Consider the following 56,069-nt stretch of genomic DNA (forward strand, 5'->3'; position numbering starts at 1 on the left):
TAAGACGCCCCTCTCCTGGGCGGGGATACCATGTGGTAATCACATCTCCATTTGTGTCCGTGAAAGTAATTTCGACTTTGCTCGAATCGGGATTATCCTCCCCGACTTGAACGACAAAGTAGTCCACCCGGGCTCCTACATGATGCGTTCTTTTCATCATTAAGGTCATTGGTTGACCAAGCGGTACACATCACCGTCTCTCTCGATGCTGAGCGCTCCTGCCTGACCGGCGTACTTGGGGTTTTTCAGATCCGACAGGGCAGTGAGTACCGTCGAGCGTGTCACGCTCAACTGCTCGGCGATCTTGTCGATCTGCCCGACCGTCACGACACCGGCCCTTTCGAACTTGCCCCGAAGCATCGCCTTTGCGCCTTTCGGGTGGCCATTGTCCTTGGCTGACTTGGCTTTGGTCGCCTGGCCATTGGCCTGCTCAGCGAATAGTTTCTCCAGTTCGGCCTTCGGTGCCTTCGTGCGAAACATCACACCGGCCGCCCGTAGGGCTTCGTGCAGTTGTACCTTCGTCATCGCTTTCATTGCTTTCATCATCTTTCTCCTCTGCTTTGTGCTTAGGTGGGTTTCTCAGACCATATGTAGCTGAGTAAGCTTAGGATATGACACTTTCAGATGAAAATAAAGGGGAACGAGAAAGGAGATTCAAAGGAGAAAGTCGGGGCCCGCCCCTCTGACGGGTGAGGACGGGCCCCGAAGTGCAGCCGTGCAAGCGCAGGTTTGTTTTGTACGCATCGGGCATCCACCCACGCTTGCTATGTACGACCGGCCGCTTGGCCGTTGAAGTGCGAATGCCCGTCAGCGTTACTTTATGCGCCCCATTTGACCGCTTCGATGACGGCGGCTGCAACGTCATGTCGCAAGATGAGGTCGTTCCATTGCCGCAGTCTGATGGCGGCCATGTCGCGCTCGAACAGATTCGTGTCGACGCCGTCGATCTTCACGGTCGCCGCGTTGGTGCGATCGACGCTGACTTGCGGAACATCACCAATGACGACCTCGGAGGCATCGACCAAGATGACTTTTGATTCATCGCTACCGCCGCCCAGATCGTTCGGAATGTTGTTGGTTTCAAAAAACCTGCGGCCATTGATGGTCCCGGACTGGCGCATCTCGGTGCCGAAGACGCCCCGGTCTTCGGTGTCGCGCAGATCACGCAAGAACAATCTGGAGCGCGGTGACATGATCCAGACAGGGGACCGCATCGGTACGTCAGCGCTGAGCAACAGCTCTTCGGCTTTACGCAAGTCCGCCTGCACCTCGGTCAGCGTAGCTGATCCGCCTGCCTGTGTAGCATTGAACACGTTGGCATCGATCGCCCAATCGGTGATGCCGCGCGGTTCGCTTTCGGTGCCGGAGCCGAACAAGAAGGCCTTGTCCTCCGCGGTGCCGATTGAAGCGAGCATATCGTCGAGCAGTATGGCGTCCACATCCACGGCGAACTTGCCGAGTTCTGACGTCAGCACAACCAGCGTTGCCAACTTATGCGCAACGAGCGAGATCGCGCCGACTTTCATCTGGCTGGACGGGATACTCTTGCCTTCGCCCACATAGGCACTGGAGACTCCGCTGGTGATCTTCGGTGTTCGTAATGTGCCTCGGGGAATCGGGACGAGGCGGGGGCCGATCTGGCGCACTACCGAGAACGGCGACAGCAATTCTATGACGTCGGCTGCCATTTCATCCAAAATCAACAGCCCGCCGCCCTCGGCAGAACCTGCGGATTGGGCGGCTTTGTAGTGGGACTCAATATCGAGCGTGCGCGCCATCTCCAGTTCTCGGGTTTGGTCACCGCCACCCGTTAGGGCACAAAGGCCGAGCCGGGCGAAGACTCGTGCCGCCTCCGGCATTTCCTGTTGTCGTCCCCGAACACGATCATCATGACGATTCGACAGAATGGTTTGTGTGTACGATCCGGGGCCGGGGCCCTCGTCCCGCATCCGACCGATCTCCGACCGGATGGCGGGTCCGAGCCCAGCCTTCAGGGAACTCTCAATCAAAGGCACGAGCAACCGGCGTAGGTCGGCCTTTTGTTTGGCAGTAAGCATTTTCACTCTCCTTAATGTAAGACTCGTGGCTGTTGCACGGGCCCTGTAGCACTCATGTTTGGTTGTTCATGCAAGGTCTCCTGCACGAGCGCCCGTAGATCCATACCTTCGAGCGCCTCCTGCACGAGAGCCTGCAAGTCAGTGCGTTCCAATTCCTTGCGGATCAGTTGCCGCAGACGACGCCGCACCAATTCATCTTTACGCATGTCAATCCCACCTCCATCGGGGTTAACGACGTATCAACTACTTACATGGGAGGACCGGGGCTTCGACCTGTACGCGAATTCGTCAGCGTCTCCAGGCCGTTCGGTTCTTGGCGGGAACTGCCGGAATCACTGTCGCCGGAATGGGATCATCGGCGAGTGGTGGTGGCGTTGCGTCCGCACAATCTAATCCTATGATGCTACAGGTCGGCAGGGCAAGGGGGTGTCATGCGAAATAACTGACGGTCATAGATGCCTACGTTCGTTCACTTCAGTGGGTCGTTTGTAGGCGTGGGCGGAAATCGGCCTGGTCCGCGACTAGCTAGACCAATGTTTGCCATCTCGGGGTCAGAGACAAACTCAAGACCATGATCAGTCGGGTCAATCCGTAGTCCCGTTTCGTAAGTGTTGCGGACAAAATACGACTGGCCCAATGACGCCGTTTCACTCAGCAGCTCAAGCACTAACCGTTCACTAACCTCTCGTTCACTAGCCTCTCGTTCACCGATATCACTTGCAGATGCCTGGGCCTCGATTTTGACGGCACCCATTGTGCTCCTAAAATCTATCGGGCCAATCACGACCCCCTCGTCAGTCAGCAGCAATAGCGTTATGGTGGCGTTGCGTCCCCGACTATCCTCGACATCGATAACGCCGATATTCTCACTGTCGATACGTAGTGAGACGGTAGTGCGGGCATCGACAAGTCCCTGCCCTTCGGTGATTTTGTCGATCTTACCTATCTCGCCTAGGGCCGTCCACGTCTTCCCGTCGTGTGTGATTTGATGCCCTTCCGGGCCGCTCCATAAATTCACTGTTCCGGACAGGAACTCAAACTCGCCGAGAAAGGCGATAACGATTTTATCCTTTTCCAGTTCGTCAAGAACGGCTTGCAAGAGATTGCGCATCAGACCTCCACAGGTAATCAATTGGCAGGAGAAGCCTATGATGGTTCGAGTCGGTAGGGCAATGGCGAATTTTACGAGACAAACGCTGTCCGCTTTACGCCTAAAAGCTGCCGTTGCGCTAGAATGAGGCTCAGCGGCCGCTTGTGACTGCGATTTCAACCGGTCGATGCAACACTTTATCGAAAACGCGGAAGATGGCGTGTATGCCAATGAATCAAAGGACTCGTCGAGGTTTCATGGCGGCAGAGAAAGCGGAGTTGTGGAACCGCTGGAATCGAGTAGGGGCGCTGAAGTCGATTGGGCGAGGATTTGGCGAACCTTCATCGTCTGTTGATCACCAGTTGGTCGCGCACGGGGGGATCGAAACCCCAGTAGAGAGGATTAACGCATGTGTTGCATCGACCGGTTGAAATCGCAACCCAAAGCGGCCATTCCCGGTCGCTTGAAAAAGTCCAGATCATGATTACCGACTGGACAAACTGTCCATTTATACTATGCTTAGGACGTATCACCGACAAAGCCAAACCCACTGAAAAACGGGGACGGAAAGCCACGGGTCCTCGCTTCCTCCGAGAAGCCAAGGAACGACTCCCCGAAGGACCCAAGATCGCCGGGCTGCCAAAGCAATCGAAGCAACTTGACAGTGGTCGTTATAGCAGGTGAGCCATGCTACCTCAGACTTCACCAGGGCATTTCTGGACCCATTGCCAAAACCGAGCGGTGCTTCTTTAATCCGCCGCACACTCGCCGTAGTAGGTTTGTGTTTGACGTCACTGTCGGCGGAAGCGACGAGGATTACCAAATGAAAAAATCTTTATTAATACAGACTATATCTCTATGTTTTTCGATTCTTTTTCTTTCTTTCACGACGCTATATGCCCAATCCCAAAAAGAGTTTAAAACGTACGAAGGACATAAACAGCAGTTCCTTATAGATATACCAGAGGGGTGGTTCGTGCATGATCAATGGGAGGCTATTACAGGTATGTCAAGTCCAACTGGGATGGTTTTTTTCACGAAAGAGAATATAGCCAAGATCAAGATGAGTGCCGAGACCGAGGAGGAGCTCCTTGCTGGACTTGAAGCCATGGCAAGAATTGATATTGGAGATATGCCATCATTCTTTGTTGATAGACATCCGAAGAATAAAAGAATGAGTTGCGGTCATTTTGAAAAGAAAGAAACAAAATCAGTAACAAAAATGCTTAAGAAAGACAGTATGTTTGACCGCGATCGGAAGGTTATAAGCCCCTTGACAGCAACCCCGATTTCATTTGGAGGATGTAAAGGAATTAGATTAAAGGGAGAGACTGAGAAACAAAATGGCACTAGATGGGTTATGGACGTACACGCAGTTTCAGACGGAGAAATCCTGTACCTATTTTCTTTAAGGAATATTAAGGAGAATTATGAGAAAAATCTAAGCGTCTACGAAAAAGCAATGTCTACAGTAAAATTGACTTCGGGTGAAGGATAGGAAATTCTATCGCGCTGTCGGAGCCGGGCGCGAGTCGAAACGGCCTCGAATCCTTGCGGCGATACCGGACGTCGGGGGAAGGGGCTCTGTATCATACGTAAGAGAAGCTGTTTACGATCTTTAGCGGTTTAACCACTAACAAAGCCCCGCCCTTGTGGCGGGGTTTTCTCAAGGTCCGGTTTTGGCCGTTTGCTGCCGGTCATCTTGGTCAGTTCAATGGCGTTTGAATGTCTGCTAACGGCGAAAGCAGCCTGTCGAGCCGGCCCCGGCCTAATACCATTCCGAATCGTCGGATCGGAACGCATCACGCAGGCTCTCGACCGGCTCCCAGCCTTCGGCAAGTTCGTCATCCCATTGTGGCCCATCGTGGTAGCGAAACTCGGGGTCCATCCCCATCCCTGCCAGGCTATCCAACGGGGCGGGTTCCCCATGGCTAGTATGTCGGGCAGGCCTGGTCCGTCGGGTAGGGCTCGAATCCTGCGGCGGAATCCGGCGGGTCCGTATCAATGGCACGTCGATGCCGAGCGCATCCGCCAGCAGCCGCAATGAATGGCGGACGGTCTCATCTGTCGAGGTCCACTTCGCCCGCAACCAGTCGGAGATGGACATGTCGGGATTCAAACGGGAGGGCGATGACGGGAGGTAGCGGTCACACTTCAGACCCGCGCTGAAGAATTGCTGCCTCCGGAGTTTCTGATACCGCTCCTCGAGTGGGCGGGGTAGCGCCCCGGTCTGCCGCAGTTGGTCCAGCACGTCAAACTCTTCACTGCGCCGCATGATTGTCTCTCCCCGATGTATCTGTATCTACCATGCCATACGGAGGCGGCGATCATCCTCTGGCCAGCGTTCGGCCTCTGCCTGCGCCATGAACCTTTCGGCTTGTTCTTTGATGATGTTGTAGTGTTCCGTATCTTCGGCGTCCAGCACTTCCCCACGCTGTATGCGATCTATCGCATCCATCAACCATTCCAGATGACTGTCGCAAACGAATGGCAACCACGCCGACTTGCCGGGCTTGTTGGACTTGCCCTTGTCCCTGGCTCCGGGCCACTTCATTAGATCGCTCATTGCAACAACCGGCTCAATGCTCGTTCGGTCGCGTTGGCAATTCGCACGACAGTATCGGCGTCTACCACTTTACCGGCAGCCAGCGCATGGGCTAGCGATTCCTGCTCCATGATGAGGAGCGCCGCACCAACTAGTCGGGTTCTCGTGATCGGGTTCTCAGGGTCATCCACTTGCTTGGACAAGTCACGTATCAAGCCCATCAAGCGCTTCGCCGGTGCCGACCGTCCATCAACATGATGTGGCAAGATACGCCGACACAAGGCAGACGTTGACCGGTCAACATCGTTGGAGCCACGGGACGAATCCGAGACTATGTTGTCTGGAGCGGCAAACGAACAAGTCTCATCCCTGGCTCCATTCTGGCCGTTCCCCGTCTTGCTTCTGCGCTGCATCATGACGGAATCCTATGACCCTTCCGGCGGCTTGGGCAAGGGATAAGCGCGTTTCTATGAGTTTTCGCACTCCATGTGCCATGCTGGGGCATGTTGTAAGCCAAGTATTACGCGGTGTCCATGATGACGAGACACACTGACTGAGACGACATTCGCAGAAGGTGTTTGAGTTTTCTAGCGGCAGATTGGTGTGATCCGGCCGGATCCCGGCACACATAGGCAGGTGGATGAGGAAAAAGGACTTGACGGTCCAATCTTTAATGGCCGGCCAAATTCGGCAACAAGATACTTTCACAATATCCCTTCCATCTAGGATGCTCCCGACACAATCTTCATGAAGGATGGACCATACATGGATGGACTACAGATACGATGCTGAGGAAGCTGTCATTGGAGACCAGTATGGACTCCCTACTCGGACTTCTTAGGCAGCCACCAACTCCAATTGCCCTGGAGAGAATCTTTCCCCTTATGCTTCGCGACGATCTCTAGGCGGCGTACTTAGAGTGCTAGAATTACGACGTGCGTAATCAGGGTGACTTAGTTGGCGACAGGATTGAGGATGAAATGTAATGTGTGCGATTGACTGGGGCTTTGTTGCTGCGTGGGTCGGTGCACTTGCCACAGCAGGACTATTGATTGCTGCGATCTACGGTTTGGGCGTCTGGAAATCGCAATTCATTAAAACACGAGATCATGATCTAGCGCTCCGAATTCTGCATGCAATCAGCAATAGTCACATCGTATTTGATGAACTTCGGACACCCTACGCATTGTTTTCGGACAGTGATGTACAAGTCGAGCCACCGGAAGGAGATGGGCCGGACCCACTTTATGAGTACCGAAAGATGTTTGCACGGTACAAGGCGAGGAGCATGCACGTTTTCGCTGTCAGGAAGGAACGGACTGCACTGATACTTGAAGCCTTGGAGCTTTGGGAGGACGGAGATTATGTAGTTCGTCTAGGTGAACTAATCAATCTGCTCGCTCCTATGGAAGACTCTGTACTCGCGGAGGCAGAAAACTATGTCGATAGCCTACGGCCTGATTTGGAAGACGTTGCAGTAGAATTTGATCGGAATATTCTCTACTCGCCGCTTGATGCAGAAACACCGGACCCGACAAATGATGCGTATCAAACTGCTAAGACCAATATCTTGAATCATCTACGTCCGAAAATACGAATGGAGTAAGTGTTTACTGAAATGCGGGCGTCGTATAATGGCATTACCTTAGCTTCCCATGCTAATGACGACGGTTCGATTCCGTTCGCCCGCTCAATAAAAAGGGCACTGTTAAAGTGCCCTAAAACGATCACGTGATGTAATTATTTGCCACTAGCCCACCTCCAGATCGCACGAACCACCCATTGCAGAATAAACAAAGAGCCTATAACCGCCGCCGACAACAACATGCTGCCGACAAAATACGCCACCCAAAAAGTCCACGACTCATAAATGTATCTTACTTGCGATAGCTGGTGAGCGCTTTGAAGAACGAACCATACCACCGTTAAGATTACCCAAGCCTTCATCCAGTTCCTCAGCGGTTTGATATGGTCAACCTCATATCCCGCTGGAGCGCGCTGGCGGTCCTGCTTTGCCAGGAATTTCTTTCTAACTTCTGGATCGCGCTTCTTCGTCATATTTGATTCCTCTTATGTGGCTACTGCCCATCATTGGGGGTATCGCGCCCATCCTGCCCCGGGTATTGCACGACTTTTTCAGCCAACGCAGGCAAGTTCAGCGCTTTCGCTTCTTTCGCTTCCTGAACAAGTCATCGGACCTTACCGCCACTGCCCGTTCCAGGTTCCAGCGTCTAGTCTCTCGCTCTTGTTCGACCCTTTTTTCCAGCCCGTCGTCGGATGGCCAAATCACCTTCATCTCGACTGTGTGCCCCTTAGTCAGTTCGTCCCAGATGAAATCCATGAGTTTGTTGTGGTTCTCCATGTCGTCCAAGTCCTCCATGAACATCACACTTACGTTTACATCATCAAAATTGGCCACAAGCGGGGAACCTTCCTTGACCTTCACTTCAATGGTTGCGTGAACGTCCGATGATACGGCTGCAGTTTTGTCTCTTGTACGCAACAGATGACCTTTAGGAAGCCGACGAACCTCATCTTCAGGAAGCGGATCAGCGAACCACATATCTGTAGTCACCCAGATCGGATACTTCTTCGTTCTCGTGACCATCTGTCTACCTCCCTCACCACCAGCCAATCACAGCAACCGGGCCATGGCCTTCCAATCATGACCATGAACGGGACCGACTACCATGCCCTCCATGGCCTATCTATCCTCTATCCTTTGCTCGGGAACCGAGTCACCTAACCGGCCCCATCCACCTACCCCCTTACCGTCTCCCGCCGTATTACTAATGGCATTTGGTCAATTCCTTTCAATAACATGAGGTTCTCGTCGATTTCCGGATTCTCTCCGTACGTCAAAATCCCATTAGTTATTTATTATCTTTAGGTAGTTCGTCACAGCCTAAACAAGTCCGAGATGCAGTTCCGCCGACACCCTCCTAAGACCATAAATAACTAATGGAGTTTGCTACGATTCGCCGGGTTGTATGACCACGGTCCCTTAATCGGGCAGGTGAAGCCGTCATTGTGTTTTTGATACGTCTCGTCCATGACCTGCCAGAGTTCCTCAGCATGACTATCCTGTACGATGAAGCTGTCATGAACCGGAATGATCGGGACACCCCGTTTCGTGAAATGCCAAACGACATCGAGTGCGATACGGGCATCCTTGTTCATCAACTTCATTCCGATGTCGGAGCCAAAGTAGTGTGCGATCGGAGAGTGCGCTTTTGCAAACGCCTCGATAAGCACTCGGGCCTTGCTGATGCCGAGACGGCGGAGATATCGGCTCTCGGCATAGTGTTTGTACAGCCACTCGTTGACACTGCTCTGGGCCGTGTTAACTGAGGGCGAGTCGAGCAGAGCAAGCAGCGCTGTCTTGAACAACGGCCGGGAGCGTCTGCGGGCTTCTTCGCTCCATCCGAAACCTCCGGGAATCCTGTCGATGGCATCGCTGTATGGATCACCTTCGTACTGCTTACCCTCGGCGGCATATAGCATTCGTGGATGGAGCCCCGAGTAATCCAACTCCACAACAGGTTGCCCGTCAATCGTGATGGTATGACGGTCTGTCTTCGATAACCCTTGCGCGTGTCGGTAGCCACAACTGTGCAGACGGCCGTAGTGGTCAAAGTCGCCGATGAAGATGGCCTTCATGGCCGTATGCAGCTCGTAACACACGCCATTGTCATAGTAGGCGATGCGTGCATCCCCGTTGATCGCATTGGCACGGGCTAGCTTCTTGCGCCACCCTCGCGTCAACGGAGTTTCCTCATATAGGAGAAGTTTGAGTCCGCCCCGACGTTGTGCTCGCCGCTTTGCGTCCCCAGTTAGATCGCGATTTCGCGCGGCTCGCAATTCAACCAGCTTGGCTGGAGGCCTCACTACAACCTCACGGCACAATTCCGGATGATCCGCTAGCAGAGCGGGCGCCGCCCAAATTCGTGTCTTCCTTCCCTTGTGCTCGAAATGCGATCCTTTTTTCATGTTGATTAATCCTTCGTCATGCAGGTACTTCGTCAATCTGAGGACACGACTTGTCGGGTACTCGTATTCGGCCGGTTGATGCCAGTCGTTGTCGTTCAGCGAAATCACGACCGGCCGTGGCCGTTCGGATCGTTCGGCAGCAATCAGGTTGGCAAGCAGGATGGAGAGGTCGCGTATCCACAAGTCGCGCCGGTAGATTCTTTGACCATGCAGAAGCCGGTTCAGCACTCCCTCTACTGTGACGGGCTCCGGCAGGCTGATCGTCGGGTTGAACCAGAGAGGATTGCGGTTCAGCCATCTTCCATTTTTCTCGCGTGGAATCCGATCTCGCTTCGCATTGGCCTTGACACCTTCGGTAAGCCTTCTTTTCCTTTCACCTGTATAATAAGCCATCGGTCTCTTGCTCCGTACTTGATTCCGGTACGGCGTCCCGCTCAGTGACGGGCGGGGTGCCACTTTCAACCTTTCTGCATCCACTCAGTCCTATTTTACATTACGCGTCGATTTTCCTGCTTTACTACCGATTGTCGGGCCCTGGGCGACACCCATATCACGCCGGGATCGCGATCATCGGACCTCCGGCCGATCCTGCACGCCTATCCTATTGAACGGATGGTGAGCTCGGCGCATTCTGTGCCGGCACGATGCCAAGCTCCCGAAGCAGCTCTCGCATCGCGGTTTCGGGCGATTCTCCCGTCGCGCGCCTGAACGCAAACACCAGTGGCGGGCCTAACAGCTTGACGAGTTGGCGCTCTTGCGCATGAGCGGCACCGTCTTGCGCTTCCACGAGCAGGCAGAGAAGTATCTCCAAATAGGAAAGCCCGTAGTTCTTGGCGAGTGTTTCGAGCGTGGGTCGGATCAGCTGGCGCGGCCCGTCCAGCGCGGCAAGGAACTTTGCAACTGCCGATGCCTCGGCCTTGTCTGAGCCGCGCGGAAACTTGGTCCGTATCATCGTAGCTCCGTTGTCGGGTGCGGTTTCATTCTTGCGTCGCATGTAGTCCTCCTTGCCTGAGGTAGGTGATCACGGCCGAGACGCGTGACTGAGCGTCGTCCGCGTCCTCTGGCTCTGGCGGCGCAACCAGCATCTTGTTCACCTGCTCCTTCTGTGATCGCGGTGCATGACACAACAGTTCAACCAAGGCCACCTGTTGTGAGTCATCGACCAATACCAGCCAATTCGGCTGTGATTTGCCCATCATTGCGTTCCTATACAATCGTTTAACGATGCTAGACGCATATAGATTGAGGAGGCTGTGTCCACCGGCGGCCGCGATTTCCAGCGCTCGCCGCGCCAGCGATTGTCCGCGTACATCGAGCAGATCCGGCACCGGTATCGCAGACGACAGGTTTTCGGCCGGCGGGCAACGCGGCAGCGCTTGACCTCTGAAATGCTCGCAGACAGCCAGCAGGTGCGATGCGGTTCGCGCCGCCAAGCCGCTAACCAGTCCGGCCACCGCCTGGTTGCCGGTGGGAATAATCAATTCGCGGTCGCCACCGCGGGCCGCCAGCAAGGATGGCAACAGACCGCGAACCGGGTTGATCGAACCATCCAGCGATAACTCCCCATACAGCTCATAGTTGGGCAGATCGCTGGCCGGTAACTGCTTGGTCGCCGCAAGGATGGCTATCGCGATCGGGAGATCGAAGCGGCCACCTTGTTTGGGCAAGTCGGCCGGCGCCAGGTTGACCGTAATCCTGCTTACCGGCACCTCGAAACCGGCGCTTTTCAACGCCGACCGCACCCGGTCCTTGCTCTCCCTGACTGCCGTCTCCGGCAGACCGACGATATTGAGCGTCGGCAAACCACCGGACAGGAATACTTCCACTTTGACCGGTGGTGAATTCAGCCCTTCCAGGCCACGACAATAAATGACAGCCAGATCCACCCGTCAGAGTCTAGGCAAACCCCGGATCGAATTAGCGGTCAATAACGGGTGGAATTGTTCAGTTAACACTGCAATTTCTTTAGGATGCTTTCTCCAGTGTCGCCAGCCTTTCCTCCAGCGCTTTCAATTTTTCACGGGTGCGCGCCAGAACGCCCTGTTGCACCTCGAATTCCTCGCGAGTCACCAGGTCCAGGCGTTCGAGCCCGCCGCGTAGTACGCCGCGAAAATTTTGTTCCATATCGCTTTGCAGGTGCCGCAGGCTTGCTGGCACCGCCTCGGACATTCGCCGCGCGAGGTCGTCTATGATTTTGGGATCCATGGTTTTACCCCGGTTTGTAGTAGCTCCCGGCGCCATTTTCCAGCGCCGAGGTGAGTGTTAGACTGCTCCGGGTATTGAGGCGGAGCAGTCTGAATGAAAATGGTAACAGCCATTATCAAGCCATTTAAGCTCGATGATGTGCGCGAAGCGCTGGCGGAGGTTGGAGTTCAGGGTATTACTGTGACGGAGGTCAAGGGTTTCGGCCGCCAGAAAGGCCATACTGAGCTTTACCGTGGCGCCGAGTATGTCGTTGATTTTCTACCGAAAATGAAGATCGAACTGGCGGTATCGGCGGATTTGCTGGAACAGGTCGTTGAGGCCATCACCAGTGTCGCACGGACAGGAAAAATCGGTGACGGAAAAATATTTGTCACCGATTTGGAGCAGGCGATACGCATCAGGACCGGTGAAACAGGCGAGGAAGCGCTGTAACCGGCTCCGGGAGGCGACAGGAACGATGAAAAAACTGGCTATAATTCTGCTTGGATTGAGCGTTTCGATCGGCGCCAGTGCTGCGATCTGGATGTGGACCGACGCTGACGGCGTAATTCACTACAGCGATTACCCGGCAGTTGAAGACGCGGTGCTGTTAGACATCGAATCCAAACCCACCGACCGGGCTGCCATTGCCGAGCAACGCAGGGAAACCATTGCCCTGGAGCGTGAACGGCAAAAAGGCGAGCGTCTGCGTCGGAAGGCGGATACCGAGGAAAGCGCGCTGCAAAAGGAAGATCGTCAAACGGCCAAGGCAAATTGCGAAAAGGCACGGGAAATTTATGACACCTACTACAATGCGCCACGGCTGTACAAGCCGACCGCTGACGGTGGCCGTGAATACCTTTCTGCCGATGAAATGGATGCCCTGCGCGCCAAAGCCAAGGCCAACATTAACGAGTGGTGCGGCTAGAATTTCTGATCGCACGATCGGCCGAAGGTACTTGTTGATCGATTTAATCTTCGGCCAAAGCCTTCTCGACGAAAGGCGGCATCGCCATGCTGGCCCGGTGCATGTCCGCTGAGTAATAACGTCCCTCGAAAGACAGTTCACGAGCATCCTGCTCGCGGAAATCCAGCAGATCCACACCAATGCCCGCCAAGGTCGCCGACCACCAGCCGGAAGGATAAGTTGGCTGGCAAAACTGATAGGTGCGCAACTGCTCGAAACCTGCCGATTTCATCTCGGCGCGCATCGCCCTGAGAATATCCAGGTGCAACAACGGAGACTCGCTTTGCTGTACCAGCACGCCGGTCTCTCCCAGCGCGCGCAAACAGTCCGCATAGAACGCGCGCTGAAAAAGTCCCACAGCCGGTCCCACCGGATCGGTGCTGTCAACGATGATGACATCCAGCGAACCCGGTTCCTGTCGTTTCATCCACTCGATCGCATCGCCGAACAAAAATTCCGCGCGCGGGTCGTCGTTCGCTTCGGTCAGTTCGGGAAAATATTTTTCCGCGGCACGGGTCACCGCTTCATCGATTTCTATCTGCACCGCTTGCTCGATCGCCGGGTGCCGCAGGACCTCTCGCAACGTGCCGCAATCGCCGCCACCGACTATCGCCACGCGCCGGGGATCCGGATGGGTCATGAGCGGTGGGTGGCTCATCATTTCGTGATAGACGAAATTATCCCGGGAGGTCAGCATGACCAGGCCATCGAGCGTCATCAGGTTTCCCCAGTCCTCGGTCTCAAAAACCGCCAGCTTCTGGTACGGCGTTTGCTCCTCGTGCAGCTTCCTCCGAATTTTCAGAGCCTGTGCAAAACCCGCTTCAGGGGCGATCTCGACGAACCAGTTTTTGTCCAGGGCCATGTCCTCACTCCAAGCCAGCGCAAAACAAGCCGTTGATTATAGGAGAGTGCCGGACTTAGGGTTATTCTACGGTGCCGGCAGCCAGCAAAAGGACACACCATCGGTGGATGCCAATCAACGCTACCGCGTGCCAAACTGGGGCGAAGGCTATTTTAGGGTCGGCAGCAACGGCGACTTTGTCGTTCAGCCCGAAGCCGACGAGCAGGCGCCGGGGATCGTCCTTGCGGACGTAATTCGGGCAGCCGGCAAGCGAAATCTGAACTTGCCGTTGCTGGTGCGCTTTAACGATATCCTTAGACATCGGGTAGCATCGCTGGACCAGGCATTCAGCGATGCAATTTCAGCCTGCGAGTATTCCGCCGCCTACCATCCGATCTATCCGATCAAGGTTAACCAGCAACGCAGCGTGGTTGAGACGATCGCGGCCTGTGCAGGCGCCGGTTTTGAATGCGGTAGCAAGCCGGAATTGATGGTGGTGCTGGCAGCCTCGCAGGCTGGCGGAATCATCGTCTGCAATGGTTACAAGGACCGCGACTATATCCGGCTTGGGCTGATCGCGATGCGTATGGGATATCGCTGTTACCTGGTCCTGGAAAAACTGTCGGAACTGGACTTGCTGATCGACGAGAGCCGGCAACTGGGCGTCCGGCCCCTGCTCGGCCTGCGCGCTCGCCTGTCCCGCATCAGCAAAGGGCACTGGCAAAATTCCGGCGGCGAAAAATCCAAGTTCGGTTTCTCCGCCACGCAGATGATCGAGGCGATGGATCGGGTGCGCGGGGCCGGCCTGGAGGATTCGCTGCAACTCCTGCATGTGCACCTCGGGTCGCAGATATCGAGCCTCGAAGATATTGCACAAGGCGTTGAGGAAGCGGCCAGTTTTTATGCGGAATTACGCGCGCAGGGCTTTCCGGTGGCGACGCTGGATCTTGGCGGCGGCCTGGGGGTCAATTACGATGGCATGGGGAAAACGGATATTTTCTCCATGAATTACAGCCTGCGGGAGTACGCGCAGATCCTGGTCGCGACCGTGGCAAAAAGCTGTGCGGCGGCGCGACAACCCTGTCCTGAGCTGTTTACTGAATCCGGCCGCGCGCTAACAGCGCACCATGCCATGATGATCACGCAGGTCGTCGACCAGGAGGCCCTGCCGGCGGCCGGGTCAGCAGCACAACCAGGTTCTCTGGCTCCGGCCGTGCTGCAGCTTTTTCAACTGGCAGACACCGAGGTCAACGACAGCAACTGCAACCGTGTATACGACGATGCAAAATCAGCCATGGCCGGCGCCGTGGACGCTTTCAGTACCGGTCATATCGATCTGGGCCAACGCTCTCAGGCCGAGCAATTGGAACGACGAATCTGCTTGCGCTTGCGCGACCACCTGGAAGCGTCACCGGATCTGCAGCCAGGCCTGCTGGCCGAGCTTCGCGGAAGACTGGCCCGCCGGTTTTTTCTGAATCTTTCGGTATTCCAGTCGCTGCCCGACATCTGGGCCCTGAACCAGGTTTTTCCGATCATGCCGTTGCAGCGACTGACCGAGGAACCGAACCAGCGTGCCGTTTTGTGCGACCTGACCTGCGATTCCGATGGCAGGATAGACAGTTATATCAACCGAAACGGTCTTGGCAATACGCTCGCGGTACACGACCTGGCTGAAAACGAGGACTACCTGCTGGGCATATTCCTGGTCGGCGCGTACCAGGAAATCCTCGGCGACATGCACAATCTTTTTGGCGACACCGATTCCGTGGATGTAGAAACAGACCCTGATGGCAGCTTCAGGCTGGTTCATGCCGAACCGGCCGATACCGCGGGAGAAGTATTGCGTTACGTACACTTCGAAGCGGACGGACTATTGGCCGTGTTGCGGGGTAAACTGCAGGACAGCGATTTGGCGGACGAGGAAAGAACGCGGTACCTGGGACAATTTGAGGAGGTGCTGAAATCCAGCACTTATCTTGGCCACCGGTAACGCACAGGTCTGCGGATAACGGAAACCACTGCTTATGAAAACAGGATTTATCGGTCTGGGCGCCATGGGGCTGCCGATGGCCACAATCCTCCAACGGCACGGACTGCTGCACGGTGTGTGGAACCGGGGCGCCGAAAAAGCGGCTGCATTTGCGCGTGAACACGGCTGTTTGCATGCGCAGACGCCGGCAGCCCTGGCCGCGGAATGCGACGCCATCGTGCTTTGTGTATCGGCCGATGCGGATGTAATGGCGCTTTGCCGGCAGCTAGCCGGCTCACTGCGCACCGGGGCCTTGGTAATCGATTGCTCTACCGTCGCGGCTGCGACCGCCCGGGAAGCGGCGGCCCTGCTGAAAAAACACGCCACCGGTTTCCTGGATTGCCCGGTCAGCGGCGGCACCGAGGGTGCGGTCAACGGCACGCTGGCGATCATGGTCGGCGGAGAAGTATCCGATTACCAGCAGGCCTTACCGGTACTGGAAGCCATGGGCGGCAAGATCGTTCATATGGGCCCGAGCGGCGCCGGCCAGGCGAGCAAGGCGACCAACCAGATCATGGTCGCCGGGATCAACCAGGCGGTAACCGAAGCCATGGCATTCGCAAAATCACAGGGCCTGCCGCTGGAGGACTTGATCGATCTGTTGGGGGCGGGGGCCGCTGGCTGCTGGTTCCTCAGTCACCGCGGACCGAACATTGTGAAAGGCGAGTATCCTTTGGGATTCAAGGTTGAACTGCACCGGAAAGACCTGGCCATATGCCGCGAGATGGCGGCAAGCAGCGGAACCAAATTGCCGCTCGTGGAAATGACCCTGCACCATTATCAGCGCTTGATAGAAGATGGTTATCGCGATGAGGACATTTCATCGTTGTTCCGCATCAAAGAAAAAATGTTCGCCGGAGACGGGGGAAAAGGATGACAGCCAATGAATGAGCCAGGCGATCAGCCCCGGGACAAGACGGCAAACGACTGCTACCTGCCCGATCTGTGTACCCAGCACAACGTGTTACTGGTCGTCCTGATGGCCCAAACGGTCGCGATGGTATACACGCTGGCCCGTTATGGCGGCAGCGGCGGTTTCTGGCTGGAACTGGCCAATACTTCACTCTTTCTGATGTGGGCTGCGCTGACCGGTGCCGCGAGCCTGTGTTTTGTCCGGCCGTTTCTCGCCCGGGCGAGTCTGGTTACCGTCACCTTGGTGTCTTTCGTGATTATCATGGCGATCATGCTGGTGATCACGGAAATGGCCTGGGCCGTTGGCCGCTACGCAGCGGACCTCGACCTGGTGGGCAAAGTGCTTCCCAATGAACATGGTGAGCTGCTGGTGCGAAATCTCGGTATCGGGGCCATCGTTGCCGTCCTCATCCTGCGTTATTTTTATGTGAATTTTCAGTGGCAGCGCAATGTGGAAATGGAAGCCAGGGCGCGTGTCCACGCTCTGCAGGCACGCATCCGGCCGCATTTTCTCTTTAACAGCATGAATACGATCGCATCGCTGACCCGCAGCGACCCGGAACGGGCAGAGGAAGCCATCGAGGATTTGTCGGACCTGTTCCGCATCAGCTTGGGCGACCCGCGTCAGCGAATACCGCTCAAGGAAGAGTTCGAAGTCTCGAGAATCTATCAGCGTATCGAACAACTGCGGCTCGGGGAAAGACTGCGGGTCCGTTGGCTGGTCAACGACCTGCCGATGCGTGCGCTGGTCCCGGGTCTGCTGATCCAGCCATTACTGGAAAATGCGATTTACCATGGCATAGAGCCGTTACCCGAAGGCGGTGAAGTACTGATCGAAGGGTTCCGCCACAAGAATCGAATGGAGATCAGGATCAGCAATCCGCTGAGTGAGGATAACCCCCAACATAGCTATTCCGGAAACCAGCTGGCGCTGGCCAACGTCAAACAACGCCTCGAACTGGCGTACCCGGGAAAGGCCAGGGTCGATGTCGAACAAACGCCGGGCAAATACCGGATCTCGCTCTTTCTGCCAATAGTGGAAAACGAGGAATGAAAATCCTCGTTGTCGATGATGAGGCCCCGGCACGGGAACGTCTGAAACGCCTGATCGAAGAACAAGACGCATGGCAGGTCGTCGCCGAGGCGTCGAACGGCCGCGAAGCGCTTGAGCGGGCGTATGCAACGCAGCCGGACCTGGTATTGCTGGATATTCGGATGCCGGGAATGGACGGCATCGAAACCGCCCGCCACCTGGCGCAGATGGATGAACCGCCGGCGGTCATTTTCACTACAGCGTTTAACGAATACGCAGTCGAAGCATTTGATGCCAACGCAGTCGGTTATGTACTGAAACCGGTCAGGCGCGAACGCCTGGCCGACGCTTTGCAAAGGGCCGGCCGGCTGACCCGGCCACAGCTGGCGAAACTTGCGTCGCGCGACCAGCAGGCGCGCAAGCACATCAGCGCGCGCGTTCGCGGAGAATTGCGCCTGGTCGCGGTCCGGGATGTGCTTTATTTTCATGCCGACCAGAAATACGTAACGGTCCGTCACCATGATGGCGAATTGCTCATTGACGAGCCGATCAAGGAACTGGCGGACGAATTTACAGATGCCTTCGTGCGAGTTCACCGCAGCATGCTGGTATCGGTGGCCCATATCGAGGCGTTGGCGAAAAACGCAAAAGGACATTACGAGATCAGGCTCAAGGGCCTGGAAGAATGCTTCCCGGTCAGCCGCCGGCTCGCGCCCGCTGTCGTAAAAAAACTGAGAAAAGCCTAGCAGGCCGTTGAAAAACCCTCATGCGGCACAATCCGGCGTTAAAAATCGGCCCACAGTGCTCATGTACTGGCGTGTACACTGCGCTTGCTCGCCACAATTGCCTTGTCTTGCACTCGCCTGAGGCTTTTTCAACGGCCCGCTAGGGTCTGGCTTATTCATGGATAACCCGGGCCAGGAGTCCGCGCGGTAGATATTATGCAGACCAGATCATGAGAACCGTACGCATAGCGACCCGCAAAAGCCGGCTGGCGATATGGCAAGCGGACTATGTGGCCGCTGCCATCGTCCAGCATTGCCCGACATTGATTGCCGAGTTACTGCCGATGAGTACCCAGGGGGATGAAATCCTCGACCGCTCGCTGGCGAAAATCGGCGGCAAGGGGCTGTTTGTCAAGGAGCTGGAGCGGGCGTTGTTGTCGAACGAAGCGGATCTCGCTGTGCATTCGATGAAAGATGTTCCCGCCGAAATGCCGGACGGCCTTGGCATCGTCGCCATCATGCAGCGTGAAGACCCGCGGGACGCCCTGGTCAGCGACCGGGCTGACCGGATAAGCCAACTGACTGAGGGCGCGGCCGTTGGCACTTCAAGCCTGAGACGCCAGTGCCAGCTTCTGCATCTGCGCCCGGACCTCGATATCCAGCCCCTGCGCGGCAATGTCGAAACCCGGCTAAAGCGTATCGACGAAGGACAATTTCAGGCAATCATACTGGCGGTCGCCGGCCTGAAACGGCTTGACCTGGAACACCGGATTACCGCCAGGATCGAGCCGAGCGAGATGCTGCCGGCCATCGGCCAGGGCGCCATCGGGATTCAGTGCCGGCTGGATGACCAAGAACTCATCGAGAATCTTGCTGCGCTCAATCACGCGGACACCAAGACCCGGGTCGATGCTGAACGCGGCTTTAGCCGGCGGCTCGGCGGCAGTTGCCAATCGCCGATTGCTGGTTACGCGGTTCTCGATGGAGATAAGCTTGTTATGACCGGCCGGGTGGGCATGCCCGATGGCAGCCTGATCATCGAAGGCAGCAGGACGGGCGCTCGCAAGGATGCAGAACGCATCGGTGCCGGTCTGGCGGAAGAGCTGCTGGAAAAAGGGGCGGCGGATATCCTCAGGCAACTCAAGGGAACGATGTTGTGAGCAGCCTCAACGGCGCAGGCGTGCTGATCACCAGGCCTGGACACCAGTCAGCCGAGCTCGCCAGGCTGGTCGAAAAAGCCGGTGGCGTTCCGGTGCTTTTCCCAGCGATAGAAATCGAGCCTGCCGCCAGCGCGAGCGTATTGCTCTCGAGATTCCATGCGCTCTCCAGACCCGACCTGGCGATCGTTATTTCAAGCAACGCGGCGAATTACGGCGAACCCGTGCTGGCGACGATTATCGATCAGGACATCAGACTGGCAGCCATTGGGCCAGCCACAGCGAGAACCATGAAACACCTGGGTTGCCGGCCCGGCATCGCGCCGGCGAGCGGTTTCAACAGCGAGGCCCTGCTTGCCGAAGACGAGTTCCGCGATATGGCGGGGCAGCGCGTACTCATCCTGCGCGCGCATGGCGGTCGGGAGCTACTCGGCGATACCTTGCGGCAAAGGGGCGCGATCGTGGACTACCTGGAAGTCTATCGGCGCGTCCTGCCTCAGCCGAGCACGGGCGAAGTCGAAAAAATCGAATCGCTGTGGGCCCAGGGCGGCATTCGCTTTGTCGCGGCAAACAGCGTCGAGACCCTGGACAATCTGGTCAGATTGCTGACCCAGGATGGCCAGCGGCTCCTGAGGGCCAGCCGGATCGTAACCATAAGCGAACGGGTGGTCCGCAAGGCCGAACAAATCGGGATAGCAGCGCCGGCGCTGCTCGCCGGATTGCCAAAAGACCAGGCCATGCTAGACATCATGCTTGCATGAGCCAGCATGCAGCCAGGCAATGTGGTCAAGGCCGGTCAAATCGGTCGCCAGAATCAACCCGCAAAAAACCACTCCACAGGTCATTATGGCTAGGCGCCGCCAAGGATATCTAACCCGCATATTTCACCGGGGCGGTGGCCGCCTGGTCAAAAAAGCAATACAGTCATTACAAGAACATGACCGGTGCCGCGATGAGCAAACCCTCCACGACCCAATCGAAACCCGTCACGAAAAAAAGCCTGGCGACCGGAAACGGAGCCTCGCAGGAACAATCCCGGTCTGGCGGGCGACCGGTTTTGTGGACAATCATTGTGCTTGTGGCGCTGGTCACGGGCGGCGCAGGCGGGTCGTATTATTTATACAGGCTCCTGGATGTCAGCAAGAGCCAGGCCGAACAATCCGGTGCGGCGATCACGGCCACCCAATCCGATCTGGGTAATCTGCAGAAGTCGTTTGGCGAGCTTCGGCGAATTTTGCCGGATATGGTCAAGGAGCAACAGGCCGCCGACAAGGAAATGCAAGAACAACTCGATGTCCTGAACGATGGGATGCGACAGCTGCATACGCTGCTGTTGGCCCAGCAAAAAAAGCTGGCGGCGATGGGTAGCAGCGAAATTTCGACGCAACGCGCCTGGCTGCGGGCGGAGGTTGTTTTCCTGCTTCGCATTGCCAACCAGCGGCTCAGCCTGCTCGCTGACCGCGACGGCGCGATAAAGGCTTTGCAAATCGCGGACCGGCGGCTGGCCGATTTTGGCACCCCGGCGTTCACGCCGGTGCGTGCGGAAATCGCCGATGAAATCCGGTCGCTACAGGCGGTGACGATAACCGACATCGGCGGCATGAGCCATCGACTGGCCGGCTTTGCTGGTTCCGTACAGTCGCTGCCGCTAGCGGATTCCGTCGGCCCGCAGTCGCCCGGCATCGAGAAAACCGGCACCAGCGACGGCTGGAGCATCGACCGCGCAATCGACAAAATGAAACAAGCATTTGGCGGCATGGTCAGGATCAGCCGTAGCGATGAGGAAATCACACCGGTACTGGCGCCGAAAGAGCGCTTCTTTCTTCGCCGGAACCTGGAATTGCAGTTCGAAATGGCTCGCCTGTCTGCGATCCAACGGGACCAGGAAAATTTCGAGCAAAGCCTGGACCAGGCAACTGCATGGATACGCCGGTATTTTGACGCCGATAATCCCGATGTCGCCGAAATCCTCACGGCAATCACTTCGCTGAGAATGACTGATCTATCCCCGCAATTGCCCGAGATCTCGGGCTCGCTGATACTGATGCTGGGCGCCACCGAAGGGCCCGGGGAGACCTTGTGAAAACCAGCATCCTTCTGCTTCTGGCCCTCGCCGCAGGAGCGCTGATTGCCCAGTTCCTGTTGCAGGATGCCGGCTACGTGCTAATTAGTTTTCAAGGCTACCGGATCGAATTCTCGGTGCCGATGATGATTTTATTGCTGGTGATTGGGTATTTGCTGATACGCCTGATCTTCCGCGTCATCCAGGCACCGAAAAAACTGGGCGAGGCGGCAGGCCGTGTCAGGCAGCGTCGCGCGAGCAAACATTTCACGCGCGGCCTGATCGCGATGGCCGAGGGTAATTGGGCGCGGGGCGAACGCATGCTGACCCGCGGCATTCGCAACAGTGAAACACCCATGCTCAACTACCTGGCTGCGGCGCGCGCCGCGCAAAACCAGGGACAGCACCGGCGGCGCGACCGCTGGCTGGAGATGGCAAGAGAGCATTTACCGGATTCCGCCGGCGCGGTATTGCTGGCACAGGCGGGATTCCAGACCGATGAGAAACAGTATGCCGAAGCGCTGAAAACCCTGGCGAAATTACCCGGCGACCACGGCGGGCCAGGCCAGGCGCTGGAATTGAAGACCCTGGTTTACCGGCAGACCGGCGACTGGGGCAGCCTCAAAGAACTCCTGCCGGCGCTGCGCCGGCGGGGCAAGAAAAATGAGGCGCTTGCCGGGCTGGAACAGCTCGCCTTTAGCGGCCTGATGCAACAGGCGGCGAGCAAAAAAGACACCGCCATGCTCGACAGTCTTTGGCAGGAAATGCCTGGCCGGCTCAGGTCGGATATTTCGATCCTGCGCGCCTACTTCGGCGGCCTGATCGCCGGTGGCCGTCACGGTCTGGAGGCGCGGCTGCGCAAAGCCATCAAGACTGGATGGGATGCCCGGCTGATCGAACTGTACGGACAACTGGAAACGCCGGCGGCAAGCCGAATAAAAAGAGTCGAAGGCTGGCTGCTGGAACGCAGTGAGGACCCTGAGCTGCTGAAAACCGCTGGCTTCCTTTGTATGCAGGAAAAACTCTGGGGAAAAGCCCGCAGTTATCTGGAAAGCAGTGTCGGCATCCGTCCTGACCCGGCAACCTACCAGCTTTACGGCCAGCTGCTCGAACGGCTCGGCGAGTCGGTTGGGGCGGCAGAGGCCTTTCGTCACGGCCTCGGGCTGGTCAGTCCTGCCAGTCTGCCGGCGCTGGAAAAACTTCCTGCGTCTTAGCCCGTAGGTACGCTAGTCGAGCGCATATTCGAACGAATCAAAATGTAACTGATCCTCCGGCAGACCATGCACGGCGAAATCCACGCGCGCGGCGTCGATCAACTGCGGAGGGCCGCTCAGGTAAACCTGGCGACCCGATAAATCAGGGTATGCTTCCAGCACAGCCTCGTGTACCCAGCCTTTGGCGCCGGCCCAGTTATCCTGGTCAGCAGCCACCGACAACACCGGTGTATAACGCAGGGTCGGCCAATCCCGCACCCACTCGCGAATCAGACCGTCTTCATACAAGTCGATTTCCTGGCGCGCCCCCCAGAACAGATGCATGGGCCGCTTCAGGCCTAGCCGGAACACATGCCGCAACATGCTCTTGATCGGCGCGAAACCCGTACCGCCAGCAACGAAAATGATCGGGCGTGCAACCTTCTCATCCAGAAAAAACCCACCCAGCGGGCCTTCCAGGCGCAGCAGGGCCTTTTCCTGGCACTCACCGAAAACCCAGCCGCTGAAACGCCCATCCGGCACCTGGCGCACATGGATTTCCAGAGGATCGGCATCATGCGGTGGCGAGGCGATCGAAAAACTCCTCCGTTTCCCGTCCCGCAGCAGGAAATCAACATATTGGCCGGCGCGAAAAAGAAAAGGCTCGACCGATGGCAGTTTCAAAAACAAGGCCATGACATCGGGCGCCAACTGCTTCATGCGCTGAACCCTGCACGGCACGCGATGGGTAGTGATCCCTGGGCCCGGATCGAGTTCGCGGACCTCGATTTCCAGGTCGACGCTGGTTTTGGCCTGGCAAAGCAACACCCGACCGGCCGGTCCGTCCGCGGGCAACAAGCCGATCGGCGGCCCATGCAAGTAGCTGCACTCTCCGTTGATGATTCTCGCCAGGCAGGAGCGGCAACTCCCGCCACGACAGGAATGCGGCAACTGAATGCCCTGCCTCAGCGCGGCGATCAGGATGCTTTCGCCCTGCTCCACACTGAACTTCCGGCCGGACGGCCTGAGTACGACGTTGCTGGTCATCCCGACATTCGCCTGTTAATGCCGGCAGCTCCAATCAGGGTTGGCTGCGCTTGCTATCAAGCCAGGAGGTGATCGACGCCCATTGAGCCCAGTCGGGCCAGGCAAGGTATTCCGGCAGTTCAAATATCCCCATGCCGCGGGCATAGGCGCGCACATAGTTCTGCGCTTCTCGTAACTTACCGATATAGGGCAAACGCAGCTTGCGCAAATAGATCTCGAGTTCGTCGAATATCAGCGTATTTTCATTGACCCGGTTGGCAATCACGCCAATCCGGACCTGTTTGCGATCGACCTTGGTGACCTGCCGGAGTTCATTGACGAATCGGCGGGTCGCCTTGATATCGATGGATGACGGCAGCACCGGCACAACGATGGTTTCGACGTTTTTGATCAAGAGTGTCAGCTCGCGGCCGTGAGACTTTGGCGGCGCATCCATAACCACGACATCAGCGTTCCTCGGCACGTGCCGCAACCCGCCGTCGAAAGCCGGTATGCCGACAATCGGATCGAGATAATCAGGACGCCCATCCAGCCAGTCGAGGCTGGATTGCTGCGGATCGTAGTCAGCCAACGCAACAATCTGACCCTGATTGGCGTAATAGGTCGCGATGTTGGTTGCCACGGTGCTCTTGCCGCAACCGCCTTTCGTGTTCATCACCATGATGTGTCTCATGAATGTCCCCTTTGTTTTTGTTTGGCAGGCTGTCGGACCTAGCCTGCTTGTGCGGTCTTATGTCAAGTTTGCCTCAGCAGGCCATGCGCTGGCAAACCGTTTACGATCACGCCTTTGACTCGATACCGAGCCGATCCCAGATCTCATCGACCCGCTGCTTGACGTCCGCGCTCATGCTGATCGGCCTCCCCCAGGTCCGCTGGGTTTCCTGCGGCCATTTATCGGTCGCATCGATCCCCATCTTGGAGCCCAGCCCGGCAACCGGCGAGGCAAAATCCAGGTAGTCGATTGGCGTGTTCTCGATGATCAGCGTGTCCCTGGCCGGATCCACCCGGGTCGTAATCGCCCAGATCACATCTTCCCAGTTGCGCACATCCACATCATGGTCGGTGACGACGATAATCTTGGTGTACATGAACTGCTTGAGACAGGACCAGATGCCCATCATGACGCGTTTTGCGTGGCCGGCGTATTGCTTGCGGATACTGACCACGGCCATGCGGTACGAACAGCCCTCGGGCGGCAGATAGAAATCCTGAATTTCCGGAAACTGTTTTTGTATCAGCGGTACAAACACCTCGTTGAGGGCGACACCGAGTATTGCCGGCTCATCCGGCGGCCGGCCGGTGTAAGTGCTGTGATAAATGGGGTTCTCGCGCATCGTCATGCGTTCGACCGTGAAAACCGGAAACTCCTCGACCTCGTTGTAATAACCGGTGTGATCGCCGAACGGCCCTTCCTGCGCGAAGTCGTCCGGGTAGATATAGCCTTCCAATACGATCTCGGCGCTGGCCGGAACATCGAGATCGGCGTGCAGGCAGCTTGCAACCTTGCTGCGTTTTCCCCTGAGCAAACCGGCAAATGCGTATTCGGACAGGCTGTCCGGAATCGGGGTCACCGCAGCCAGCATGGTTGCGGGGTCCGCGCCGAGCGCAACCGCAACCGGGAAAGGCTGATCCGGGTATTTTTGCTGCCAGTCCCGCAAATCCAGCGCGCCGCCGCGATGCGCCAACCAGCGCATGATCAGGCGGTTGCGACCGATCAGCTGTTGCCGGTATATACCCAGGTTTTGCCGCTGTTTTTCGGGTCCGCGGGTTATCGTCAGCCCCCAGGTCACCAGCGGACCCGCATCCTCCGGCCAGCAGGTCTGGATCGGGAGGCTATTCAGGTCCACCGCGTCAGCTTCGATAATCTTCTGCTGACAAGCCGGCCGGCGTTCACGGCTGGGCGTCATCTGCAAAACCTTGGCATAAATCGGCAGTTTCCCCCACGCGTCCTTGATGCCCTCCGGCGGCGCCGGTTCCTTCAGATCACCGAGCAGCTTGCCAACATCGCGCAATGAAGCCACATCGTCCTGACCCATGCCGAGCGCAACCCGTCTGGTCGTACCGAACAAATTACCCAGCACCGGTATGCTATGGCCCATCGGGTTTTCGAATAACAACGCCGGCCCGCCCCGGCGCAAGGTCCGGTCGCAGATTTCGGTCATTTCCAGGTTCGGGTCTACCGGCTCGCTGATGCGGACCAGCTCGCCCATGGCTTCCAGTTTGCTGATGAATTCCCTGAGATCCCGATATTGCATATGCTTCGCCAAGCCTGCCCGGCCCCTGCCATGGAATAAAGAGGCACCACTATAAACACGCGGCAGCGCTTTTCAAACGCCGCCTTTCGCTTTGCACACCGGCCCCGAGCCGGTACTCTTGGCCCATGCGATTCAAATTCGTGAAAATGCACGGTCTTGGCAACGACTTTGTGATTATCGAGGCCGACGCCGGACAACCCATACCAGACTCAGAAACGCTCAGCAAGCTTGCCAACCGCCGCACCGGCATCGGCTTCGACCAGGTCCTGATCCTCGAACCGCCACGCCAGGAAGGCAGCGATATTTATTACCGTGTCTTTAATGCCGATGGCGACGAAGTCGAGCAATGCGGCAATGGCGCGCGTTGTATCGCCAGCTTGCTTGCCGGCCGCGGGAAATCAGGCTCCGGGGAACTGGTCATGGACAGCCCGGGCGGAGTGGTCCGGGCAAAGATCCGGAAAAACGGCGTCGTCTCGCTGAACATGGGGGTGCCGGACTTTGCCCCGGCAAGCCTGCCCTTCAATACCAGCGGCGAGGCCTATGTGTATCCGCTTGCAGTGGCGGGCAGCGAAGTGGAAATCGGCGCTGTTTCCATCGGCAATCCCCACGCGGTCATTACAGTCGCATCGGTGGATACTGCCCCGGTAGACCGGCTCGGACCGGCGCTGGAAACTCACCCTGATTTTCCACGGCGGACCAATGTCGGTTTCATGGAGATAAAAAACCCCGGTCACATACGCCTGCGCGTATACGAGCGCGGCACTGGAGAAACCCGGGCCTGCGGCACCGGGGCGTGTGCGGCGGTTGCAGTCGGCAGAAGACATGGAAAACTGGAGGAATCCGTCCAGGTAGCGCTCCCTGGCGGTAATTTGCAGGTAGACTGGGGAGGCCCCGGCGAGCCGATCTGGCTGACCGGGCCAACGGAAAAAGTTTATGAGGGAACATTTGAGCTATGAGCAGTCAACGCACGCAGCGACGCAAGGACAAAGCGAGCAGCACCATTTCAGATGAGGCGGTGGCACACTATCTGGAAAACCACCCGGAGTTTTTTGAAAGGCATGCATTGCTGCTCGGCAAGCTGTATTTACCGCATCAGGCAGGAAGCAGCGCTGTCTCACTGATCGAAAGACAGGTAGGGATACTCCGCCAGCGCAATCGAAAACTGGAAAATCAACTGCGCGAACTAAAGTCGATCGCGTGCAGCAACGAGGAAATTTCGGAAAAAATTCATCAGTTGTGCCGACGCCTGATCCACGCAGCCGATTTCGGCCACACTGTGGACTTGATCGAAGCATCGTTGCGCCAGGATTTCAATACCGACCAGATCGTCATGGTTTTGTTCCGCGACCAACTGGCCGGCAAGGATGACCACCCCGAGCTGAGATTTCTGCGCTGGTCCTCGTCGGATGCCAGCGAAATGAACCCCTTTGCGACTTTCCTGAAAAATGCGGAGCCACGCTGCGGCCAGATAAGAGATGCGCAGCGCGACTACCTGTTTGGCGACGAAACCAACGAGATTGCTTCGGTCGCGATGCTGCCCCTCGGGCCAGGGTCCGAAATCGGCTTACTGGCGATCAGCAGTACCGACGCGCAAAGGTTTCACCCGGCAATGAGCACGGATTTTCTTTCGCGTATCGGAGAATTGGTAAGCGCGGCGCTTACCCGCTAGACCATGAATGAAACAGCCCGTTTGTGGCTGGAAAAGTATCTGCACCATCTGGCCATGGAACGCCGGCTCTCGCCACACACAACCAGCAGCTACCGCAGTGACCTCCACTCGCTGCAATCCTTTTGTGAACATCAGGATATCGGTGACTGGTGCGATCTGGATATACACCGCGTCCGGCAGTACGCGGCGAGTTGCCATCGCAAGGGCCTGGCGCCGCGCAGCATTCAACGCCGCCTGTCTGCAGTACGCGGTTTATTCAATTATCTGATCCGCGAAGGCCGGACCACCACCAACCCGGCCGTCGATGTTTCGGCGCCAAAAGCATCGCGACGATTGCCGGAAACGCTGGATGCCGACAGCATGGCCAGATTGCTGGAAATTCCCACCACGACCAGCGAAGCGATACGGGACAAGGCTATCCTGGAATTGCTTTACTCGTCAGGCCTTCGGCTGCAGGAACTGACCGGCCTGGACCTGGACCAACTGGATCTGAAAGACCGTACGGTTCGGGTGCTTGGCAAAGGTTCGAAAACCCGCATCCTGCCGGTGGGCCGCTACGCCGTGGAAGCCCTCGCCGCCTGGCTGAAGTGTCGCGGCGAACTGGCCGCGCGGGACGAAACCGCGGTATTTGTGGGTCGCCGCGGAAAGCGTATCAGCCCGCGCGTGGTACAGACCCGGGTCAAGCACTGGGCCAGGCATCAGGGCATCCCGGCGCGAGTATACCCCCACCTTTTCCGGCACAGCTTCGCCACGCATATACTCGAATCTAGCGGCGACCTGCGCGCGGTGCAGGAACTGCTTGGCCACGCCGACATCAGCACGACCCAGATCTATACACACCTTGATTTTCAGCATCTGGCCCGCATATACGACAAGGCCCACCCCAGGGCACGAAGAAAAAGCTAGCCATCCGGCGGGACCGCCGGTGGCCGTTTGCATGACGGGAAAACAAAGGGCAACCAGCATGGAACAGTTCCATGGAACCACTATACTCAGTGTTCGCCGTAATGGCCGCATTGTCATGGGCGGAGATGGCCAGGTCTCGATAGGGAACACCGTCATGAAGGGCAATGCCTGTAAGGTGCGGCGCCTTTGCGACGACAAGATACTGGCCGGGTTCGCCGGCGGTACCGCGGACGCTTTCACGCTGTTTGAACGATTCGAAGGAAAATTGCAGCAGTACGGAAACCTGACCCGGGCGGCGATTGAACTGGCCAAGGACTGGCGCACCGATCGCATGCTGCGCCGGTTGGAGGCGCTGCTTTGCGTCGCCGATCACGGACAGTCATTTATTATTTCCGGCAACGGTGACGTCATCGAACCGGAGAATCAGTTGATGGCGATCGGCTCCGGTGGCGCGTACGCCCAGGCCGCCGCGCAGGCGCTACTGGATAACACGGAGATGGAAGCTGCGGATATCGTGCGCGCCGCATTGAATATTGCCGGCGACATCTGTGTTTACACCAATCACAATCTCGTCATCGACGAGCTTGCCGCCGACTAGGGCGGACCGGTTTCAGCAATAGACATGTCACAGATGACCCCTCGGGAAATAGTCCAGGAACTGGACAAACATATAATCGGTCAGGACGACGCGAAACGTGCTGTCGCGATAGCGTTGCGAAACCGCTGGCGGCGCATGCAGGTCGAAGAGGCGATGCGCCACGAAATTACGCCAAAAAATATCCTGATGATCGGTCCGACCGGGGTCGGCAAGACCGAGATAGCTCGCCGCCTGGCGAACCTGGCCAACGCGCCGTTTATCAAGGTTGAAGCAACCAAATTTACCGAGGTCGGTTATGTCGGCCGTGAAGTGGATTCCATCATCCGTGACCTGACCGATGCCGCCGTCAAGCTGACCCGCGACGAGGAGATGGCCAAAGTACGACACCGCGCCGAGGATGCGGCCGAGGACCGGATTCTCGATGCGTTGTTACCCGGCATGGAACCCGGCGAAGGACTTGCCAATGAGCCGGGCAACGAGCGGGAGAAACGGTCCGACACCCGGCAGAAATTTCGTAAAATGCTGCGCGAGGGGAAAATAGACGACCGCGAAATAGAAATTGAAGCGCGCGCGATGCCGGTCGGCGTGGAAATCATGGCGCCGCCAGGGATGGAAGAAATGACCCAGCAGTTGCAGGGCCTGTTTCAGAACATGGGCGGCAACCGCAAGACCACGCGGAAATTGAAAATCAAGGAAGCGTTCAAGTTACTCGTCGACGAAGAAGCGTCCAAAATGATTAACGACGAGGACCTGAAGCTGCGCGCGGTCGATAACGTAGAGCAGAACGGCATCGTATTTATCGACGAACTCGACAAGGTCGCGCGGCGTTCGGAAACCACGGGCGCCGATGTGTCCCGTGAGGGCGTGCAACGCGATTTGTTGCCGCTGGTCGAAGGTTGCACAATCAGCACTCGTTATGGACCGGTACGGACGGATCACATTTTGTTCATCGCCTCGGGTGCGTTCCACGTGGCGAAACCGTCCGACCTGATCCCGGAACTCCAGGGACGTTTCCCAATCCGCGTGGAATTAAAAGCGCTAAAGACAAAGGACTTTGAGCGCATTCTCACTGAACCGGATTATTCGCTGACCGAACAGTACAGCGCACTGATGGAAACCGAAGGGCTGACCCTGACTTTTACCGACGACGCCATTTGCCGGCTCGCGGAAATCGCCTTTAAGGTTAACGAAAAAGCGGAAAATATCGGCGCCCGCCGCCTGCATACTGTGCTGGAGCGGCTGCTCGAGACTATTTCCTTCGATGCGGCGGATCGCGATGGTCAGTCGGTCAGTGTGGACTCGGCTTATGTCGACGCACACCTCGCCGAGCTGGCGGAAGACGAAGACCTCAGCCGTTATATTCTATAGGCCTTGTACGGGTTTCCAGGCGACTACCGTTGAACCAGCAATTACAGCCCACCGATCTCCGCCTGCTAAAAAAATCCAGGGTCCTGGAAGTCAGCTTTAACAATGGCGAGACTTTTGCTCTGCCCTTCGAGTACTTGCGCTGCTTTTCACCGTCGGCCGAGGTACGCGGGCACGGCGGCCCCATGCAACTGGTCACCGGCAAGGAAAATGTCGATATCACGGCGATCGAGCCGATCGGTCAATACGCCGTCCGGCTGGTCTTCGACGACGGCCACGACACCGGGCTGTACACCTGGGATGTCCTATATGAACTGGGCATCATGCAAACCGAAAACTGGCGCGATTATCTGGACCGTCTTAACGCCGAAGGTTACTCTCGCAGGTCCGACTGAAGATCAGAGACCAGGCAGTGCGAAAGACCTCCGGCGACAATCCAGACAAGACTCATTTCGGCTTCGAAGACGTGGCCTGGGAAGAAAAGGCCGGCCGGGTCCGTGAAGTCTTTGATTCGGTCGCCGGTCGTTACGATCTGATGAACGACCTGATGTCGGCGGGGATTCACCGCCTGTGGAAAAGATTTACGATCGAACAGACCGGGTTGCGGCCGGGTCAGCGCGCACTGGATGTCGCGGGCGGCACCGGCGACCTCAGTTCGGCATTGGCAAGGAAGGCGGGCGACGATGGGCTGGTCGTGCTAACCGATATCAATGCCACAATGCTCGCGCGCGGTCGCGACCGCCTGCTCGATGACGGCCTGGCAAGCAACCTGGTTTTCGCGCAGGCCAATGCCGAACGCCTGCCGTTCGCCGATGACAGTTTCGACTGTGTCACGATTGCTTTTGGCCTGCGCAACGTGACCGATAAGGACGCGGCCCTGCAATCGATGTTCAGGGTTCTTCGACCGGGCGGACAACTCCTGGTGCTTGAGTTTTCACAGCCGATCTTGCCCGGCCTGAAATCTCTCTACGAGCTGTATTCGTTCAATGTTCTCCCGGTTCTTGGCCGCCTGATCGCGAACGACGAAGACAGCTACCGCTATCTTGCGGAATCGATTCGACGTCATCCGGACCAGGACACCCTGTTGCAGATGATGCGCGACGCCGGCTTTGAGAAAACCATGTACCACAACCTCAGCGGGGGTATCGTTGCCCTGCACCGTGGCTACAAATTCTGAGCCAGAACATGACAACATCCACACTATTAAAACCATTGCAAGCATTGCTCAATCGCCGGCTAGCGGACTCTTCGCAAGCCCGCGCCCTTTGCCGGCAGCTCGATGGCAGGACGCTGGCAATGCAGCTCGCGCCTGAGGCGGCGCAAAGCGGTCTGGCAATTTTCCTCAGCGTCGCCGACGGACAGATTAGCGTGCATGCAGATTTTGACGGCGAACCGGACGTGATCGTGGCCAGCGGCCTGAGCGGACTACTGGATCTCGCCGCGGACCATACTGAGCAGGCGATTCGTGCCGGGCGGCTAACATTTCTTGGCGACGCCGATACTGCGCAGGCTTTTCAGAAACTGCTGCAACTGACCCGGCCGGACTGGGAAGAAGAACTGTCGCGTCTGACCGGTGACGCGGCAGCCCGCCAAATCGGCAACTTGTTTCGCTCGGGCCTGGGATTTGGCAAAAAAATCTTCGCCACGGCATCCCGGAACGCAGCCGAATTCCTACAGGAAGAAAGTCGCGACTTGCCCAGCCATCCCGAGGTTGCGAAATGGATGAGCGATATAGATAAGTTGCGCGAAGACAGCGACCGGCTGGAAGCGAAAATCCGCCTGATGGAACAGACCGGCGATGGCGGTGACGCCGATGCGTAACCTGGTCCGGCTGCTGCGCATAAACCGCGTACTGGTGAATCATGGCCTCGACGAGATCGTCCAGGCCGCCCATTTGTTTCGCCCGCTGCGGCTTATCGCGCGCCTCAGCCCGGCGTCATGGGGCGCGAAAAAACAGGGGCCGCGCGGAGAGCGTATCCGCCTCGCGTTGCAGGAGCTCGGGCCGATTTTCGTCAAATTCGGCCAGGCCCTGTCGACCCGGCGCGATCTGCTTCCCCTGGACATCGCCGATGAGCTCGCGATGTTGCAGGATCGCGTACCGCCTTTTCCATCCAGCGAAGCCAAGGCGATGGCGGAGAAAGCCTACGGCCAGAGCCTGGACGAGGTTTTTGACCGCTTTGACGACGATCCCCTGGCAGCGGCATCGATAGCACAGGTCCACAAGGCGACCTTGAAAACCGGTGAGGAAGTTATCGTCAAGATTTTGCGGCCCGGTGTCGAGGCCCAGATCCGGCAGGACCTGGATGTACTGCACGCCCTGGCCCGGCTCGCGCAACGGCACTGGCCGGAGGCAAGGAGGCTGCGACCGGTCGATGTGGTCGATGAATACGAAAAGACCGTCATCGACGAACTCGATATGATGCGCGAAGCAGCCAATGCCGCGCAATTGAAAAGAAATTTTGCAGACTCCGACAAGTTGTATGTGCCGGAGGTTTTCTGGAAGTATTGCCGCCCCGATATCCTGGTCATGGAGCGCATCAGCGGCGTACCCATCAGCGACATGGATACCCTGAACGCCGCTGGTACCGATATGCAAAAACTGGCCGAGAACGGCGTGGATATATTTTTCACCCAGGTGTTCAAACACAATTTTTTTCACGCCGATATGCACCCGGGCAATATTTTCGTCGATATCAGCGACCCTTCACAGCCCCGCTATATCGCGGTGGACTTCGGGATTGTCGGCACGCTGAGTTCCCGGGACCAGAATTATCTCGCCGAGAATTTTCTGGCGTTTTTTGAAAGGGATTATTACCGGGTCGCCAAGCTGCATGTCGATTCGGGCTGGGTGCCGCCTGAAACCCGGATTGACGAATTCGAATCGGCGATTCGCACGGTTTGCGAACCGATTTTCAACAAACCGCTCAAGGACATTTCCTTTGGCCAGGTGCTGCTGGGGCTTTTCCGGACCGCGCGCCGCTTCAACATGGAAATTCAACCGCAACTGGTGCTGCTGCAGAAGACCCTGCTCAATATCGAAGGCCTCGGCCGGCAGCTTTACCCGGATCTGGATTTGTGGAAAACAGCCCATCCCATTCTCAGGGGCTGGGTCGAGGAAAGAGTCAGCGGCAAATACATGCTGCAACGCCTGCGCGAGCAGCTCCCCGAACTGGGTGAAAGCCTGCAGAGCGTACCCGAACTGGTTCGCAATCTTATCGGGCAGCTTGCCGATGGTAGGTTCAATCTGCAGGTCACCGTGCCAGAGATCGAGAAACTGCGTGCGGAACAAATGGCAGGCCGCAAGCAACAATGGCGGGCAATCGCCGGCGCTTCTACATTGCTATCGGGAGTTCTGCTGGTGATCCCGGCCGGGGTTCCGCTGTGGCTTGCGGGAACGACCGTTGCGGCGGGTATAGTGCTGCTTCTCTCCGCCAGGTCCTGAGGAAAAATCCGGAACCACGCTAGGCTTGCCTGCTAGCTTCACCCAGAATCCGCTATCCTTGGTGAAATATGCGGGCTATGGACATGCCGATCCACAACTCCAGCAATTGCTAAACTGGTCTTCACAGACCTCGCCGCAGTTCGCGCATTGCCAGGTCTTGCCGCTGGGCTCGCGATTCATTTCCTGTACGAGGATCTGCTGGGCGCGGGATTCATCAAGATCGTTGACCACCCAAAGCTCCGGGTAGCACTCGATAAACGGAATCTCCCCGCGAACCGCGAACAACTCGTTGCGTTTCTGGCTGGCGATACTGTAGCCATCCAGTATGTTTTGCGCGTGCGCCAGCTCGACTGGCGAGTTCGCGGTGTAAACCTTTTTCATCGCTGTTTTTTACCACAATCGCGACTGTTAACGGCGCAAAGCCGCCAAAAACTCACCCGGACCGATCCGCTGATCAGTGCAGGGGCCGGCCACCACCAGCGAATCTGCCGGCTGACGGGAATATGCGCCGTTGGGTACTTCATGCAGGCATTTTGTTGATTAGTCAACAAATCTTAACGCACTTTATCCGTTCACTTGATCAGCCGCAAAGAGAACGGATACTCGTAGTGAACGCCACTATTGGCGTTAATGACGGCGATAATGATCATCACCAGGTTGACGGCTCCCAGTATCCAGAACATCAAAATACCGATTAGAATCAGCATCAGAAGCATGCAGGCCACGGCCGCGATAAACATGGTGATCTGGAAGTTCAGTGCTTCTTTACCCTGTTCATCGACAAAGCTGTATTGATCCTTTTTTAGCAGCCAGACAATCAGAGGGCCGAGAATAAAGCCGATGCCGGAAAAGAACCCTGTCAACGCGCTCAAATGGCAAAGCATGCCCCACATCCGCTCGTCTGAACTCATCGCGCTACTGCTCACCTCGTTCATTATTGCCTCTCTGGCAGATATTCAAAGTTGATAAAGAACCATCAGTACGAGCGAAAATCCGACCCACATGACAAATGTCAACGGCACGCCCAGCCGCAGGAAATCCGCAAAGCGGTAACCGCCCGCGCTCATTATCAGCAAGTTGGTCGTGTAGCCCATGGGTGTGGCGAAACTCATGTTGGCGCCGAAAATAACCGCCAGCAAAAAAGGTTCTACCGGCGCGCCCAGTTGAGTAGCGATACTGATGGAAATCGGTGCGCCGATTACCGCCGCCGCATTATTGGTGACCACATTCGTTACCAGCGCCATCGCCAGTATCAGCGCGCTGAGCACACCTGCTACCGGCAAGCCACGCGTTGAAAATACAAAAAGCTGCGCCAGGTAGTCGGCGGCTCCGGTCACTGTCAGCGCCAGACCTAATCCCAGGCTAGCGACGATGACCAGGATAATCTGGGCACTGAGCGACTGACCCACATCACTCCATCGCAGGCAACCGGTAACAATCATCAGCGCGACGCCCGCCACACTACTGACCGAGATCGACAACAATCCGGTCGCCGCCGCACCAACGATCCCGGCCATGATGAACAGCGCACGATTTGACCTGGCCTTGCGAGGCAAATCGGTCGTGCCATCCAGTACCAGCATCTCGCCGCTGTTGCGTAATTCGTTGACATTGTCGCTGCTGCCCTGGACCAGCAGTACATCACCAGAACTCAGCACGAAATCTGCCAATTCGCCGCTGGCATGATCCACATTCAACCCGGCCCGGTGTATAGCGAGAGGCAGAAGGCGGTAGCGCGTCGCGAACCGCATGTGGCGCAGCGACCGATGATGCAATGGCGACCCACGGGTTACCACGACCTCGGCCAGTTGCTGATCGCCGGCGCTGAGCGGGAACTGTTCGCTGACCGGATGCTGCAGATCAGTCACGTTATACAATCGCGCGCCGAGTACGTGTTCAAACTCTTTCAGCCGCTCAGGCGTATCCCTGACAAAAAGGCGATCGCCCGCGGTTATGGTTGCGGATGGCAATCGGGTAACCGACAGATTTTCGCCACGCTGAATTCTTTCGACTCGCATCCGGTTGTTGGTCATCGCCAGCACTTCGGACAAGGTTTTGCCAGCAGCGGCGCTGCCTGTATCCACATGCAGTAACGCATTGAATACCCGTGGCGTGATATCCGCTAGCGCGGAGCTTCGCTTCGGCAAAAGATACGGCCCGACCAGCCAGAGAAAAAGGATGCCCACCCCGCCGACGATGGCGACCGGCAGGGCAAAATCGAACATGCCGATCTGCGGGAGTCCCATATCCCTGGCAATACCAACAACAAGCAGATTGGTCGAAGTACCTATCGTCGTCGCCATGCCACCGATAGTCGCGGCAAACCCCATCGGCATCAGCATGCCGGTGGCGGACGACCCGCTGCGCAGCGCTATGCTGACCAGCACGGGTAACAACATAATGACTATCGGTGTGTTGTTCAGGAAACCACTGAGTACACCAACGACCAGCAACGTCATCAGCATGGAGAACTGCGGGTGCTTGGACCACCCCGATGACGCAAGTCGCACCAGGGGCTGCAAAGCCCCTGTCGTCTCCAGACCTTTGGCCGCCACCATCAGCGCGCAGATTGTGATCAAGGACTCGTTGCCAAATGCCGAAAAAAAATCGGCCGGCGTGACCATGCCATCGCTGCTTTGATAAGGAAAAACCCAGGCACCGAAAACCAACGCCGCCAGGACCATCAGGCTGGATGTTTCCAGCGGGATACGGTCCCGGGTAAACAGGAAAAGCGCCAGCAGAGTCAGCGCCAGGGCGGCGATACCATGTGCGTCAGGCAATTGCGGCAAATGATACTCCTTGGCTTTCTGCCAGCCGGCCCCGCGCAAAGCTGTGCGGCACTCCGGGCGGGAAAAAACACCCGGAACAGGTCCGGGCTCGTATGACCGTATATCACGCCCGGCGCAAACTTGCCAATGGGTACGCTGCCGAATTCCAGCCTGAAACACCGCCCGTATCTGGCAAATAGCGGCGATCGGAGGGGTTTGCCGTTTCATCGTTTTTTTGCCGCCCAAGCCATGCGAAACAAACGATCAAGGCGTTCTTTGCGCATACTGAGCCAAGCGGGTATTCGCCAGATCATCAAATCGGCGCTACTCAGCAATGGAAACAGGCAAGTCTCCGACGCTGTGCGTAAGGCAGGTTCATCAGGTATCAGGTCCCACGGTGATATCGCCAGGCTGAAGCTGGGGCGGGTTCCTGACAGATCCAGCCTCGATGAAAACTGGTGCCGGAGATCGGGACAATCGATTTCGGCAACCCAGCCAGGCGCCCTGCGCTGACCCGCTTTCTCCAAAAAATACCGCCTGGATGCCAGCCTCAGACTGCGCCGAAACACCTCGATAATTTCCCTCAGGCGGTCACAGGCAACCGCCGGGCAACGAGATAACCGCCGCGACAATGGCAGCAAGCCTCTTAGCCAAAGGACTGCCCGCCGCTCATGTTGCGCGTGCAGTGCGATGGATGCAGATGGCCAGCGGGTTGTTGCCAACCGCCTGTCCACCACTCGGACCAGGTCGTGACTCAGGCATCCTGGCCGCCATAGCTGGGGCAGGCTCAGCGCCGCAAGATCCAGTTCGAACACAATTTGCGCACCGTAGTCAGGCGCTTTTACCAGTAGCGGCGACGCTACGCTGGCGAAACACTGCGCATCCAGGTCCAGCGGACTCCGACCATCGTGATCGATAAACAGCTCAGGGCCGGCTTTCCCCTCGGCCTGCTCCAGCCAGGCCCACCAAATCTGGCGCGGTGACGGTACCCCGGCCGCGCCACCGGGTCCGCTTCGATGAGTTGCCAGTTCGTGGTCAAACTGCACCGCGCGAAGAAACTCGTCGCTTATGCGGATCACCAGCTTGCGTGGGTCCAGATCCAGCCGGTCCCGGGCGGCTAACGCAGGTGTGTCCGGGTGATCGCTCGATATGACGATCGACGCCGACTCCAGGCTCAGGCCACGCGCAGCCAAGGCCTGAGAAATCGAAAGGAGTGGCTCAACCAGGCCGTTGTGGGTGGATCCGCTACCCGTTGACGATGACGGCATCGAGGACAAATCCAGCGTTACTTTCTTGCCGGCGGCAAGCAAAGGGGCAATACGCCTCGTGGTTTTCTCAACCGGCTCCGGCTGCCCTGGCTGTAGCCGGACCGCAAAGCCGTCGGCAGCCTGCATGCCCGGCGGCAGCCTCAACACTTTTGCTCTCAGGGACGACCGGTTATGGCCGGTCAGATACTGGCCCGCGTCCGCTACCTGGTCTGTTTGCCGATCACTGTCGCTCGTTTCACTTGTGCCATCCATGGCTCACCGATCCCTGTGCTCGCTGCTAATGTGCCATAGTCTGCACTTCACACAGGTCGCAGATTCTGACGAATGCCGCCAGTTACGCCGGGGAGAGAGGGCGGGAAATGATAGAGCTTTTTACCGCGGGAACGCCAAACGGGCGGAAAATCTCGGTGATGCTCGAAGAGACCGGCCTGGCATATACGGTCAGGGAATTGCGCCTGGGCGAGCTGGAGCAAAAACAACCGGAATACCTGGCAATCAACCCGAATGGCCGTATTCCAACCATAGTCGATCATGACGAAAACGATTTCGTGGTTTTCGAATCCGGAGCCATCCTGATCTACCTGGCGGAGAAATCCGGAATGCTGATGCCACAGGGCAAAAAGGCGGAATCCGTCGTCATGCAGTGGCTGATGTTTCAGATGGGCGGCATCGGACCCATGATGGGACAGGCCAATGTCTTTTATCGATATGCAAGCGAAAAAATCGACTATGCGATTCGCCGGTACCAGGCAGAGTGCAGGCGGCTGTTCGAGGTTTTGGACCATCGGCTGTCGGCAGCGGAGTACCTGGCCGGCGACTACTCGATAGCCGACGTCGCCACCTACCCCTGGGTCTCCACAAATGACTGGTCAGGCGTCAGCATAGAAGGCCTCAATCATTTGCGGACCTGGCTCGAAAAAGTCGGCTCCCGCCCGGCGGTCATCCGCGGGATGGCCATACCAACGCCACCGAGACAACCCGAGGGTGAAAAGAAAGAGGAATTTATCCGCCAAGCACAAAAAATGCTGGTTAGTTAAATTGCCTGCCTGCCGACAGGCCGGCGCTCAAAAATTGCTGACACTGTCCGCCAATTCGCGCCGCCGGATATCCGGGACCTGCGCATCGTCGCTGGGGTAACCGGCAACGATCAGCAAGAAAGGCCTCTCGTGCTTTGGGCGCCCCAGGATCGTGTTGAGAAACTTCATCGGGCTCGGCGTGTGCGTTAGCGAGGCCAGACCTGCGCGGTGCAGTGCAGCGATCAGCATCCCGGTCGCCAGGCCGACTGACTCGGTCGGATAGTAATGTTTGAATTTCCGTCCATCGGGCAACAAGCCGAATTTCTGCACAAAAACAGCGACCAGGCAGGGCGCGGCTTCAAGGAAGGGCTTATGCTCATCGGTACCCAATGGCTGCAACGCCTCCAACCACTCGGCCGATGCCCGGTGTGCATAGAATTCTTTTTCCTCGAGCTCTGCCGCAACCCGAATACGGCGCTTGATCTCAGGGTCCCGCACCACCACGAAATGCCAGGGTTGCATATTGGCGCCGCTGGGTGCGCTGAGCGCCGCCTGCAGGCAATGCTCGATCACGCCTGGCGGCAGTGGCCGGTCGGAAAAATCACGAACGGTGCGCCGGCGCTGCAAATCATCGGCAAATTCCTTTGCCCGTGCCAGCATCTCCTCCGGCGGATACTCTCGGTAGGTGCTGAGCGGCAGGAAACTGGCATCTTTCATTCTGGGCTCCGGTATTTTTCAGATTCTTGAAAACCAGGCCTGCGGGTATCATCCGTCGAATCGTTCATCGATCAGATGCTCCTCGTAACCTGCCTCGTGGATACCATTGTCTTACAAGGCAAACTTTCGTACTGAAATTCCTGCGCGGTGAACCGATTGCGGGTCGCCACTGATCAACGGATGCCAAGGCTCGCTTACACTGCAATTCAGGCTTGTTATCATCCGCCAAGACACTAGGATAACTCATGCAAAGCGTATTTCTGGACTTCGCGACAATAAGCCGCGGCGATATTGACGTCGAATCGCTCAACAAGGCCCTGCCGGATCTGCAGTATTTCCCAACTACCGAATCCGCGGAACTGCACCAGCGCGTCAGGAATGCCGAGATTGTTCTGACCAACAAGATCAAAATAGACCGCGAAACGATCGCCGCCGCTCCGGATCTGAAGTTGGTTTGCCTGGCGGCGACCGGCACCAACAATGTCGATCTCGAGGCCGCTGATGAGCGCGGTATCGCCGTATGCAATATTGTCGCTTATTGCACCGCTGCCGTCGTCCAGCATGTATTCGCCCTGATCATGAGTCTCAATCAGCATCTTCGCGAATACCAGGCCCTGTTGCGCCAGGGCGCCTGGAAACGCAGCCCACAATTTTGCCTGCTGGATTATCCGATCCGCGAGCTTGCCGGAAGCACGCTTGGAATTGTCGGTTATGGCGAGCTAGGCCAGGGCGTTGCGCAAGCGGCGGCGGCATTCGGCATGAAGGTTTTGGTCGCGAAACGGCCGGGGGGTCGCCCCGGTGACGGGTCGGCAACGACCATTGCTCCGGCGCGTCTGCCACTGGAGCGAATGCTGCCGGCAGTCGACATACTCAGCCTGCATTGTCCGCTGACGCCGGCAACCGACAAACTGATCGGCGCGAAGGAACTGAAACTAATGCCAGGACACGCCTTGCTGATCAATACGGCCAGGGGCGCGCTGGTGGATGAAGGGGCGCTGCTGCATGCGCTCAGGGAAAACCTGATCGGCGGCGCCGGCATCGATGTGCTCAGCGAAGAACCGCCGGTCAATGGCAATGTGCTACTCGACGCCGATCTGCCAAACCTCATTGTCACACCTCATATCGCCTGGGCTACCCGCGAAGCCCGGCAACGCGCGATCGATGAAATGGCGGAGAATATCAGCGTCTTTTGCGGCGGCGGCCACCGGAACCGGGTAATTTGAGCGCTAACAAACCGACCGCCTTTGCGCTCGACGAGGCCGATTGTTGCTCTTCGATCAGGGCAAATGATATATAAGAAACCTGCCTGCAGAACCGGCAACTACAATCTTGGCATTCAGGAGAGGAAAGTGGAAAAAGTCTGGTTGAAAAACTATCCGCCCGGCATCTCGGAAGAAATCAGTTTCGAGACTTTCTCTTCGTTGAAAGACCTGGTCGAAACGAGTTGCAAGAGATACTCCAGCCAGCCGGCATTTTCCAATATGGGGCGGGAAATGAGTTTTGGCGAACTTGACCAGAAAAGCCGCTACCTGGCCGCCTATCTGCAAAAAGTCGCCGGCCTGGTCAAAGGCGATCGCGTAGCGCTGATGATGCCGAATATTCTGCAGTACCCGATTGCGATTGCCGGCACACTGCGCGCCGGTCTCGTCGGGGTCAACGTCAACCCGCTATACACTCCGCGCGAACTGAAACACCAACTCAAGGACTCAGGTGCAAAGGCGATCGTGATCGTCGAGAATTTCGCCCACACCCTGGCCAAGGTAATCGAAGACACCGACGTAAAAGTCGTGATCACAACCCAGCTCGGCGACCTGCTGGGTTTTCCAAAGTCGCTACTCGTCAATACGGTCGTAAAAAAGGTCAAGAAAATGGTACCGGACTGGAATATCCCGGGCTCGATTACTTTCAAAAAAGCGCTGGCCGAAGGTAAATGGCAAACGCTCGACGATGTAGACCTAAGCCATGAGGATATCGCGTTTCTTCAGTATACCGGCGGCACCACTGGCGTCTCAAAGGGCGCGATGCTAACCCATCGCAACCTGGTCTCCAATGTCGAGCAGGCCGCTGCCTGGCTGGGCAAAGACAGCATCGGTGACACCGAAATCGTAATCACGGCGTTGCCGCTTTATCACATATTCGCATTGACGGCGAATTGCCTGCTTTTTCTAAGCGTAGGCGGAAAAAATATCCTGATCACCGATCCACGCGATTTTCCCGGTTTCGTCAAGGAACTGAAAAAACATCGATTCACGTTTATCAGTGGCGTCAATACGCTATTCAACGCGCTGTTGCACACGCCAGGTTTTTCGGAGGTCGATTTCAGCGGCCTCCAGGTTACCCTTGGCGGTGGCATGGCGGTCCAGGGGGCGGTCGCCAAGCACTGGAAAAAGGTGACCGGCAATACACTGGTGCAAGCGTACGGCCTGACCGAAACCTCGCCGGCTGCCTGCATCAACCCGATAGTCGAAGGCGCGGAGTTCAACGGTTCGATCGGCTTGCCAATTCCTTCGACCGAAGCATCGATCGTCGATGACGATGGTAACGAGCTGGGACTGGGTGAGATTGGTGAAATTTGTATCAAGGGCCCACAAGTGATGGCGGGATATTGGCAGCAACCCGAGGAAACGGACAAAGTCATGCTGGAAGGGGGCTGGTTCCGAACCGGCGATATGGGGCGCATGGACGAGAACGGCTTTATTTTTATCGAAGACCGTAAGAAGGACATGATCCTGGTATCCGGCTTCAATGTTTACCCCAATGAAATAGAAGCCGTTGCGGTCGAACACGAAAAAATACTCGAAGCCGCGGCCATCGGGAAGGCCGACGAAAAATCCGGTGAAGTGGTGCAGTTATTTGTCGTCAAAAAGGACCCTTCACTGACGGCCGAAGAGGTCATCGAGCACTGCCGCAAGAGCCTGACCGCCTACAAGGTGCCAAAGGAAGTCATCTTCCGAGATGATCTGCCGAAGACCAACGTCGGCAAAATCCTTCGGCGCGAGTTGCGCGACGGCGGCGCCCAATAATCGATAGCTTGAAATCTAAACGACCGACAACAATTTTCCACTCCGCCAGCGTCTGCTACTTTGATGAAGTCGACAATCGATAGGCTTGTTTGCGACACCGGCTCAGGCCTTTTGGGGAAATAGCGCCTGCGCTTCTGATGCAGCGGATAACGGTGTTATATTGCTCTACCATAATAATTACCTGTTAGCTGGCGCAGACGCACAATGCCAAGACCAAAGTCCTCTCGCATATTTATTCGCCTTACGGATGGGCTTTATGATTTCTTGTGGATTAACGTCATGCCGGACAAATCAGTGATGTTGGGTATCGCCTACCAAGGCAAAGAAACGGTCGAGTTAGTTGTAGATCCAGAGCGAGGCGAACTTAGGCTAAAAGAATTGGCAGTCAAAGAGTCTTTGAAAAACCCGAAGATCACTTTTCACCAATCGGGGCAGTATAAACTAAATGCTCGGGTGGGATTGAGTGAAGAATCAATTGATCGATGTACTGTCGTTGGGCCAAGGCTAGATGAAATCAAACGCAGACGAATGGCGGAGATCTTGATACCTAATACTTTAACTCGCTCTAAAAGAGTGAAATCTATTCGTGATATTGAATTGGACGCGACAGGGTTCCCCCGTCAACTGTTGAGGTGCACCGTGTGGTGTTGTAAAAGGGAGCTATTTGATGAATTTATGGCCTATCCGAAACAAATGGTTAACACATCGCAAAATGAATTCACCAATGCAGTTGAAGATGGATCAAAAGTATGGGCATTTACGCTTCGTACCACTGAGTCAGATACGGTTTTGAGTGATAAGTTTTATATACATTTGCCTGGCGAAGTGAAGTGGGGCAATGGCGATGACGCCAGCTAACCAGTGCGAGCAGACGGACCGGCGTACCGCCGGCCGCTGTCGCAGGCGTTAGACGGCATAGCCGAAATTGTGCATGGACCAAATGATCGCCTTACGACACAAAGCGGATGTTGGGGTGGTAGAGTTTTGAACGGCAGCAAATGACCCAAAGCGAACATGTACGCTTTATACTGCACGGCAAGATTTCAGCACTTTGCAAGATAATCAATGGCTAGCTGGTGCGCGGACGATCCGTGGCGCCCTCTACGACGGAGGTGTGGGATGAGACTTCCTCGACGCTCTGTTCTTTTCGCCGCGTCCCTATCACTCCTGGTTGGCTGCCAGACTGCACTCGAGCGCACAGAGCGGGGAGTCGAGTGGCCGATATACGGCGGCGATTCGGGCGGGATGAAATATTCCCCGCTGACGCAGATCAATCGAAGCAACGTTCAGCTGCTGGAACTTGCCTGGACCTGGAAGACCGGCGAGAAACCGTTGCTAGGGCCGAGACGGCCTCGGGGGCACGACGTCTGGCCGGGAATGTTCGAAGCAACGCCGCTCATGATCGGCGACTCTCTTTACTTAAGTACGCCGTTCAACCGGGTCGTGGCGTTGAACGCGAGTACGGGCGCGGAGCTGTGGAGCTACGATCCCCGTGCCTACGAGTGGGGCAGGACCGATACGCATCGGGGCGTCGCTACATGGACGAACGGGGAGGAGCGGCGGATCTTCATCAACACCCGCTGGCGTTTGATCGCGATCGATGCCAGCACCGGAACGCCAATCCCGACGTTCGGACAGAATGGCGAGATCGATCTCACCAAGAATCTAATATGGGAGGTTCACAGTAGGCTCCACTACAGAAATACGTCCCCACCTGTCGTTTACGAAAACCTGGTGATCGTCGGCAGCGGGATGTGGGACCGAGGTGCGGTCTACAAACGGAGTCCACCCGGGGATGTTCAAGCTTTTGACGTGCGGACGGGCCGGCGCGTATGGAGCTTCCATACTATCCCGCAGGAAGGCGAGTTCGGAAACGAGACTTGGGAGGATGATTCTTGGTCATATACCGGTAACACGAACGTCTGGGGCCCCTTTACGGTCGACGACCGGCGCGGCTTGGTCTATCTGCCCGTCAGCGCAGCCAACAGTGACTATTATGGTGGCCACCGGAAAGGTGACAACCTATTTTCTCAGACCATTGTTTGTCTGAACGCCAACACTGGGGAGCGTGTGTGGCACTTCCAGACGATTCATCACGGTCTTTGGGATTGGGACCTTTCCTCTCCACCGAACCTCGTGACGATCCAGGTTGACGGTAGGACGATCGATGCGGTGGTGATGCTTGGGAAGACCGGGTTCGCCTACGTTTTCGATCGCGTCACCGGGGAACCAGTCTGGCCGATCGAAGAACGGCGGGTACCCGAAAGCGATGTGCCAGGTGAACGGGTATCGCCGACACAGCCTTTTCCGACCAAGCCTCCACCCTTTTCCAAGCAGGGGTTCACGCTGGACGACGTGATCGATTTCACCCCTGAGGTAAGAGCTATGGCCATTGAGAAAATAAAGGACTATCGCCTCGGGCCGCTATTCACACCCCCATCGCTCGAAGGGACCATCATCATGCCGGGTGGCGGAGGCGGAGCAAATTACGGCGGCGCGGCATTCGATCCGGAAGGCGGCGTTCTCTACGTCCGATCGACCAATCTACTGGGGTTGCTCAAGCTTGAGAAGAACGAGCCAGGTGTCGGCGAAGTCGACTACGAGATGCGAATAAGCGACATGGTGCTTGAGGATGCCGTCGATGGGCTCCCGATTAGCCAACCACCCTATGCCGTGCTTACCGCCATCGATCTGAACGCTGGTGAGCACGTCTGGCAGGTAACGCTCGGAGATTCGCCCTGGATTCGAAATCATCCTCTCCTCCAACAGGTGGAACTCCCGCAGCTCGGGATCGCAATAAGTGTAGGTCTTTCTGGACCGCTCGTCACTCGGGGTGGGTTGGTGTTCATCAGCGGCGGAAGTTCCGCGCTCTATGCGATCGACAGCCTAAGTGGGGAAACGCTCTGGAAAGCCGATCTGGGGGGCGGCGGCTATGGGAACCCGATGACCTATCAGACACGCTCGGGTCGCCAGTATGTCGTTATTGCGACCGGGGAAGAAGACGCGACACTTATGGCCTTCGCGCTGCCGCAACGCTGAACAGCGCTGGTGCCTTCGCTGCGTCGAGCGGCTAAATCGAGGAGCTCCGGATAGCCAATGGGTCAATATGCACGGATGGGTGCCGAAACCGTTGGATACAAGGTGGGGCGCCGGCTGCCCTTAGCGGACTGAATGAACAAAGTCCGCTTTAGGCCGGAAGGAAACGGACTGGCAAGTGGACACAAATGCCGTCTAACCAGGCGCTGAACTCGACACCAAGCATCTGTCACGCAGCTTGCATACGCAACTTCCGCGCCAGATACTTGGCGCAAGTTAGCTAAACGTTAGCTGCTTGAGAAAAGAGTGCCCGCGAATGAGGCTGCAGACCACAGGCAAACAATGCAGTATGGCCACGCGGCTCACGTTGATCCTTGTAACATTGTCGGCCATCGCCTGCTCGGCATCGCATCCTACGCCGAGCCGTCCAACGGGACGCGCGTTCACGGAAGCCGAGGTGCTTTTCCACCGGGACCCGCGTTGGCTCGGGGCCGATGCCGCACTTTCGGTTCCGCTCGGCAACGGTCGCACGGTCTGGCTCTTCGGTGACACATTCATCGCCAAGTCGAACGCCCACGTGCGCTCGGAGTCCGCAATGGTGAGAAACACGGTCGCGATTCAGACGGGGGAGGATCCGCGCACCGCGTCGATTACGTTCCACTGGCGACAGGACAGTGATGGTTCGCCAACATCGTTCTTTCCGGAGCGCGGGGAGCGCTGGTATTGGCCCGGGCACGGAATTCGGCTCGACGAAGGGCCGCTGGTCATCTTCCTATACGCGATCGTGGCGGCACCGGGCCAGGGTCTTGGCTTTGCGACCGCGGGCTACGCCATCGCTGTGATCAGCGATCCAGACGGGTCCCCGGATGCGTGGAACCCGCGCGTTGTCGACATCGCTCCGAGTACCTTCGATGCCGTTCCTGCTACGGCCGTAATCCAAGACGGTGCATACATCGTTGCTGTTGCCATCCGCCAAGAAGGAACACACGCTGGCGCGCTCGTTCGCTATCCGACGGGCTCGCTCGCTGAGGGTGTTGTCGACGTCGCCGAGTGGTGGGCGGATGATGGGCGGGGATGGGTGCCGGAATCCTCACTCGGCGCAGGCGGTCCGGCGTTCGTTCTGAACGATGCGGGAAGCGAGTGCTCGCTCCATTGGGACGAGCGCATGGGATCGTTCATCCACATCGCGAGCTACGGCTTTGGCGCGTCGACGATCGGACTGCGTACCGCACCTGCGCTCACAGGCCCGTGGAGTTCCCCAGTCGTCGTCTACCGTCCACCTGAGTCGGATGGTCCGGGAGCATTCGTGTACGCGGCGAAGGCTCACCCGGAGCTGGTCGGTCCAGACGCCGCCGACCTCGTCGTCACGTACGCCACGAACAGTTTCAAGTTCGGCGATCTCTTTACGCAACAAGGCGCACGCTCTTTATACTGGCCGCGATTCGTTGTTGTGCGGGTAGGCAAGTGAGGCGTGCGCTGTGTGGAAGTAGCTAACAAGGGCATGCAGAATTCAGTATATTATCTTGACAATTGTGTACATGTGTGCATACACTTGCTTCAATGGAATATGAATGGGATTCGGTCAAATCTAAGGCCAACGCAAGGAAGCACGGCGTCAAGTTCGCAGATGCTGTAATTGCCCTGGAAGACGAGTTCGCGATCACTATTGCCGATCCTGATTCAAAGGACGAAGTGCGATTCGTTTCATTGGGTATGGATGCGAACGGTCGTGTTTTGGTTACTGTGTTTACCCACCGTGACGATGCTGTCCGAATTATATCTTCCCGCATCGCATCGAAAGGCGAGCGCAAACGCTACGGAGAAATTTCATGAGGAAAGAATACGATTTCAGCAAGGGCAAACGGGGGCCAGTGGTATCAGCACCTACTAGTAAGAAACGTATCACGATTCGATTGGACGATGAAGTGATTGAATGGTTTAAGAAACAAGTTGACGATGCTGGTGGTGGCAACTATCAGACATTTATTAATCAAGCACTTCGCGAATACATGGTGCAGACACGAGAACCCTTGGAACAAACTTTACGCAGAGTTGTTCGTGAAGAATTAAAGCATGCCAGCTAACCAGCCGATGAAGCGGAAGAACCTGCCCGTCACTTTTCTTGCTTGCGCAAGAAAATCGCCGGCCACGGTTCGCCGTTTATCTAATCGTTAGGTGGTCTTGAACGCATTGCTCATAATTGCTGCTTTTTTGGCTTTCGCTATCGGCGTGGCGCATTCTGTTCTTGGAGAGCGCTATATCCTTATGCGACTGTTGCGCCGGGACGATTTACCCAAGCTGTTCGGTAGTGCCGCTTTCACTGTCCGAACGCTCCGATTTGCTTGGCATCTCACGACCATAGCTTGGTGGGGTTTCGCCGCACTTATTTATTTGCTTGCCCAGAATTCAATCTCCTCTCAAAACTTGTCATTCGTATTGGCAGTCACGTTCTTGGTTACAGGAGCAATCATACTCGTCGCATCGCGTGGGCGACATTTCGCCTGGCCCGTATTTCTGTTTATCGGAGGAGCATGCTTATATGCAGCGACCACCTAAGCAGTTGAAGCAGCCGACCGTGAAAATCGGGTGCTCTTTCTTGTTTCCGTCGTGCGGCACCTGTTGCAGGCGATACTCTGCTGGCTCAGCCACACCGTCTTCGCACGACCGTACCGGTGCATTTCACGAGCGATCACGACCATGGTGAGGCTTGCAGGCTAACTGCAGGGAAAAACCTGACTCGCGCCAGCCCCAGGCGCACAGTACGAAGTGCGCGTTCAGCATCAGCGTAAAATTCCATTCCGCGATATTGTTGTATTCATCACTGGGTGCAATTCCCGATATCACAAGCGACGCGAGCGCAGCGATCAGCATGACCATCGCCAGCCAGGACAGCGCGGGCGGCAGCCAGGCCGGATAAACGGCCGATTCCCTTTTCAAGGTGGTTAGCCAGTAAACCTGGATAAGCTGGGCGAGAAAAGTCAGGCCATAGAACAAAAATGCACCAAAGCGCCTCAGAAGCTGATACGTCGTTCCCTCGCTGCCAAGAAAAGTTACGTACATCGCAAACAACACCGCGCCCGCGACCCCGATCGCCGCCATCGAGAACGATGGCTTTTTGCCGATACCGATACACAGTTGCCGGAGCCAGGCGAGACTGAATACCCAGTAAATCACCAACAACAGGGACATCGGCAGCATGACTGCCCGAAAGAGAAAAATCGCCGGCAGGTTTCGACTGGCGCGGCTAATCGAGGCACAGCCATCGACGATGGGAAGACACCAGGGCACCAGTTCGTGGCTGGCGGAAACCAGGTACGTAATGCAGACCAGGAGCGTCGGCACCAGACCCACCAAGAGAGGAAGCCAGTACAAACGGCTGCTGCTTCTTTCTGTTGGTTCAGGTGATTTGTATGCTAGGCGAATATCTGAATTACCGTGTGTATCGTCAGCCCGACCATCCCGCCGACCAGTGTCCCGTTGATGCGAATAAACTGCAGATCCCGGCCAATCTGAACCTCGATGCGTCGCGAGGTCGCCTCGGCATCCCAGCGTTTGACGGTCTCGCTGATCACCGCCGATATCTCGTGGCGATAATGGCCGACCACATACAAAACTACATCGCTGATCCAGTCGTTGACCTGCCTCTGCATTTCCGGGCTATGCAGTAACGCCTCGCCGAACTGCATGATACCCGCTTCTATTTTTCTCCTTATGCGGGAATTCGGATCTGCCGACTCGCGCGAAAGATAAACACTGATTTCATTCCAGATATCGAAAAAATACTGCTGGATCTCCGGGTTGTTGAGCAATTCATCCTTCAGCCGTTCGCCCCTCGCGATTACTTCGGGGTCATTTTTCAGCGCATCCAGAAACCTGCTCACCTCGCGGTCGAAATTCCGCCGGGTTTCATTCTCCGAATCGTCGCCAACCCGTTCGAGTAAATCCTCAAACTCGGTGACCAGTTTGTCATAGATCTCCTGATCGACAAATTTTGGCAACCACCACGGACTGCGTTTCTTGATTCTTGCGCGGATCCTGTCCTTATTCTGCTCCAGTTGCCGTCGTGCTACCGCAGTCAGCGCGTTCATTAACTCCTGGTGGTGATCGCCGGCGGTCAGCAAGTCCAGCGATCGCCCAATCAGCGGCGTAATCTGAATCTGGCGCATCGTCAACTGGAGGTTTTCTCTGAGGAAGTGTCTTAATGCCGTGCTGTCGAATACGTCCAGAAACCAGCGTGCAAAAGCGCCGGCGTCGCCAGCGAGTCGGCGCGCATTGTCTGCCTGGCTCATCCAGCCACCGACTCTCTTCGCAAAGTCCATACCCTTCATCCTGGGCTGCAAGGCGTCTTCGACCAGAAAATTATCGCGTACGAAAGCGGCCAGGTTTTCTCCGATCTCGTCTTTTCGCCGGGCAATAATCGCGGTATGGGGAATGGGAATGCCCATCGGGTGTCGAAACAATGCAGTTACCGCAAACCAGTCTGCCAGCGCGCCGATCATCGCCGCCTCGGCGAATGCGCTTACATAGGCTAGCCAGGCGAAATTTTCCTGGGCCTTGTGGGTCACCACAAATACAGCCGCCATCAACACCAACAACCCTGTCGCCAGGCGTTTCATCGCATTGAGTCTGCGGATCTTGTCTGGTTCCGTCTGGGCGAGATTCATTCGCCGTCTCCACGACCCGTTTATCGGGTGGCGGCCTCCTTGTGCCATGCCGGGCTCAGATCATGGACGGCGCTGACCATCGCCGCCACATTAGCCGGGTCTACTTCGGGGTGAATCCCATGACCGAGATTAAAAACATGGCCCGGTCCATGGCCATAGCTGGCAAGCACTTTTTCAACTTCCTTGCGGATCGCTGCCGGGCCCGCATAAAGAATCGACGGATCCAGGTTGCCTTGCAGGGCGACCTGGTCGCCGGTCAGTTGGCGGGCGTCGGCAAGATCCGTGGTCCAGTCGACGCCCAGTGCGTCACAACCAGTATCCACCATATCGGCCAGGCGGCTGCCGGCGCCTTTGGTGAAAAGAATTACCGGGATGGTATTGCCGTCTTTTTCGCGCACCAGGTTTTCACATATCCGCCGCATGTAGCGCAGTGAGAATTCCCGGTATGCGGCGGGGCTCAACATGCCTCCCCAAGTATCGAAGACCATGACGGCCTGAACGCCGGCATTGATTTGTGCGTTCAGGTAATCGATCGTGGCGCTGGTCAGTTTTTCCATCAATTTGTGCAGCATCGCGGGTTGCTCGTAAAGCATGCACTTGATGCGGGGAAAGTTCTTGCTGCTCCCGCCCTCAACCGCGTAGGTCGCAACCGTCCACGGACTGCCGGCAAAGCCGATCAACGGGACCTGGCCATCGAGCTCTTCGCGAATAACCCGGATGGCCTGCATCACGTAGCCGAGGTCTTGTTCCGGGTCCGGGATCGCAAGTTTCTTGATATCGGCCGCTGTCTGCACGGGCCGTTCGAACCTGGGGCCTTCACCAGCCTCAAAATACAAACCAAGGCCCATCGCGTCCGGTACCGTCAATATATCCGAAAACAAGATTGCCGCATCCAGCGGAAATCGGCGCAGCGGCTGCACGGTAACCTTGCAGGCGAGCTCGGGGTTCCGGCACAAATCCATGAATCCGCCGGCCGCCTTCCTGATCTCCCGGTACTCCGGCAAATAACGACCCGCCTGGCGCATAAACCAGACGGGGGTCCGCTTCACCGGCTTCCTCAGCAAGGCTCTCAACAACAAGTCATTTTTCAATGCGCTCATCGAACCAAACCCTGTTTCGCCGTCCCGAAATGATTGGCGATGTTTTCCTGGATGCGCTCGGCAGCGGCCCGCGGGCTGTCCGCATCGCGTATCGGGCGGCCGATAACGATGTAGTCCGCACCGTTGGCGAAAGCCTGTTCCACACTGACCACCCGTTTCTGATCGTCGACCGGACGATTGTCGAGTGGACGAATGCCTGGAACGATAACCAACAGCCGTTGGTCGATGAATTCTCTCAGCCGTGGCGCCTCGAGGCCTGATGAAACCACGCCATCACAGCCAGCCTCAAGGGCTCTGCGCGCCCTCGATAGCACCAGGTCCTCAACATCGCATGCGAATCCCAGGTCATCCAGGTCGCCGCGATCAAGACTGGTCAACACCGTGACGCCAAGGATTTTGACATCTTCCTTGGCCTCAGCCGCGGCCTCCATGATCGACTGGTTCCCATGTACCGTGGCAAAAGTGATGCCTCGGTTGTTTAATCGCCGGACCGCTGCGGCCACCGTTGCCGGGACGTCAAAAAACTTGAGATCGACGAAAACCTGTTTGTCCCGCGCCACCAGCCAGTCCAGCAACTCGAAATATCCGCCCGCCATCATCAGCTCGAGACCGAGCTTGTAAAACTTCACCGAGTCGCCCAATTCGATTGCCAGGGAGCGTGCCCGCCCGGCGTCGGCAACATCCATCGCGAATATCAGCCGCTGTTCGGGGAGAATTCCGTCATCCATAAAATGGTCTGTTCCCGCTGCTAAAAAATCCGGCGCATTGTATCACCTCACCCGCTCACCGGGTTTCATGAAATCCAGGTCGCGCTACTGGTTTCCTTCCAGGTATCTCCTTCCTTCTCGTAAATGACGACGAAACCACCACCGCTGAGATATACGACATTTGAATCCTTCGCCTTCGCCCACATGCTGTGCAACCGAATACTGGCAGTATCGCTGTCCGGGAAACTCAGTTCAGAAACATAAATAAACAGAAAATCACCATCCCGGTTCGCCCGGGTGTCGATTTCCCGTTTGGTCAGCACCAGGATTTCGACCCCGTCCAGCCTCGGCTTCCAGTCGGCCGGCAGATTTTGATCTGACAATATCACCTTCCGCGGATCCGCAAACAGGCCGTGATCGGGGATTTTCTTCTCGATCAACGCACGCTGCATCGCCAGGTCGAGAATCCTGGTTTCCCGGGTATCCGCTGGCGCCGCCTGGGTATCAGGCGATCGCTGGCCCTGGCAGGCGAAAATCAGCAGCGCAGCGAGCACAATTCCACCTATCTTTCTCATCGATCATCTCCCGGCTCAATCAGCCGCTGGTATTCACTGAGGGCAAACCTGTCCGTCATACCGGCGATATAGTCGGCGACGGCTCGCGCCCGTGTCTCCTCCACAGCGCCTTCGCTATCGGACCCAAGCCGCTCGGACAGTAAATCCGGACGCGACATGTAGCAGGAAAACAGGCTGCGCATGATTCGATCCGCCTTGTCGGTCATCCGCCTCACCCGTTCATGGCTGTAAAGTGTCTGACGCAAAAAGCGTTTCAATTCGCGATGGGCCTTGCCGACCGACTCGCTCATATCCAGAATCGATTTACCGTGCCGGCGAACATCATCTATAGACGCCGGCGACACACGATCGAGTTCCTTGCGGGTGTTTTCTATCAGGTCACTCACCACATGGTTGATCATGCAGCGGACCGTTTCGTGAATTACCGTTCTCCCGACCAGTGCAGGATACTTTGCCACCACTTCCCGATAACAGTTATTGAACATTTCGAGCTTGCACAACTGCTCGATACTGATCATACCGGCCCGCAACCCGTCATCGACATCGTGATTGTTATAAGCAATTTCGTCCGCGAAATTGGCCAGCTGCGCCTCAAGGCCAGGCTGCTGCCGGTTGAGAAATCGCTCGCCCAGTTCGCCGAGCTCCCGCGCGTTGCCCCTGGAACAGTGTTTCAGAATTCCTTCCCGGGTTTCAAAGCACAGGTTCAGCCCGCGAAACTCGGCGTATTTTTCTTCCAGCTTGTCCACGACGCGCAGCGATTGCAGGTTGTGCTCGAACCCGCCGTAGTCCCGCATACAATCATTCAACGCCTCCTGTCCGGCGTGGCCAAACGGAGTGTGGCCCAGGTCGTGTGCCAGGCATATCGCCTCGGTCAGATATTCATTGAGCCCCAGCGCAACGGCAACGGAGCGGCCAATCTGGGACACTTCCAGTGAATGCGTCAGGCGCGTGCGGTACATATCGCCTTCGTGATTGACGAAAACCTGGGTCTTGTACATCAGGCGCCGGAAAGCGCCGCAGTGAATTATGCGGTCGCGGTCACGCTGAAATTCCGAGCGTGGATGGGCTGGCGGTTCCGGATAGACACGGCCGCGGCTCCGGTCATCATGCGCAGCCCAGGGCGCGAGACCAGACCCGGAAGCCAGGCTCGGCATCAGCGGCAATACTCCCGCATCACGGACTCGGGCAAGGCAGGATCGAAACTGTCGCAAAGCACGACGCTGCCCGGCTCTTCGGGCAAGACCAGCGTCAGCTTTCCGGACAAGACCTTTTTGTCCATTGCCATCTTTCTTGCCAGCTTGCCAGGGTCCAGCCCTTCAATGCCGGTTGGCAGCCCGCACTGTTCATTGAGATTGCAGATTCGCTGGACCAGCTCCGCGTCCGCCAGACCCACACGCACCGCTACCTCGGCCGCAAGCAGCAAGCCCACCGCCACCGCCTCACCATGCAAATACCGGTAATCCGACTCGGCCTCGATCGCGTGGGCAAAACTATGACCGAGATTCAGCAACGCGCGTGGTCCGGATTCTTTTTCGTCCTCCGCCACGATTCGGGCCTTGATCCGGCAGCTTGTTTCTATCGCGTGGATCAGCGATTGCTGATCGCGCAGCAGCACTTTCCTGGCGTGGCTTTCCAGCCAGCCAAAAAAAGTTTCGTCTGCGATCAGTGCTGATTTCACGATCTCGGCCATCCCGGCTCTCATCTGCCGGTCATCGAGGGTATCCAGCGTCGCGAGGTCGGCAACCACACCGATTGGCTGGTGAAAAGCGCCAACCAGGTTTTTCCCCCCGGCGTGGTTGATCGCGGTTTTGCCGCCAATCGCTGCATCTGCCTGGGCAAGCAAGGTGGTCGGGCAAATAATATGGGCAATCCCTCGCTGGTAGCAGGCAGCGGCAAACCCCGCGATATCCGAAACGACGCCACCACCCAGCGATACAATGGTAGCGTCCCGATGCATACCGGATTCAATCAGTCTATCCAGCAAAATCGAGAAATATTCCAGATTCTTGAATTGCTCACCATCGGGGAGCTCATATTTAGAGAGCTCAAACACCGCCAGCGCTTTTTCGAGCACAGCCGCGTGCAAAGGACCGACGGTCTCGTTGCTAACCAAAAAAACCTGCTTTCCCCTTACCATGCCCGCGATCAGATCGGAGTCACCCAGCAGGCCGCGACCTATATGGACGGGGCAGGAACCGCTGGCCGCTTCGACGATCACTGTTTTCACTGCCGCATCACCTGTCGCGCTTGACCCAGCTTACGATTTCGGCGGCAACAGCCGGTACTTTCCGGCCATTCGTATCAATCGTCAGATCGGCCATTTTCTCGTAGATCGGCTCTCTTTGCCGGGCGAGTTTCGCCAACGTTTCTTCGGGGCTTTCGCCATCCAGCAAGGGCCGGTTGGCAACCAGTCTTGTACGCCTAAGCTGTTGCGTGATGCTGGCGCGCAGATAAACCACACGCCCCCTTTGCGAAAGCCTGCTCCTGTTCTGCGGGTCGAGCACCGCACCACCGCCGGTAGCCAGCACGATGGATGGCCGTTGCGTCAAGCGTTCAATCGCCACTGTCTCGCGCTCCCGAAAACCGCCCTCTCCTTCCTTTTCGAAAATGAACCCGATATCGACGCCAGTCTGTTCCTGTATTTCGAGATCGGTATCGTAAAACTGCAAACCCAGTTCCTTGCCGAGCCACCGCCCGACCGCGGTCTTTCCGGCGCCCATCGGGCCTATCAAGAACAAACTGGAAGTCATGTGTATTGGCAATTGCGAAAAAAGGTACCGGTCAAGCTTAACTGCTTACGAAGCCTTTCGGCTACTCGCACACCGGGGTTTCGCGTCTGCAACAGGGTTGCCCGAGGGTGCTGGGCCTGCAATTATTACGCCGTCGCCCGGCTAAAAATCAGATCGTAACCCAGCATTCCCACGAGCATGGAAAGCACAAATGCCGGGGCTTCCCAACTGAAAAACGTCAACGCCGCAATGGCCGGACCCGGGCAAAAGCCGACCAGCCCCCAGCCCGTGCCAAACATGGCAGATCCCAAAATCAGCTTCTGGTCCGCGCGAGTCTTTAGGGGCAGATAAAATTTTATGTCCCAAAGTGGCTGCGCCTTTCTTAACACCCGGCGGTAA

Annotated in this window: 61 protein-coding genes, 1 tRNA gene and 1 riboswitch (1 of these 63 running past the window's edge); of the genes, 31 read left to right on the plus strand and 31 right to left on the minus strand. The window is 56.9% G+C overall.

Features of this window, described 5'->3' with window-relative positions:
• Window positions 1-165: 165 nt before the first annotated feature.
• From IIA05_01550 to IIA05_01565, 4 genes are all read right to left on the minus strand, one after another.
• Window positions 166-543, minus strand: a complete 378-nt coding sequence (locus IIA05_01550) for a hypothetical protein (protein ID MCH9025782.1) — start codon at window positions 541-543, stop codon at window positions 166-168.
• A 275-nt stretch (window positions 544-818) separates the two neighbouring features.
• The gene (locus tag IIA05_01555; GenBank protein ID MCH9025783.1) at window positions 819-2,057 is read right to left on the minus strand and encodes a phage major capsid protein; all 1,239 of its coding nucleotides are present in this window, start codon (window positions 2,055-2,057) and stop codon (window positions 819-821) included.
• A gap of 11 nt (window positions 2,058-2,068) precedes the next feature.
• Window positions 2,069-2,263 carry a hypothetical protein gene (locus tag IIA05_01560; protein MCH9025784.1) on the minus strand — a complete coding sequence of 65 codons (195 nt, stop codon included), beginning with the start codon at window positions 2,261-2,263 and terminating at the stop codon, window positions 2,069-2,071.
• 263 nt (window positions 2,264-2,526) lie between these two features.
• Window positions 2,527-3,168 carry a hypothetical protein gene (locus IIA05_01565; GenBank protein MCH9025785.1) on the minus strand — a complete coding sequence of 214 codons (642 nt, stop codon included), beginning with the start codon at window positions 3,166-3,168 and terminating at the stop codon, window positions 2,527-2,529.
• A gap of 166 nt (window positions 3,169-3,334) precedes the next feature.
• Between IIA05_01565 and IIA05_01570 the strand changes: the two genes are divergently transcribed.
• Both IIA05_01570 and IIA05_01575 read left to right on the plus strand, forming a co-directional pair.
• Window positions 3,335-3,502 carry a hypothetical protein gene (locus IIA05_01570; GenBank protein ID MCH9025786.1) on the plus strand — a complete coding sequence of 56 codons (168 nt, stop codon included), beginning with the start codon at window positions 3,335-3,337 and terminating at the stop codon, window positions 3,500-3,502.
• Between the two features lie 175 nt (window positions 3,503-3,677).
• Window positions 3,678-3,791, plus strand: a riboswitch (cyclic di-GMP riboswitch).
• Between the two features lie 179 nt (window positions 3,792-3,970).
• Entirely contained in the window at window positions 3,971-4,645 is a 675-nt protein-coding gene (locus IIA05_01575; protein MCH9025787.1) for a hypothetical protein, read from the plus strand.
• 270 nt (window positions 4,646-4,915) lie between these two features.
• Here IIA05_01575 and IIA05_01580 read toward each other — a convergent pair whose 3' ends face one another.
• From IIA05_01580 to IIA05_01590, 3 genes are read right to left on the minus strand one after another with little or no spacing between them, the layout of a single operon-like run.
• The gene (locus IIA05_01580; GenBank protein MCH9025788.1) at window positions 4,916-5,422 is read right to left on the minus strand and encodes a hypothetical protein; all 507 of its coding nucleotides are present in this window, start codon (window positions 5,420-5,422) and stop codon (window positions 4,916-4,918) included.
• A 27-nt stretch (window positions 5,423-5,449) separates the two neighbouring features.
• On the minus strand, window positions 5,450-5,701 hold the full coding sequence (locus tag IIA05_01585; protein MCH9025789.1) for a hypothetical protein: 252 nt from the start codon (window positions 5,699-5,701) through the stop codon (window positions 5,450-5,452).
• A gap of 8 nt (window positions 5,702-5,709) precedes the next feature.
• Window positions 5,710-5,913, minus strand: a complete 204-nt coding sequence (locus IIA05_01590) for a hypothetical protein (protein MCH9025790.1) — start codon at window positions 5,911-5,913, stop codon at window positions 5,710-5,712.
• 764 nt (window positions 5,914-6,677) lie between these two features.
• Between IIA05_01590 and IIA05_01595 the strand changes: the two genes are divergently transcribed.
• Complete coding sequence (locus IIA05_01595; protein MCH9025791.1) at window positions 6,678-7,298, plus strand: hypothetical protein; 621 nt, start codon at window positions 6,678-6,680, stop codon at window positions 7,296-7,298.
• Between the two features lie 14 nt (window positions 7,299-7,312).
• Window positions 7,313-7,383 (plus strand) — tRNA-Gly (locus IIA05_01600).
• 49 nt (window positions 7,384-7,432) lie between these two features.
• On the opposite strand, the gene IIA05_01605 is transcribed toward IIA05_01600, so the two are convergent.
• From IIA05_01605 to IIA05_01630, 6 genes are all read right to left on the minus strand, one after another.
• Window positions 7,433-7,750 carry a hypothetical protein gene (locus IIA05_01605; GenBank protein ID MCH9025792.1) on the minus strand — a complete coding sequence of 106 codons (318 nt, stop codon included), beginning with the start codon at window positions 7,748-7,750 and terminating at the stop codon, window positions 7,433-7,435.
• A gap of 97 nt (window positions 7,751-7,847) precedes the next feature.
• A complete protein-coding gene (locus IIA05_01610) occupies window positions 7,848-8,300 on the minus strand; it encodes a hypothetical protein (GenBank protein ID MCH9025793.1) in 453 nt (150 codons plus the stop codon).
• Between the two features lie 350 nt (window positions 8,301-8,650).
• Window positions 8,651-10,075 (minus strand): hypothetical protein, encoded by a 1,425-nt coding sequence (locus IIA05_01615; GenBank protein ID MCH9025794.1) that lies wholly within the window; start codon window positions 10,073-10,075, stop codon window positions 8,651-8,653.
• Between the two features lie 208 nt (window positions 10,076-10,283).
• Window positions 10,284-10,676, minus strand: a complete 393-nt coding sequence (locus IIA05_01620; protein MCH9025795.1) for a hypothetical protein — start codon at window positions 10,674-10,676, stop codon at window positions 10,284-10,286.
• The gene (locus IIA05_01625) at window positions 10,660-11,562 is read right to left on the minus strand and encodes an ATP-binding protein (GenBank protein ID MCH9025796.1); all 903 of its coding nucleotides are present in this window, start codon (window positions 11,560-11,562) and stop codon (window positions 10,660-10,662) included. The genes IIA05_01620 and IIA05_01625 overlap by 17 nt, the downstream gene beginning before the upstream one ends.
• Window positions 11,563-11,647: 85 nt before the next feature.
• The gene (locus IIA05_01630) at window positions 11,648-11,887 is read right to left on the minus strand and encodes an accessory factor UbiK family protein (GenBank protein MCH9025797.1); all 240 of its coding nucleotides are present in this window, start codon (window positions 11,885-11,887) and stop codon (window positions 11,648-11,650) included.
• Between the two features lie 93 nt (window positions 11,888-11,980).
• Here IIA05_01630 and IIA05_01635 point away from each other — a divergent pair, with 93 nt between their 5' ends.
• On the plus strand, window positions 11,981-12,319 hold the full coding sequence (locus IIA05_01635; protein MCH9025798.1) for a P-II family nitrogen regulator: 339 nt from the start codon (window positions 11,981-11,983) through the stop codon (window positions 12,317-12,319).
• 25 nt (window positions 12,320-12,344) lie between these two features.
• Window positions 12,345-12,794, plus strand: coding sequence for a DUF4124 domain-containing protein (locus IIA05_01640; GenBank protein MCH9025799.1), 450 nt, complete (start codon window positions 12,345-12,347; stop codon window positions 12,792-12,794).
• A 43-nt stretch (window positions 12,795-12,837) separates the two neighbouring features.
• Here IIA05_01640 and speE read toward each other — a convergent pair whose 3' ends face one another.
• On the minus strand, window positions 12,838-13,695 hold the full coding sequence (gene speE / locus IIA05_01645; protein ID MCH9025800.1) for a polyamine aminopropyltransferase: 858 nt from the start codon (window positions 13,693-13,695) through the stop codon (window positions 12,838-12,840).
• A gap of 103 nt (window positions 13,696-13,798) precedes the next feature.
• Between speE and speA the strand changes: the two genes are divergently transcribed.
• From speA to IIA05_01685, 8 genes are all read left to right on the plus strand, one after another.
• Complete coding sequence (gene speA, locus IIA05_01650; GenBank protein MCH9025801.1) at window positions 13,799-15,664, plus strand: biosynthetic arginine decarboxylase; 1,866 nt, start codon at window positions 13,799-13,801, stop codon at window positions 15,662-15,664.
• Between the two features lie 34 nt (window positions 15,665-15,698).
• Entirely contained in the window at window positions 15,699-16,580 is an 882-nt protein-coding gene (locus IIA05_01655; GenBank protein MCH9025802.1) for an NAD(P)-dependent oxidoreductase, read from the plus strand.
• A gap of 6 nt (window positions 16,581-16,586) precedes the next feature.
• Window positions 16,587-17,669, plus strand: a complete 1,083-nt coding sequence (locus tag IIA05_01660) for a sensor histidine kinase (GenBank protein MCH9025803.1) — start codon at window positions 16,587-16,589, stop codon at window positions 17,667-17,669.
• The gene (locus IIA05_01665) at window positions 17,666-18,394 is read left to right on the plus strand and encodes a response regulator transcription factor (protein ID MCH9025804.1); all 729 of its coding nucleotides are present in this window, start codon (window positions 17,666-17,668) and stop codon (window positions 18,392-18,394) included. The genes IIA05_01660 and IIA05_01665 overlap by 4 nt, the downstream gene beginning before the upstream one ends.
• 209 nt (window positions 18,395-18,603) lie before the next feature.
• Complete coding sequence (gene hemC / locus IIA05_01670) at window positions 18,604-19,533, plus strand: hydroxymethylbilane synthase (protein MCH9025805.1); 930 nt, start codon at window positions 18,604-18,606, stop codon at window positions 19,531-19,533.
• The gene (locus tag IIA05_01675; GenBank protein ID MCH9025806.1) at window positions 19,530-20,291 is read left to right on the plus strand and encodes a uroporphyrinogen-III synthase; all 762 of its coding nucleotides are present in this window, start codon (window positions 19,530-19,532) and stop codon (window positions 20,289-20,291) included. The genes hemC and IIA05_01675 overlap by 4 nt, the downstream gene beginning before the upstream one ends.
• Window positions 20,292-20,425: 134 nt before the next feature.
• Window positions 20,426-21,613: a uroporphyrinogen-III C-methyltransferase gene (locus tag IIA05_01680; GenBank protein ID MCH9025807.1), complete on the plus strand. Its 1,188-nt coding sequence runs from the start codon at window positions 20,426-20,428 to the stop codon at window positions 21,611-21,613.
• Window positions 21,610-22,806 (plus strand): hypothetical protein, encoded by a 1,197-nt coding sequence (locus IIA05_01685; GenBank protein ID MCH9025808.1) that lies wholly within the window; start codon window positions 21,610-21,612, stop codon window positions 22,804-22,806. The genes IIA05_01680 and IIA05_01685 overlap by 4 nt, the downstream gene beginning before the upstream one ends.
• A gap of 12 nt (window positions 22,807-22,818) precedes the next feature.
• Here IIA05_01685 and IIA05_01690 read toward each other — a convergent pair whose 3' ends face one another.
• From IIA05_01690 to ubiD, 3 genes are all read right to left on the minus strand, one after another.
• Window positions 22,819-23,832, minus strand: a complete 1,014-nt coding sequence (locus IIA05_01690; protein MCH9025809.1) for a CDP-6-deoxy-delta-3,4-glucoseen reductase — start codon at window positions 23,830-23,832, stop codon at window positions 22,819-22,821.
• A gap of 34 nt (window positions 23,833-23,866) precedes the next feature.
• Window positions 23,867-24,505 (minus strand): ParA family protein, encoded by a 639-nt coding sequence (locus IIA05_01695; GenBank protein MCH9025810.1) that lies wholly within the window; start codon window positions 24,503-24,505, stop codon window positions 23,867-23,869.
• A gap of 106 nt (window positions 24,506-24,611) precedes the next feature.
• Window positions 24,612-26,087, minus strand: coding sequence for a 4-hydroxy-3-polyprenylbenzoate decarboxylase (gene ubiD, locus IIA05_01700; protein ID MCH9025811.1), 1,476 nt, complete (start codon window positions 26,085-26,087; stop codon window positions 24,612-24,614).
• A gap of 125 nt (window positions 26,088-26,212) precedes the next feature.
• Between ubiD and dapF the strand changes: the two genes are divergently transcribed.
• From dapF to ubiB, 9 genes are read left to right on the plus strand one after another with little or no spacing between them, the layout of a single operon-like run.
• Window positions 26,213-27,043 (plus strand): diaminopimelate epimerase, encoded by an 831-nt coding sequence (gene dapF / locus IIA05_01705; protein ID MCH9025812.1) that lies wholly within the window; start codon window positions 26,213-26,215, stop codon window positions 27,041-27,043.
• Window positions 27,040-27,756 carry a DUF484 family protein gene (locus IIA05_01710; protein ID MCH9025813.1) on the plus strand — a complete coding sequence of 239 codons (717 nt, stop codon included), beginning with the start codon at window positions 27,040-27,042 and terminating at the stop codon, window positions 27,754-27,756. The genes dapF and IIA05_01710 overlap by 4 nt, the downstream gene beginning before the upstream one ends.
• A gap of 3 nt (window positions 27,757-27,759) precedes the next feature.
• Window positions 27,760-28,662 carry a tyrosine recombinase XerC gene (gene xerC, locus IIA05_01715; protein ID MCH9025814.1) on the plus strand — a complete coding sequence of 301 codons (903 nt, stop codon included), beginning with the start codon at window positions 27,760-27,762 and terminating at the stop codon, window positions 28,660-28,662.
• A gap of 58 nt (window positions 28,663-28,720) precedes the next feature.
• Window positions 28,721-29,260 (plus strand): ATP-dependent protease subunit HslV, encoded by a 540-nt coding sequence (gene hslV, locus IIA05_01720; GenBank protein MCH9025815.1) that lies wholly within the window; start codon window positions 28,721-28,723, stop codon window positions 29,258-29,260.
• 24 nt (window positions 29,261-29,284) lie between these two features.
• Entirely contained in the window at window positions 29,285-30,628 is a 1,344-nt protein-coding gene (gene hslU, locus IIA05_01725; GenBank protein MCH9025816.1) for an ATP-dependent protease ATPase subunit HslU, read from the plus strand.
• 29 nt (window positions 30,629-30,657) lie between these two features.
• Window positions 30,658-31,020, plus strand: a complete 363-nt coding sequence (locus IIA05_01730) for a DUF971 domain-containing protein (GenBank protein MCH9025817.1) — start codon at window positions 30,658-30,660, stop codon at window positions 31,018-31,020.
• Window positions 31,021-31,022: 2 nt separating this feature from the next.
• Window positions 31,023-31,802 (plus strand): bifunctional demethylmenaquinone methyltransferase/2-methoxy-6-polyprenyl-1,4-benzoquinol methylase UbiE, encoded by a 780-nt coding sequence (gene ubiE / locus IIA05_01735; protein ID MCH9025818.1) that lies wholly within the window; start codon window positions 31,023-31,025, stop codon window positions 31,800-31,802.
• Between the two features lie 8 nt (window positions 31,803-31,810).
• Window positions 31,811-32,446 carry an SCP2 sterol-binding domain-containing protein gene (locus IIA05_01740; GenBank protein ID MCH9025819.1) on the plus strand — a complete coding sequence of 212 codons (636 nt, stop codon included), beginning with the start codon at window positions 31,811-31,813 and terminating at the stop codon, window positions 32,444-32,446.
• Complete coding sequence (gene ubiB, locus IIA05_01745; GenBank protein MCH9025820.1) at window positions 32,439-34,067, plus strand: ubiquinone biosynthesis regulatory protein kinase UbiB; 1,629 nt, start codon at window positions 32,439-32,441, stop codon at window positions 34,065-34,067. The genes IIA05_01740 and ubiB overlap by 8 nt, the downstream gene beginning before the upstream one ends.
• A gap of 75 nt (window positions 34,068-34,142) precedes the next feature.
• On the opposite strand, the gene IIA05_01750 is transcribed toward ubiB, so the two are convergent.
• From IIA05_01750 to IIA05_01765, 4 genes are all read right to left on the minus strand, one after another.
• Window positions 34,143-34,448, minus strand: coding sequence for a DUF2007 domain-containing protein (locus IIA05_01750; protein MCH9025821.1), 306 nt, complete (start codon window positions 34,446-34,448; stop codon window positions 34,143-34,145).
• A gap of 191 nt (window positions 34,449-34,639) precedes the next feature.
• Window positions 34,640-35,002, minus strand: coding sequence for a DUF4870 domain-containing protein (locus tag IIA05_01755; GenBank protein ID MCH9025822.1), 363 nt, complete (start codon window positions 35,000-35,002; stop codon window positions 34,640-34,642).
• A gap of 21 nt (window positions 35,003-35,023) precedes the next feature.
• Window positions 35,024-37,063 carry an SLC13 family permease gene (locus IIA05_01760; protein MCH9025823.1) on the minus strand — a complete coding sequence of 680 codons (2,040 nt, stop codon included), beginning with the start codon at window positions 37,061-37,063 and terminating at the stop codon, window positions 35,024-35,026.
• Window positions 37,060-38,355, minus strand: coding sequence for a hypothetical protein (locus IIA05_01765; protein ID MCH9025824.1), 1,296 nt, complete (start codon window positions 38,353-38,355; stop codon window positions 37,060-37,062). Before IIA05_01765 ends, IIA05_01760 begins: the two co-directional genes overlap by 4 nt.
• Before the next feature lie 107 nt (window positions 38,356-38,462).
• Between IIA05_01765 and IIA05_01770 the strand changes: the two genes are divergently transcribed.
• Window positions 38,463-39,140 carry a glutathione S-transferase N-terminal domain-containing protein gene (locus IIA05_01770; GenBank protein MCH9025825.1) on the plus strand — a complete coding sequence of 226 codons (678 nt, stop codon included), beginning with the start codon at window positions 38,463-38,465 and terminating at the stop codon, window positions 39,138-39,140.
• Window positions 39,141-39,167: 27 nt separating this feature from the next.
• Here IIA05_01770 and IIA05_01775 read toward each other — a convergent pair whose 3' ends face one another.
• Entirely contained in the window at window positions 39,168-39,836 is a 669-nt protein-coding gene (locus IIA05_01775) for a nitroreductase family protein (GenBank protein ID MCH9025826.1), read from the minus strand.
• Window positions 39,837-40,081: 245 nt separating this feature from the next.
• Here IIA05_01775 and IIA05_01780 point away from each other — a divergent pair, with 245 nt between their 5' ends.
• From IIA05_01780 to IIA05_01810, 7 genes are all read left to right on the plus strand, one after another.
• Window positions 40,082-41,059, plus strand: coding sequence for a D-2-hydroxyacid dehydrogenase (locus tag IIA05_01780; GenBank protein ID MCH9025827.1), 978 nt, complete (start codon window positions 40,082-40,084; stop codon window positions 41,057-41,059).
• Window positions 41,060-41,122: 63 nt separating this feature from the next.
• Window positions 41,123-42,859, plus strand: a complete 1,737-nt coding sequence (locus IIA05_01785; GenBank protein ID MCH9025828.1) for an AMP-binding protein — start codon at window positions 41,123-41,125, stop codon at window positions 42,857-42,859.
• Between the two features lie 279 nt (window positions 42,860-43,138).
• Window positions 43,139-43,717 carry a hypothetical protein gene (locus IIA05_01790; GenBank protein MCH9025829.1) on the plus strand — a complete coding sequence of 193 codons (579 nt, stop codon included), beginning with the start codon at window positions 43,139-43,141 and terminating at the stop codon, window positions 43,715-43,717.
• A gap of 387 nt (window positions 43,718-44,104) precedes the next feature.
• Window positions 44,105-45,898 carry a pyrroloquinoline quinone-dependent dehydrogenase gene (locus tag IIA05_01795; protein ID MCH9025830.1) on the plus strand — a complete coding sequence of 598 codons (1,794 nt, stop codon included), beginning with the start codon at window positions 44,105-44,107 and terminating at the stop codon, window positions 45,896-45,898.
• Between the two features lie 313 nt (window positions 45,899-46,211).
• Entirely contained in the window at window positions 46,212-47,363 is a 1,152-nt protein-coding gene (locus IIA05_01800; GenBank protein MCH9025831.1) for a DUF4185 domain-containing protein, read from the plus strand.
• 92 nt (window positions 47,364-47,455) lie between these two features.
• Entirely contained in the window at window positions 47,456-47,728 is a 273-nt protein-coding gene (locus IIA05_01805) for a BrnT family toxin (GenBank protein ID MCH9025832.1), read from the plus strand.
• Entirely contained in the window at window positions 47,725-47,979 is a 255-nt protein-coding gene (locus IIA05_01810) for a BrnA antitoxin family protein (GenBank protein MCH9025833.1), read from the plus strand. The genes IIA05_01805 and IIA05_01810 overlap by 4 nt, the downstream gene beginning before the upstream one ends.
• A gap of 595 nt (window positions 47,980-48,574) precedes the next feature.
• Here IIA05_01810 and IIA05_01815 read toward each other — a convergent pair.
• From IIA05_01815 to IIA05_01855, 9 genes are all read right to left on the minus strand, one after another.
• Complete coding sequence (locus tag IIA05_01815) at window positions 48,575-49,237, minus strand: hypothetical protein (protein MCH9025834.1); 663 nt, start codon at window positions 49,235-49,237, stop codon at window positions 48,575-48,577.
• Between the two features lie 71 nt (window positions 49,238-49,308).
• A complete protein-coding gene (locus tag IIA05_01820; GenBank protein MCH9025835.1) occupies window positions 49,309-50,559 on the minus strand; it encodes a DUF445 domain-containing protein in 1,251 nt (416 codons plus the stop codon).
• 20 nt (window positions 50,560-50,579) lie between these two features.
• Complete coding sequence (hemE, locus tag IIA05_01825) at window positions 50,580-51,659, minus strand: uroporphyrinogen decarboxylase (GenBank protein ID MCH9025836.1); 1,080 nt, start codon at window positions 51,657-51,659, stop codon at window positions 50,580-50,582.
• On the minus strand, window positions 51,656-52,387 hold the full coding sequence (gene pyrF, locus IIA05_01830; protein MCH9025837.1) for an orotidine-5'-phosphate decarboxylase: 732 nt from the start codon (window positions 52,385-52,387) through the stop codon (window positions 51,656-51,658). Before pyrF ends, hemE begins: the two co-directional genes overlap by 4 nt.
• 65 nt (window positions 52,388-52,452) lie before the next feature.
• Window positions 52,453-52,941, minus strand: coding sequence for a hypothetical protein (locus IIA05_01835; GenBank protein ID MCH9025838.1), 489 nt, complete (start codon window positions 52,939-52,941; stop codon window positions 52,453-52,455).
• Window positions 52,938-54,095 carry a deoxyguanosinetriphosphate triphosphohydrolase gene (locus IIA05_01840; GenBank protein ID MCH9025839.1) on the minus strand — a complete coding sequence of 386 codons (1,158 nt, stop codon included), beginning with the start codon at window positions 54,093-54,095 and terminating at the stop codon, window positions 52,938-52,940. The genes IIA05_01835 and IIA05_01840 overlap by 4 nt, the downstream gene beginning before the upstream one ends.
• On the minus strand, window positions 54,095-55,168 hold the full coding sequence (gene aroB / locus IIA05_01845) for a 3-dehydroquinate synthase (GenBank protein MCH9025840.1): 1,074 nt from the start codon (window positions 55,166-55,168) through the stop codon (window positions 54,095-54,097). The genes IIA05_01840 and aroB overlap by 1 nt, the downstream gene beginning before the upstream one ends.
• A gap of 7 nt (window positions 55,169-55,175) precedes the next feature.
• Window positions 55,176-55,691, minus strand: a complete 516-nt coding sequence (locus IIA05_01850) for a shikimate kinase (GenBank protein ID MCH9025841.1) — start codon at window positions 55,689-55,691, stop codon at window positions 55,176-55,178.
• 125 nt (window positions 55,692-55,816) lie between these two features.
• A protein-coding gene (locus tag IIA05_01855) for a YeeE/YedE family protein (GenBank protein ID MCH9025842.1) crosses the window boundary here: on the minus strand, window positions 55,817-56,069 show its 3' portion. It continues 182 nt past the right edge of the window; only the last 253 of its 435 coding nucleotides appear in the window; the start codon falls outside the window, past its right edge; it ends in the stop codon at window positions 55,817-55,819.

The sequence above is a fragment of the Pseudomonadota bacterium genome, assembly GCA_022572885.1.
Classification (GTDB): domain Bacteria; phylum Pseudomonadota; class Gammaproteobacteria; order Steroidobacterales; family MnTg04; genus MnTg04.

Excerpts from the sequence above, each read along its gene's own strand:
- IIA05_01790 (MCH9025829.1), top strand. The coding sequence starts at position 43,139 with ATGCCGGACAAATCAGTGATGTTGGGTATCGCCTACCAAGGCAAAGAA.
- IIA05_01590 (MCH9025790.1), bottom strand. The coding sequence starts at position 5,913 with ATGGGCTTGATACGTGACTTGTCCAAGCAAGTGGATGACCCTGAGAAC.
- IIA05_01810 (MCH9025833.1), top strand. The coding sequence starts at position 47,725 with ATGAGGAAAGAATACGATTTCAGCAAGGGCAAACGGGGGCCAGTGGTA.
- hslU (MCH9025816.1), top strand. The coding sequence starts at position 29,285 with ATGTCACAGATGACCCCTCGGGAAATAGTCCAGGAACTGGACAAACAT.
- IIA05_01840 (MCH9025839.1), bottom strand. The coding sequence starts at position 54,095 with ATGCCGAGCCTGGCTTCCGGGTCTGGTCTCGCGCCCTGGGCTGCGCAT.
- IIA05_01800 (MCH9025831.1), top strand. The coding sequence starts at position 46,212 with ATGAGGCTGCAGACCACAGGCAAACAATGCAGTATGGCCACGCGGCTC.
- IIA05_01640 (MCH9025799.1), top strand. The coding sequence starts at position 12,345 with ATGAAAAAACTGGCTATAATTCTGCTTGGATTGAGCGTTTCGATCGGC.
- xerC (MCH9025814.1), top strand. The coding sequence starts at position 27,760 with ATGAATGAAACAGCCCGTTTGTGGCTGGAAAAGTATCTGCACCATCTG.
- pyrF (MCH9025837.1), bottom strand. The coding sequence starts at position 52,387 with ATGGATGACGGAATTCTCCCCGAACAGCGGCTGATATTCGCGATGGAT.
- IIA05_01660 (MCH9025803.1), top strand. The coding sequence starts at position 16,587 with ATGAATGAGCCAGGCGATCAGCCCCGGGACAAGACGGCAAACGACTGC.
- IIA05_01835 (MCH9025838.1), bottom strand. The coding sequence starts at position 52,941 with ATGAGAAAGATAGGTGGAATTGTGCTCGCTGCGCTGCTGATTTTCGCC.
- IIA05_01695 (MCH9025810.1), bottom strand. The coding sequence starts at position 24,505 with ATGAGACACATCATGGTGATGAACACGAAAGGCGGTTGCGGCAAGAGC.
- IIA05_01820 (MCH9025835.1), bottom strand. The coding sequence starts at position 50,559 with ATGAATCTCGCCCAGACGGAACCAGACAAGATCCGCAGACTCAATGCG.
- IIA05_01580 (MCH9025788.1), bottom strand. The coding sequence starts at position 5,422 with ATGCGGCGCAGTGAAGAGTTTGACGTGCTGGACCAACTGCGGCAGACC.
- IIA05_01770 (MCH9025825.1), top strand. The coding sequence starts at position 38,463 with ATGATAGAGCTTTTTACCGCGGGAACGCCAAACGGGCGGAAAATCTCG.
- hslV (MCH9025815.1), top strand. The coding sequence starts at position 28,721 with ATGGAACAGTTCCATGGAACCACTATACTCAGTGTTCGCCGTAATGGC.
- IIA05_01795 (MCH9025830.1), top strand. The coding sequence starts at position 44,105 with ATGAAATATTCCCCGCTGACGCAGATCAATCGAAGCAACGTTCAGCTG.
- dapF (MCH9025812.1), top strand. The coding sequence starts at position 26,213 with ATGCGATTCAAATTCGTGAAAATGCACGGTCTTGGCAACGACTTTGTG.
- IIA05_01615 (MCH9025794.1), bottom strand. The coding sequence starts at position 10,075 with ATGGCTTATTATACAGGTGAAAGGAAAAGAAGGCTTACCGAAGGTGTC.
- IIA05_01780 (MCH9025827.1), top strand. The coding sequence starts at position 40,082 with ATGCAAAGCGTATTTCTGGACTTCGCGACAATAAGCCGCGGCGATATT.
- ubiB (MCH9025820.1), top strand. The coding sequence starts at position 32,439 with ATGCGTAACCTGGTCCGGCTGCTGCGCATAAACCGCGTACTGGTGAAT.
- IIA05_01760 (MCH9025823.1), bottom strand. The coding sequence starts at position 37,063 with ATGAAACGGCAAACCCCTCCGATCGCCGCTATTTGCCAGATACGGGCG.
- IIA05_01775 (MCH9025826.1), bottom strand. The coding sequence starts at position 39,836 with ATGAAAGATGCCAGTTTCCTGCCGCTCAGCACCTACCGAGAGTATCCG.
- IIA05_01765 (MCH9025824.1), bottom strand. The coding sequence starts at position 38,355 with ATGGATGGCACAAGTGAAACGAGCGACAGTGATCGGCAAACAGACCAG.
- IIA05_01710 (MCH9025813.1), top strand. The coding sequence starts at position 27,040 with ATGAGCAGTCAACGCACGCAGCGACGCAAGGACAAAGCGAGCAGCACC.
- IIA05_01690 (MCH9025809.1), bottom strand. The coding sequence starts at position 23,832 with ATGACCAGCAACGTCGTACTCAGGCCGTCCGGCCGGAAGTTCAGTGTG.
- ubiD (MCH9025811.1), bottom strand. The coding sequence starts at position 26,087 with ATGCAATATCGGGATCTCAGGGAATTCATCAGCAAACTGGAAGCCATG.
- IIA05_01550 (MCH9025782.1), bottom strand. The coding sequence starts at position 543 with ATGAAAGCAATGAAAGCGATGACGAAGGTACAACTGCACGAAGCCCTA.
- IIA05_01755 (MCH9025822.1), bottom strand. The coding sequence starts at position 35,002 with ATGAACGAGGTGAGCAGTAGCGCGATGAGTTCAGACGAGCGGATGTGG.
- IIA05_01575 (MCH9025787.1), top strand. The coding sequence starts at position 3,971 with ATGAAAAAATCTTTATTAATACAGACTATATCTCTATGTTTTTCGATT.
- IIA05_01785 (MCH9025828.1), top strand. The coding sequence starts at position 41,123 with ATGATATATAAGAAACCTGCCTGCAGAACCGGCAACTACAATCTTGGC.
- IIA05_01610 (MCH9025793.1), bottom strand. The coding sequence starts at position 8,300 with ATGGTCACGAGAACGAAGAAGTATCCGATCTGGGTGACTACAGATATG.
- IIA05_01630 (MCH9025797.1), bottom strand. The coding sequence starts at position 11,887 with ATGGATCCCAAAATCATAGACGACCTCGCGCGGCGAATGTCCGAGGCG.
- hemC (MCH9025805.1), top strand. The coding sequence starts at position 18,604 with ATGAGAACCGTACGCATAGCGACCCGCAAAAGCCGGCTGGCGATATGG.
- IIA05_01570 (MCH9025786.1), top strand. The coding sequence starts at position 3,335 with ATGCAACACTTTATCGAAAACGCGGAAGATGGCGTGTATGCCAATGAA.
- IIA05_01850 (MCH9025841.1), bottom strand. The coding sequence starts at position 55,691 with ATGACTTCCAGTTTGTTCTTGATAGGCCCGATGGGCGCCGGAAAGACC.
- IIA05_01740 (MCH9025819.1), top strand. The coding sequence starts at position 31,811 with ATGACAACATCCACACTATTAAAACCATTGCAAGCATTGCTCAATCGC.
- IIA05_01585 (MCH9025789.1), bottom strand. The coding sequence starts at position 5,701 with ATGAAGTGGCCCGGAGCCAGGGACAAGGGCAAGTCCAACAAGCCCGGC.
- IIA05_01555 (MCH9025783.1), bottom strand. The coding sequence starts at position 2,057 with ATGCTTACTGCCAAACAAAAGGCCGACCTACGCCGGTTGCTCGTGCCT.
- IIA05_01635 (MCH9025798.1), top strand. The coding sequence starts at position 11,981 with ATGAAAATGGTAACAGCCATTATCAAGCCATTTAAGCTCGATGATGTG.
- IIA05_01620 (MCH9025795.1), bottom strand. The coding sequence starts at position 10,676 with ATGCGACGCAAGAATGAAACCGCACCCGACAACGGAGCTACGATGATA.
- speE (MCH9025800.1), bottom strand. The coding sequence starts at position 13,695 with ATGGCCCTGGACAAAAACTGGTTCGTCGAGATCGCCCCTGAAGCGGGT.
- IIA05_01655 (MCH9025802.1), top strand. The coding sequence starts at position 15,699 with ATGAAAACAGGATTTATCGGTCTGGGCGCCATGGGGCTGCCGATGGCC.
- IIA05_01750 (MCH9025821.1), bottom strand. The coding sequence starts at position 34,448 with ATGAAAAAGGTTTACACCGCGAACTCGCCAGTCGAGCTGGCGCACGCG.
- IIA05_01595 (MCH9025791.1), top strand. The coding sequence starts at position 6,678 with ATGTGTGCGATTGACTGGGGCTTTGTTGCTGCGTGGGTCGGTGCACTT.
- IIA05_01805 (MCH9025832.1), top strand. The coding sequence starts at position 47,456 with ATGGAATATGAATGGGATTCGGTCAAATCTAAGGCCAACGCAAGGAAG.
- IIA05_01565 (MCH9025785.1), bottom strand. The coding sequence starts at position 3,168 with ATGCGCAATCTCTTGCAAGCCGTTCTTGACGAACTGGAAAAGGATAAA.
- IIA05_01665 (MCH9025804.1), top strand. The coding sequence starts at position 17,666 with ATGAAAATCCTCGTTGTCGATGATGAGGCCCCGGCACGGGAACGTCTG.
- hemE (MCH9025836.1), bottom strand. The coding sequence starts at position 51,659 with ATGAGCGCATTGAAAAATGACTTGTTGTTGAGAGCCTTGCTGAGGAAG.
- IIA05_01605 (MCH9025792.1), bottom strand. The coding sequence starts at position 7,750 with ATGACGAAGAAGCGCGATCCAGAAGTTAGAAAGAAATTCCTGGCAAAG.
- IIA05_01560 (MCH9025784.1), bottom strand. The coding sequence starts at position 2,263 with ATGCGTAAAGATGAATTGGTGCGGCGTCGTCTGCGGCAACTGATCCGC.